Annotated in this window: 45 protein-coding genes; 42 read left to right on the top strand and 3 right to left on the bottom strand. The window is 43.9% G+C overall.

The window, feature by feature from the left end; translation table 11 throughout:
• Window positions 1-228: 228 nt before the first annotated feature.
• The 11 genes from AC58UU_RS37855 (at window position 229) to AC58UU_RS37905 (ending at window position 10002) form a co-directional block, all read left to right on the top strand.
• Entirely contained in the window at window positions 229-441 is a 213-nt protein-coding gene (locus AC58UU_RS37855) for a hypothetical protein (protein WP_497322601.1), read from the top strand.
• Between the two features lie 254 nt (window positions 442-695).
• On the top strand, window positions 696-1436 hold the full coding sequence (locus AC58UU_RS37860; protein WP_497322602.1) for a cell wall hydrolase: 741 nt from the start codon (window positions 696-698) through the stop codon (window positions 1434-1436).
• A 391-nt stretch (window positions 1437-1827) separates the two neighbouring features.
• Entirely contained in the window at window positions 1828-3150 is a 1323-nt protein-coding gene (locus AC58UU_RS37865) for an epoxide hydrolase family protein (protein ID WP_497322604.1), read from the top strand.
• A 420-nt stretch (window positions 3151-3570) separates the two neighbouring features.
• Complete coding sequence (locus AC58UU_RS37870; protein ID WP_497322606.1) at window positions 3571-3804, top strand: hypothetical protein; 234 nt, start codon at window positions 3571-3573, stop codon at window positions 3802-3804.
• Window positions 3788-4900 (top strand): GerAB/ArcD/ProY family transporter, encoded by a 1113-nt coding sequence (locus tag AC58UU_RS37875; RefSeq protein WP_497322607.1) that lies wholly within the window; start codon window positions 3788-3790, stop codon window positions 4898-4900. The genes AC58UU_RS37870 and AC58UU_RS37875 overlap by 17 nt, the downstream gene beginning before the upstream one ends.
• Window positions 4901-4917: 17 nt before the next feature.
• Window positions 4918-6444: a spore germination protein gene (locus AC58UU_RS37880; protein ID WP_497322608.1), complete on the top strand. Its 1527-nt coding sequence runs from the start codon at window positions 4918-4920 to the stop codon at window positions 6442-6444.
• 13 nt (window positions 6445-6457) lie between these two features.
• Window positions 6458-7648, top strand: coding sequence for a Ger(x)C family spore germination protein (locus AC58UU_RS37885; RefSeq protein ID WP_497322610.1), 1191 nt, complete (start codon window positions 6458-6460; stop codon window positions 7646-7648).
• A 269-nt stretch (window positions 7649-7917) separates the two neighbouring features.
• Entirely contained in the window at window positions 7918-8514 is a 597-nt protein-coding gene (locus tag AC58UU_RS37890; protein ID WP_497322611.1) for an FAD-dependent monooxygenase, read from the top strand.
• 39 nt (window positions 8515-8553) lie between these two features.
• Entirely contained in the window at window positions 8554-9135 is a 582-nt protein-coding gene (locus AC58UU_RS37895; RefSeq protein ID WP_497322612.1) for an FAD-dependent monooxygenase, read from the top strand.
• Window positions 9136-9303: 168 nt separating this feature from the next.
• Entirely contained in the window at window positions 9304-9762 is a 459-nt protein-coding gene (locus tag AC58UU_RS37900; protein WP_497322613.1) for a putative iron-sulfur cluster-binding metallochaperone, read from the top strand.
• A 36-nt stretch (window positions 9763-9798) separates the two neighbouring features.
• Window positions 9799-10002: an NUDIX domain-containing protein gene (locus AC58UU_RS37905; RefSeq protein ID WP_497322655.1), complete on the top strand. Its 204-nt coding sequence runs from the start codon at window positions 9799-9801 to the stop codon at window positions 10000-10002.
• Between the two features lie 411 nt (window positions 10003-10413).
• Here AC58UU_RS37905 and AC58UU_RS37910 read toward each other — a convergent pair whose 3' ends face one another.
• On the bottom strand, window positions 10414-10578 hold the full coding sequence (locus AC58UU_RS37910) for a hypothetical protein (protein WP_497322614.1): 165 nt from the start codon (window positions 10576-10578) through the stop codon (window positions 10414-10416).
• 178 nt (window positions 10579-10756) lie between these two features.
• Between AC58UU_RS37910 and AC58UU_RS37915 the strand changes: the two genes are divergently transcribed.
• From AC58UU_RS37915 to AC58UU_RS38015, 21 genes are all read left to right on the top strand, one after another.
• On the top strand, window positions 10757-11356 hold the full coding sequence (locus tag AC58UU_RS37915; RefSeq protein WP_497322615.1) for a TetR/AcrR family transcriptional regulator: 600 nt from the start codon (window positions 10757-10759) through the stop codon (window positions 11354-11356).
• A gap of 186 nt (window positions 11357-11542) precedes the next feature.
• Window positions 11543-13000, top strand: a complete 1458-nt coding sequence (locus tag AC58UU_RS37920) for a 4-hydroxyphenylacetate 3-hydroxylase family protein (RefSeq protein ID WP_497322616.1) — start codon at window positions 11543-11545, stop codon at window positions 12998-13000.
• A gap of 96 nt (window positions 13001-13096) precedes the next feature.
• Window positions 13097-14254 (top strand): FMNH2-dependent alkanesulfonate monooxygenase, encoded by a 1158-nt coding sequence (ssuD, locus tag AC58UU_RS37925; RefSeq protein WP_497322617.1) that lies wholly within the window; start codon window positions 13097-13099, stop codon window positions 14252-14254.
• A 43-nt stretch (window positions 14255-14297) separates the two neighbouring features.
• Window positions 14298-15581: an acyl-CoA dehydrogenase family protein gene (locus AC58UU_RS37930; RefSeq protein WP_497322618.1), complete on the top strand. Its 1284-nt coding sequence runs from the start codon at window positions 14298-14300 to the stop codon at window positions 15579-15581.
• Window positions 15582-15629: 48 nt separating this feature from the next.
• The gene (locus tag AC58UU_RS37935) at window positions 15630-16517 is read left to right on the top strand and encodes a MetQ/NlpA family ABC transporter substrate-binding protein (RefSeq protein WP_497322619.1); all 888 of its coding nucleotides are present in this window, start codon (window positions 15630-15632) and stop codon (window positions 16515-16517) included.
• Between the two features lie 18 nt (window positions 16518-16535).
• Window positions 16536-17306: a methionine ABC transporter ATP-binding protein gene (locus tag AC58UU_RS37940; protein WP_497322620.1), complete on the top strand. Its 771-nt coding sequence runs from the start codon at window positions 16536-16538 to the stop codon at window positions 17304-17306.
• Window positions 17299-17964 (top strand): methionine ABC transporter permease, encoded by a 666-nt coding sequence (locus AC58UU_RS37945; RefSeq protein ID WP_161409806.1) that lies wholly within the window; start codon window positions 17299-17301, stop codon window positions 17962-17964. Before AC58UU_RS37940 ends, AC58UU_RS37945 begins: the two co-directional genes overlap by 8 nt.
• 18 nt (window positions 17965-17982) lie before the next feature.
• Window positions 17983-19362: an LLM class flavin-dependent oxidoreductase gene (locus tag AC58UU_RS37950; protein ID WP_497322621.1), complete on the top strand. Its 1380-nt coding sequence runs from the start codon at window positions 17983-17985 to the stop codon at window positions 19360-19362.
• Between the two features lie 13 nt (window positions 19363-19375).
• Entirely contained in the window at window positions 19376-21604 is a 2229-nt protein-coding gene (locus tag AC58UU_RS37955; protein ID WP_497322622.1) for an SfnB family sulfur acquisition oxidoreductase, read from the top strand.
• A gap of 32 nt (window positions 21605-21636) precedes the next feature.
• Window positions 21637-23022, top strand: coding sequence for an LLM class flavin-dependent oxidoreductase (locus AC58UU_RS37960; protein WP_497322623.1), 1386 nt, complete (start codon window positions 21637-21639; stop codon window positions 23020-23022).
• Window positions 23023-23046: 24 nt separating this feature from the next.
• Window positions 23047-24024 (top strand): aldo/keto reductase, encoded by a 978-nt coding sequence (locus AC58UU_RS37965; protein WP_497322624.1) that lies wholly within the window; start codon window positions 23047-23049, stop codon window positions 24022-24024.
• Between the two features lie 168 nt (window positions 24025-24192).
• Window positions 24193-24486, top strand: a complete 294-nt coding sequence (locus AC58UU_RS37970) for a DUF2325 domain-containing protein (RefSeq protein ID WP_497322626.1) — start codon at window positions 24193-24195, stop codon at window positions 24484-24486.
• A gap of 99 nt (window positions 24487-24585) precedes the next feature.
• On the top strand, window positions 24586-24771 hold the full coding sequence (locus AC58UU_RS37975; RefSeq protein ID WP_497322627.1) for a hypothetical protein: 186 nt from the start codon (window positions 24586-24588) through the stop codon (window positions 24769-24771).
• Between the two features lie 6 nt (window positions 24772-24777).
• Complete coding sequence (locus AC58UU_RS37980) at window positions 24778-24990, top strand: hypothetical protein (protein ID WP_497322628.1); 213 nt, start codon at window positions 24778-24780, stop codon at window positions 24988-24990.
• A 273-nt stretch (window positions 24991-25263) separates the two neighbouring features.
• Window positions 25264-26175 (top strand): ArsR/SmtB family transcription factor, encoded by a 912-nt coding sequence (locus AC58UU_RS37985; protein WP_497322629.1) that lies wholly within the window; start codon window positions 25264-25266, stop codon window positions 26173-26175.
• 206 nt (window positions 26176-26381) lie between these two features.
• Window positions 26382-28115, top strand: a complete 1734-nt coding sequence (locus AC58UU_RS37990) for an ABC transporter substrate-binding protein (protein ID WP_497322630.1) — start codon at window positions 26382-26384, stop codon at window positions 28113-28115.
• Complete coding sequence (locus AC58UU_RS37995) at window positions 28112-29065, top strand: ABC transporter permease (RefSeq protein WP_497322631.1); 954 nt, start codon at window positions 28112-28114, stop codon at window positions 29063-29065. Before AC58UU_RS37990 ends, AC58UU_RS37995 begins: the two co-directional genes overlap by 4 nt.
• A 15-nt stretch (window positions 29066-29080) precedes the next feature.
• Window positions 29081-29953 (top strand): oligopeptide ABC transporter permease, encoded by an 873-nt coding sequence (gene opp4C, locus AC58UU_RS38000; protein ID WP_497322632.1) that lies wholly within the window; start codon window positions 29081-29083, stop codon window positions 29951-29953.
• A 14-nt stretch (window positions 29954-29967) separates the two neighbouring features.
• On the top strand, window positions 29968-30951 hold the full coding sequence (locus AC58UU_RS38005; protein ID WP_497322634.1) for an ABC transporter ATP-binding protein: 984 nt from the start codon (window positions 29968-29970) through the stop codon (window positions 30949-30951).
• Window positions 30944-31894, top strand: a complete 951-nt coding sequence (locus tag AC58UU_RS38010) for an ABC transporter ATP-binding protein (RefSeq protein ID WP_497322636.1) — start codon at window positions 30944-30946, stop codon at window positions 31892-31894. Before AC58UU_RS38005 ends, AC58UU_RS38010 begins: the two co-directional genes overlap by 8 nt.
• A 37-nt stretch (window positions 31895-31931) precedes the next feature.
• Window positions 31932-32387 (top strand): hypothetical protein, encoded by a 456-nt coding sequence (locus AC58UU_RS38015; RefSeq protein WP_497322637.1) that lies wholly within the window; start codon window positions 31932-31934, stop codon window positions 32385-32387.
• A gap of 1221 nt (window positions 32388-33608) precedes the next feature.
• Here the strand turns inward: AC58UU_RS38015 and AC58UU_RS38020 are convergent.
• On the bottom strand, window positions 33609-34520 hold the full coding sequence (locus AC58UU_RS38020) for a glycosyltransferase family A protein (protein WP_497322638.1): 912 nt from the start codon (window positions 34518-34520) through the stop codon (window positions 33609-33611).
• A 290-nt stretch (window positions 34521-34810) separates the two neighbouring features.
• On the bottom strand, window positions 34811-35875 hold the full coding sequence (locus AC58UU_RS38025) for a DUF5667 domain-containing protein (protein ID WP_497322639.1): 1065 nt from the start codon (window positions 35873-35875) through the stop codon (window positions 34811-34813).
• Between the two features lie 205 nt (window positions 35876-36080).
• On the opposite strand from AC58UU_RS38025, the gene AC58UU_RS38030 reads away from it, so the two are divergent.
• The 10 genes from AC58UU_RS38030 (at window position 36081) to AC58UU_RS38075 (ending at window position 43218) form a co-directional block, all read left to right on the top strand.
• Window positions 36081-36920 carry a copper amine oxidase N-terminal domain-containing protein gene (locus tag AC58UU_RS38030; RefSeq protein ID WP_497322640.1) on the top strand — a complete coding sequence of 280 codons (840 nt, stop codon included), beginning with the start codon at window positions 36081-36083 and terminating at the stop codon, window positions 36918-36920.
• 1024 nt (window positions 36921-37944) lie between these two features.
• Window positions 37945-38298, top strand: a complete 354-nt coding sequence (locus tag AC58UU_RS38035; protein WP_497322642.1) for a YmaF family protein — start codon at window positions 37945-37947, stop codon at window positions 38296-38298.
• A 179-nt stretch (window positions 38299-38477) separates the two neighbouring features.
• Complete coding sequence (locus AC58UU_RS38040) at window positions 38478-39191, top strand: DKNYY domain-containing protein (RefSeq protein ID WP_497322644.1); 714 nt, start codon at window positions 38478-38480, stop codon at window positions 39189-39191.
• 124 nt (window positions 39192-39315) lie between these two features.
• On the top strand, window positions 39316-39639 hold the full coding sequence (locus tag AC58UU_RS38045) for a hypothetical protein (protein ID WP_497322646.1): 324 nt from the start codon (window positions 39316-39318) through the stop codon (window positions 39637-39639).
• Between the two features lie 178 nt (window positions 39640-39817).
• Window positions 39818-40240, top strand: a complete 423-nt coding sequence (locus AC58UU_RS38050) for a MarR family winged helix-turn-helix transcriptional regulator (protein ID WP_497322647.1) — start codon at window positions 39818-39820, stop codon at window positions 40238-40240.
• 52 nt (window positions 40241-40292) lie between these two features.
• Window positions 40293-40898, top strand: coding sequence for a pentapeptide repeat-containing protein (locus AC58UU_RS38055; RefSeq protein ID WP_497322648.1), 606 nt, complete (start codon window positions 40293-40295; stop codon window positions 40896-40898).
• Between the two features lie 343 nt (window positions 40899-41241).
• On the top strand, window positions 41242-42258 hold the full coding sequence (locus AC58UU_RS38060; protein WP_497322649.1) for a leucine-rich repeat domain-containing protein: 1017 nt from the start codon (window positions 41242-41244) through the stop codon (window positions 42256-42258).
• 125 nt (window positions 42259-42383) lie between these two features.
• Complete coding sequence (locus AC58UU_RS38065; RefSeq protein ID WP_497322650.1) at window positions 42384-42695, top strand: hypothetical protein; 312 nt, start codon at window positions 42384-42386, stop codon at window positions 42693-42695.
• Window positions 42696-42788: 93 nt separating this feature from the next.
• Complete coding sequence (locus AC58UU_RS38070) at window positions 42789-42941, top strand: hypothetical protein (protein ID WP_497322652.1); 153 nt, start codon at window positions 42789-42791, stop codon at window positions 42939-42941.
• A 4-nt stretch (window positions 42942-42945) separates the two neighbouring features.
• Window positions 42946-43218 carry a hypothetical protein gene (locus tag AC58UU_RS38075; protein ID WP_497322653.1) on the top strand — a complete coding sequence of 91 codons (273 nt, stop codon included), beginning with the start codon at window positions 42946-42948 and terminating at the stop codon, window positions 43216-43218.
• Window positions 43219-43593: the final 375 nt, after the last annotated feature.

Raw genomic sequence — 43593 nt, forward strand, 5'->3', positions numbered from 1 at the left:
CTACGTCTGATGAGCGCTCTCCTGAACAACATCTGCAAACCAAGGTGTCAAAATCCTGCGAATGAGTGAGTATATGTGAGATAAACCCTTAAAACCGAGGGACGGGCAGTAATGTTCAATAACAATCGCCTTCTTGAGCCAATAATGTTTGAATTTATCATTAAGTATTTATAAAAGTATGGGATTCCGAAAAAGAAATCCCTACCGAGAGTTCAGCTCCCGTCATTCATGGAATCGCGGACAATCCAGCGATTTCGATGTCTTACGCAGATGCAGCGGCAACTTCTCTTGAACGGAAAAGCAATAGTAAGCGGCAAATGGAAACTGCAAAATGACAAAACGGGAAACATTTTGCTCGGGGAATTGTCGGACGATGGTGAGTACCAAAAGGTGGTAGTTTTGATCGATCCGGTTATTACCCGCCTATGTTTCATGAATTAAAATGGCGGAAAGTTGAACATTCTGATACTACATAATTTAATCGCTTTGAATTGCCAAGTATCAGTACGCCTACCGATTGAACTACCTGAAAATCTCACATAGTGAGAACAAAAAATGAAACTAGGCGCAGCTCGTGATTCACGATTTCTTGAATGATAATGGTAATATAACCAAAAATATAATAGAGACAATTCGAAAAACTATGTATATGATGATCTCATGTGTGGTTCCACAACGAAAAGGGTGTGAAGAAAGTGAGAAAGCCAGCAATTTATGGATTTTTGCTGACCGCTATCCTTTCCAGCTTCCTCGTAGTTGCTATTGGCGCAGATACTACTAGGTATGGCATGAATAAGCAAGTCGATTCCATCACCAAATCGAAAAGCTTATCTCAGCAGGAAAGCGAAATTAAAGTTGCGAAACCATTTGTAAACCTGTCTCTTGATAAAAAGGTATTTACTTCAGCAATGAACCCATTGCCTGAGCACGTAGAACTTGCAAAGTGGGTACAACCGCCTGTACAGACGGCCGAGTTGACTGCAGAACAAATACCGGAACCAATAGAACAGAAGCATGCAACTGATTCCACAACTCCTAATCAAGCCCAAACTACTGAAAGAGTAAGTGTATCAGATAGTGATAAGGAGTTACTTGCAAGGCTTGTCACAGCCGAAGCAGAAAATCAGCCGTATGAAGGTCAGGTTGCCGTTGCCGCCGTTGTATTAAACAGAGCCTTATCCGGCCTATTTCCCGAATCCATTAAAGACATCATTTATGCAAATAATGGCAGGGTCTATCAGTTTACGCCGGTTAAAAACGGAAGGATTAATAAAGACGCCATTGATTCAGCCAGACAAGCTGTTCATGATGCTTTAAGCGGTAGTGATCCAAGTATAGGCGCGCTGTATTTCACGAATATGAATATAGAACGTCATAAACCGAACTCGAATACTAAAGTCACAGTAATCATTGGTGGACACACATTTTTTAAATAAGATTAGGCAGGGGGGAAGTCATCTTCCCTTTCCTAATGCTTTCTTCGTGGCGATATAGACTATCAGATTTAATATATAAAATTAAGACCGACCCACAGCCCGTTGCTGTGGGTCTCTTTCTGCGATCAGATATGTTTACAAAATCTAATTTTTTATAATATGTCCTGCTTGGCATTGAGGGACGGGCATATTTGGCATAACCAAAATCGTCTCATTGTTCGAAGAAAATAAAGTGTTAGACTGAAAAATAAAGTTGTAGACCGAATAAATAAAGTATTAGACTGCTGGTTGTTTCAGCATTACTCCGAAAAATGGAATAAGAATTGCACTTTGGATGGAATCTAACGGAAGGGTATCCATAAAAAACTTTCCGAATGGAGCGTTACTACTTATGAGCAGCAGATACTGGTTTCGTTTGGCAATGATTTTGGTCCTGTCCCTAGGATTGACGGTCTGCGGCACTAATGCCAATGCTAAAGGCGGGAATCCGCAAGCAAATCCCCAAAAATCCAAAACGGAGATAAAAAAGCTACCTACAGACAAGAACGCCATTCGTCCGTTTCATGTGAATGTTCCGGAAGCGGAACTTACTGAATTGCGCAGGCGCATAAACACGACAAAATGGCCTGATAAAGAAACGGTCTCGGATCAATCGCAAGGCGTGCAGCTCGCGACGATTCAGGAACTCGCGCGCTATTGGGCGACAGATTACGACTGGCGCAAGATCGAGGCGAAGCTGAACGCCTTGCCGCAGTTCATCACCAATATCGATGGTGAGGACATTCACTTCATTCACGTTCGTTCGAAGCATAAAGATGCTTTGCCCCTCATCATCACGCACGGATGGCCCGGCTCGATCATCGAGATGATGAAGATTATCGGGCCGCTTACCGATCCCACGGCATATGGCGGGAAGGCATCGGACGCTTTCGATCTGGTGATTCCGTCGATGCCCGGCTACGGGTTTTCGGGCAAGCCGACCAAGGTCGGCTGGGACCCCGACCGCATCGCACGTGCCTGGGCAGTGCTGATGAAGCGCCTTGGATACACGAAGTATGTGGCGCAAGGCGGCGACTGGGGTGCGCTTATCACGGATTTGATGGCTGTACAGAAGGCTCCGGGACTGGTCGGCATTCACTCCAACATGCCTGGCACGGTTCCGCCCGACATTGATAAGGCGATCCAGTCCGGCAATCCGCTGCCCTCCGGTCTCTCAGCCGAAGAGAAGCGCGCGGTCCAACAGTTGGACTTCTTCTACAAACACAGCGGTTACGCCTTCTTGATGGGGACGCGCCCGCAGACGCTGACCGGACTGGTGGATTCGCCTGTCGGTTTGGCAGCCTATATGATTGACCATGACGCGAAGAGTCTGGAGCTGATCTCACAGGCTTTTGCCGGACACCCTGGAGGCCTTACGCGAGACGATGTGCTCGACAACATCACACTCTACTGGCTGACGAACACAGCGATTTCTGCGGCTCGTCTCTACTGGGAGAACAAGTACTCCTTCTTCGACGTCAAAGGCGTATCTATCCCGGTTGCAGTGAGCGTCTTTCCTGACGAGCTCTATCAAGCACCGAAGAGTTGGGCAGAGCGGGCGTATCCCAAACTCATGTATTACAACAAACTCGACAAGGGCGGACACTTCGCGGCGTGGGAGCAGCCAGAACTTTTCACTGCAGAACTCCGCGCCGCATTCAAGTCGTTACGCTAATCGGAGTTAGGTGGAATACGCTCATGCCATTATAATTGGTGTCTTCTGAAAGCACCATTCATTCAATCGGTTATAGAATTGGCAAAGAAACGTTGAATGCTAACGAAGAACGTTAGTTGAATGACGAAGCGGCCGGCACGATCGGCCGCTTTGTTACGTTAACGGGCAGGATACTGAGGTGGACTTATCACATAGTATAAGAACTGGACTTATTCATATTCTGCCATTGGAGAACAATGCGGGCATTATCGTAATCTTAAAATAATCATCTTCATCCTTCAGCAACTTGGTTCTTAACGCTAATAGGTGGATTTAATGATCATTATGTTTCAATTCTCACAGACCAAGTCTGATTGTCGAATAAAAATTTTCCAAAATGAACATCATAAACTAAAATGTACCAAAAGGAGTCGTTCCCACTTGGTTTCTTTGACGTTAATATTTGTATTTTTAAGCCTCATTACGGTTTTGGCTCTTTTCGACGCAACCATCTACCAGAAATCTTTGCTTCAATCTTATCTGGAATTGGCAAGCATTCACACGAGCTTCGGGAGGCCCATCCTGCTCCTGCAATTAGTTATGGCATTGGTCGTAAGTCTATTTATGGACATCAAAAAATTTCGATCGGTAAACCGCAATGAATCCAAGTCGTGAGCAAATATCTCTATCGCAACTATTTTTGCTGATGGTTACATTTGAAACAGGCAGCGCCATCATTTTCGGCATCGGCAGCGATGCTAAACAGGACGCATGGATTTCGATCTTACTGTCGTCTGCTGTGGGAGTCGCTCTTCTGCTGATCTACTTCGGGTTTATGCTTCGGCTGCCAGAACGGAATTTCTTTCAAATCATGGAATTTGCCATGGGTAAGCCAATTGCGGCCGTATTTATTTACCTTTATGTTATATATTTCTTCTACATTTGCATACGGGTAGATCGTGACTTAATCGAGATCATGAAAACCACACTCTTGACCCAGACGCCAGTTGAGATCTTGCATCTTTTCTTTTATATCCTTTGTATGTACCTTACAAGCTCGGGGATTCAAATCATTGGTCGGATCGGAGAGTTATTTGCTCCGCTCTTGATGGGTTTTTTATTTCTGATCGGCATTCTTTTAATTGCCGACGGGGACGTCTTGTTTAAAAGACTGTTGCCCGTTATGGGCGAAGGTATCGGACCGATTATTAAAGCTGCGTTCCCGAGCGTGATTACTTTTCCGTTTGGTGAGTTGATCGCATTCACAATGTTCATTCCGTTCGCCTCGCAGTTCTCGAAAGCTCGGCGCGTCGGTGTGTTTGCTATCTTGACTAGTTCTTTTGTTATAGTTTTCTCTTGTATTATCCAAATCGGCACGATTGGCATAGATGCAAGATCAAGGGCAACCTTCCCATTGCTTAGCGCCGCACGCATTTTAACCATAGGATATTTTATTGAACGTATTGATGCGCTAGCGACATTCATCGTGATGCTGGGCATCGTGATCAAAGTGTCCGTCTTCTTTTACGGCGGACTAAAGGGATTGGAACATTTGACGAACGTACGATATCAATTGTTTGTCATTCCAATTGGGTTGATCCTTTCGGTCTTGTCTGTTGTAGTTTCCCATAATTTTGCCGAACACGTTTATGAAGGCATTAAACTCGTTCCCTATATCCTTCATATTCCGTTTCAAATCGCTTTTCCATGCGTATTATGCGGAATCGTAATGTGGAGAACTAGAAAACGGGTAGCTGCAGGCAATAAATAGTAAGGTGGGACTTTCCGATGAATAATACAGATCAAGCAACGACGAGAAACTCGCTGCTTCCCGAAGGAATGAACAATGCTCCCTTATCGCCCATATTGGAAACGAATCTGGATAATCTCAAAGCGGCGTTCGGCAATACCCTTGACATTCGCTTCGACCGGATGTTTGTGGACAGGCAAAGCGCCTTAATATGCTTTCTCGATAGTATGACTAACGCGCAAGAAATCGACACCATCAGACAGCCGTTACTGTCTCCTGCCCATGCATCCCAAGATTTCAATGACTTGGAGCATTTCCGAATGCAGCTGTTTCCGGGATTTTCTTATCTTATCGTAACCGAACTTGAGAAAGCTTTATCATGCCTATTGGACGGATATGCTTTATTATTCTTCGATCAAATTGATAAAGCTCTTGCTCTTTCAATTGTTAATCTCAAGTCCCGAAGCATCGAAGAGCCTACAACGCAAACCATCATCCGTGGTCCGAAAGATTCGTTCACGGAAAATTTGCAAACAAATATTTCCCTTGTCCGGCGCCGGATCAAACATACCGCTCTTCGATTCGAATTTCTACAGCTAGGCAAAGATACGAATACCTCGGTTGTCATGGCTTACATGCAAAATATTGCAAACGAGCACATCGTGGCGGAATTGCGCCTCCGTCTACAGCGGCTGCAAATTGGCGCGTTGATGGATTCGTCTGTTCTCGAAGAATCGCTAAGCGACAATATGTATTCGCCTTTCCCTATGTTTCTTAACACAGAAAGACCTGATACTGCAGCCGGTAGCCTAATCCAAGGGAAGATAGTTGTCATCGTGGATGGAAGCCCGTTTGCGATTATAGCTCCAGCCGTGTTCAACGATTTTTTCCGAAGCCAGGAAGATTATTATCAATCATACCTAATGTCAATGTTCATCCGTTTGATTCGTTTCATTTCGCTTTTTCTTGTTACGATATTGCCAGCGTTTTATTTGGCAGTCACGACCTATCATCAAGAGCTGATACCGTCCTTGTTGTTAATCACGATTGTTTCACAACGGGAATTGGTTCCTTTCCCTACCGTCATCGAAGTACTGCTTATGGAAACCACCTTTGAAATTCTCAGGGAAGCTGGAATACGTATGCCGAGAGCTGTCGGCAATGCGGTGTCCATTGTTGGTACTTTGGTAATCGGACAGGCTGCAGTCGAAGCTGGTATCGTGTCGAGTGTTATGGTCATTATCGTTTCACTTACAGGAATTGCCAGTTTTGTCGTGCCGGTATACTCCATGGCACTTACTCTTCGTTTGCTTCGTTTCATGTTAATCCTATTAAGTGCTGCATTGGGTTTATACGGTATCGGGTTCGGTTTAATTCTCATCATGATTCATTTAGTAAAGCTAAATTCGCTGGGAATTCCTTACTTAACACCATTAGCGCCTTCCTCTCGACGGGATATTATCGGGGTATGGATTCGTCTGCCTTATCCGAAAATGTTCCAAAGAAGCTTCTTCTTAAAAACAAAATCGCCGCTTTACAAAATGAACAAAAAAACAAAAGATTGAGGGGCCTCCAGCAATGAATACGAAACGATCTCTATTATCGGGAATAGCACTGCTAATCCTATTGTCAGGATGTGCCACAGTTGAATTGAACAATTTATTTGTAGTATTTGGGATGGCATTGGATAAAGGCGAGAACATGAAATGGAAGCTTTCCGTACAAATTATTAATCCGACGGAAATGGGCAAAAAAACAGGGGGAGGTTCTATTCCAGCTATCGTTTATAGTCAGGAAGGGAATTCGGTAGAGGAAATACGCCGCAAAATGAATGCAGGGCTTCCTCGAAAATTGATTTATTCGCATGTTCGAGTATTTGCACTGAACGAGGAAGTGGCCCGCGAGGGCAATCTGGATTTTTTGGATTTTCTGGAAAGAGATTGGGAACTGCGGGACGATTTCAACATGGTCTTAGTTACTCGCGGCACCGCTTTGGAAGTCATCTCTACTCTTATACCGGGAGGTATTTCACCCTCGACCAAATTGTTTCGGCAAAGCGATAATTTTAATAATGATTGGGGAGGAGCTCCGCAAGTCAAGATGAAAGACATGATCGAAGCGTTCACATCTGAAGGAAGGGACCCTGTCATCGAAACGGTTACCGTCCAAGGGAATGTGAAAACAGGCTCGAAAGATGAGAATTTAAAATCCGTTATCATTCGTAATAATGTGATCTTGTCGGGACTAGGCGTGTTTAACAAACAGAAACTTGTCGGACTCCTCAATTTAGATGATACGCGCAACTACTTATGGACACAGAACATGATTAAAAACACTGTAGTGACGGTACCTTGTAAAGACAAAGGGCATTTTGATGTCAGTGTTTATGATTCAGGAACAAAAATAAAGGCGTTTTACAGTGCCGGCACCCCTATCGTAACCGTTAAAGTATTCATCAACGGCATCGTTGAGGGGATTTCATGCAAAGCCGATTTATCCAAGCCTCAAACATTCAAAAAACTGGAACAATTGGCTGAACTTAAATTAAAAGCATCCATAGAGAGTACCATGAAGAAGGTGCAGGTCGAATACGGATCTGATATTTTTGGATTCGGTGAAGATATGTACAGACAGGATACGGCCGCTTTCAAAAAAGTTCGTCAAAACTGGAACGAAGAGTTCAAGCGCGCAGTGCTTAAGGCCGACATCTCCATCTATATAAGAAGAACCGGACTAAAGATGAAAAGCTATACGGATGAGATTAAGTAAAACCGAGTTCTCACTGAAGTCGAGTGGATTTATCATGTACCGCTATACGTTAAATCAAAAAAATGATTAAACTAACGAAGAACGATAGCTTCATAACAAGATCTAGCAGGCTGCCGGCGATAAATTCGGTGGCTATTACGAACGAGCAGGATAGTTCAATATCATAGTAGGAAACTTATGGATCCGTTTCCATAGGATATTACCGATTAATCACGAATATAAATACCGTGGATGCATTTAATCGCCGATCCTATGAAGGGATTGATAAAATGAGGCAAATCGATACAGACATATGTATTGTTGGCGGAGGTCCAGCTGGAATGATGTTGGCGCTTCTCCTGGCTAAACAACAAATAAAGGTTGTTGTGCTTGAACGCAATGAAAATTTTGATCGAGAATACAGAGGAGAGGTCCTGCTACCTCGTTTCGGTCAAATGCTTGATCAGCTAAATTTGAGAAATTACATTGAAAACCAACCTCATCTTAAATTAAATGATATTGAGCTTATGCATAGTAATAAGAAGTTGGCAGGATTTCGTTTTTCGAACTTAGCTCCTAAATTTTCTTACGGCATGTGGATGCCTCAAACCTTTCTTCTACAAGCGCTTCATGAAAAATGCAAATTGTATCCTCATTTCTCGGTGCTTTTTCATACCGCAGTCAAGCAGGTCGTAAGAGATGGCGAAAGGATTACTGGCGTGATCGCTGCTGGTGGTCGTGAAGAGGAGTATAGGATTTCAGCCAAGATAACGGTTGGGGCGGATGGACGTTTCTCTGCGGTACGAAAAATGGCAAATTTTGAAATGGACTATGAATTCTATAAAAATGACATTGTATGGTTCACGATTCCACTTCCTCCTGGGTAAAAGAACACGTTGCGATTTTGCTTAGCGGATAGGATTCACTTGATTCTTCCAAAATACCCCAACCACATGCAAATTGGACTCGTTTTCCGAAAGAACGAGTGGAAGGAGATTCGCGAACAAGGAATTGAGTCGTTTCGAGCAACCCTTCGAAGCCTTAATCCGTTGTTTAACGAATTTGCAGACGAACTTGAAGATTTTAAAGCTTTTATAGTTCTTCAATCACGTATAATGAACGTGAAGAAGTGGGCACAAGATGGATGCGTTTTGATTGGAGATGCTGCACATTGTGCGTCACCAGTCGGCGCCATTGGTGTTTCGCTATCAACGGCAACCGCCCTTATAGCTGCTGACGTTATTTGGAATGCAATCAAAAAGGGAGAAACATCCAAAGAATTCTTAAGCAGAATACAAACTATCCGACAGCCAGAGGTTCGTATGGTTCACAATTTCCAAAAACGTGCCGAGGGAATTGTTATGGATCATACCCGATTTTTCCGATTCATGGCTTCAAATATTGTCCCAATAGTTAGCAAAACCCCACTAACACGATTTGTCCAACGAAGGGCTTTTTTCCTCCCTGCACCATTACCGATCGACCCCAGTTTTCGATTTGTAGATTAAAAGCCAGAAACGATAAGAATGTTGCCATTTTATTTGATTAGTCCGTTAAGCTAACGGAACGATACTTAAATGGGGTCACGGCTGCCGCGCAGTCGATGATCCCTTTTTCTTTGCTAAAGGAATGGTATAATTTCCTATATAAGGGCAATTGAAACGGAGGGTTAACTCATGAGTGATTGTTACACGACTGCTCAAGGTTCTGGAATGAACGATACAGGAAAATGTCCATCCTGTATGGCAAATGGAAAAAAAGTAAAACTCCTTACTTTAAAGTCCATGTTAAAACCAGCCGCATTATCGTCTTTGGATGCAGACGTAACCCATTATTTTTGTTCAACGAGTAATTGTGATGTAGTGTATTTTGATACAGATAAAAAAATCTATTTCATATCAGAGATCAAGGTTCCAGTACACCAAAAAGACCCTGCTTCGGCGGTTCCTGTTTGTTATTGTTTTGATTGGACAAAAGAAAAAATTACTCAATCTGTTGAATCAGGACATACGCCTACTCCTGTGGATCATATTCGTGAAAACATCAATAAAAATCGATGTGGTTGTGAGGTAAATAACCCTCAAGGTAGTTGTTGTTTAAGCAATATTACGAAGTTTATAAATCAATTATCTTAGGAGGTAATTATGGATTATTGTGAAAAAATGCGAGAGATGATCGGAAATGCTCCACTAATAATCACGCGACCTAGTGTAGCGATCATTAATCATTCAGGTGAAATTTTACTGAATCGATACATAGGTAGAACCTGGGGCATACCTGGTGGCATATTACAGTTAAATGAGTCTGTCGAGGAATGTATTAAACGAAATTTACAAAAAGATATAGGGATTAGAAGGGAATCTTACACCCGATGAAAATCAAGCAATTGAAGCTAAATTTTTTCAATTTGATCGATTACCTGAAGAAATAGATCCTTTTATAAAGAACAAGTTGCTTGAACTAAAGGGCATCTTGAAAAAATGAATTTCCCTTATTGAATTAACGCAGAACGATTTGTCAGTATAGAAAAGTCTTGTCACTAAACTAACGGGAAACGATAGCTCAAAAAAACAGCGGCAGTCTAAGACTTTATTTTTGAGTCCTAGTCCGCCGCTGTTTCTTTTATGGGGTCAGTCTAAAACTTTTTTTACAGAGGCTGCTGATTTTACTATTCAAGAACCGCGTAGTTGATTCGAGAACTGGGTAATCTGGAGATTGAAGAAATCTCATTAAACCTGCTAAAAGACTACTTTGCAAGGGTATCAGAGCGATTGAAACCTAGTAGCTTAGGTCATTGGATCAGATTTGTACGCTCCCTTTTTCGGGAGACTTAATTCAATCAAATGCGGCGGCAGTCGGCAAACGATCGACTGCCATTTTGAATCGTAACCATTAAAAATCAATAAGGAGCAGTTTGCCTCAGGCAGCCGTTCCTTTTTTGTTTTATCCATTGGCGAGAACCCCAATTTGGTTTTTTAAAAATCGATAATTCCAGTTGATTAACTCGGATTTGTATTTTATGATAACATATAACAAATTCAAAACAAGGAACATAATTCCAGACAATGTCCATTTTCGGACATAACCAGTACAAAGTGTCAAGTATTTTTATGTTAAGGGGAGATAAGCATGAATGTTTTACGATCAGATCGACGAGTTCATAAGACGAAACAACATATTACCAGTGCATTCTTGTCGCTTTGTGAAAAGAAGGAATTCGAAACAATTGTCGTGAGGGATATTACAGATGCTGCGGATATTAGTCGATCCACATTTTATACCCATTTCCAAGACAAGTACGACCTGCTTGAACAAATCATGAAAGATAATCTTACCGAGTTAATGAACTTATATGAAAACAATAAGTCGCAAATATTGGGATATGTACCGCATCATGAAGTCCCTGACCCCTACTTCCTATTACTGTTCGTGCATTTATCCGAGCAAGCTCCAATTTATCGTGTTCTGTTGTTTCATTTGCCAGATTCGCGATTTGGAGATCGCATGATCGAAGCTGTACAGATCACAATAGGCCAACGAGTCGACAACAACCGAATGGATCAGAAGCAGCCGATTCCACTCGATATTTTGCTGGTAAGCATGTCGTCATGGATTGGTGGAATTATCGTTAGCTGGTTGAAACAAGGGATGATTTACTCACCCAACTATATGGCCATTCAATTAAGCCGAATAGCTTCAATTGGGTTTTATCAGGCTATGAGCCTTTAGGTGCACAATTGAATGAATTGTGTTTGTTTTGCTGAAAAATACGGGTCAAAAAAAGGGAAGATGTCCGAAAAACTTCATTTCATACCTTTTTGTTTGTTGACCATGTTTCGTTGGATGGATATGATTAACTCAATACCTGAGTTAATTCATCGGAATTATTGAGTTTCGGAAGGTGGGAGTGAGAGCTTGAGAGGCGAAAGGTTTATTAAGAGTTTGAACGATGGGCGAACGGTTTGGCTGGATGGCAATAAAGTCACCCATCTCGACACACATCCAGCTTTTCGTGGAACATTAGGAACCATACGAAACCTATTTGATTCCCTTGACGATCCTCATCTTCGAGATCAGGTAGGCTATCGGATCAAGGGCAGGGAAGCTTATGCTCACAGTTCCTTCCTTGTACCCCATACCTCGGAGCAGCTTGCTAAGAGAAGTCAATCCTTCGCCTTCTGGTCTAAGCAATGCAACGGCATGATGAGCCGGCTCTCCGATTATGCCCGATCTTTCATTACCGGATGGTATGCTGCGCGCCACGAGCTTGATCGATTGGAACCAGGTTTTGCACATAAAATAACGACTTACTATGAAACGGCTAGAGATAACGATCTATTTCTGACGACAGCCATCATTGATCCCCAAATTGACAGGTCGAGCGGATTGGACGATAACAGAATCGCATCCCGTTTTCTGCATGTGGTTATGGAGACAAGTGAAGGCATCGTTGTTAGAGGAGCCAAGATGATCGCAACGGGTGCGCCATATACGCATGACTTTGTTATTTTCTCCTTTCTCAAACTGGAACAAGCCCATCGCGAGCATGCGCATGTCCTCATCGTGCCAGCGAATTCTGCAGGTCTTCATATCGTTTGCCGACAGTCGTATGCGAGCGATAAAGCACACGATTCTCCTCTCAGCGCAAGATATGACGAAATGGATGCCGTGTTGTTTTTCGATGATGTATTGATCCCATGGGAACGCGTACTGATGTATGGCGATGCCCAGAAGGTTATGGCACTAAGAGCGAATACAACGGCAAATGCACTAGCTTTTCATCAAAATGTCGTACGTTATGTGGCCAAGCTTGAATTTATTACTGGTGTCACGTTTGCTGTTGCAGAAGCGATTGGCGTAGGTGGTTTTCTCCACATTCAAGAAAAGCTTGGCGAGCTGTTAACGCAAATTGATACGATCAAAGCGCTTGTCATTGCTTCCGAGACACAAGCCAAATATGACGAGCACGGCGTCCTGGTACCAGAGCTGTCCTATATAAACACAGCAAGAAACATAGGGACTAAGTTTTATCCGCGTGCCGTTGAAATTTTACAACAGATTGGCGGTGGCGGGTTTGTTCAAGTTCCCTCCAGCATTGAAGATTTCTATGGCACCATATCCGAGTTAATGAGCGAGTATTTCGAGGGAGCTGCGGTTAGCGCAGAGAAAAAGGTGCAATTGTTCAAGCTCGCGTGGGATTTAGTGGGGAGCCCGCTTGGTGCCCGGCATGAGCTGTATGAGAGATTTTACGCCGGGGACCCTGTACGTGGTTTTGCCAATCAATATTTGAGTCATGATAAAGAAAGCTTGACCGCTCCGATTTGGAAACTCATCAAAGAGTCAGCAAAGCGGGGAGCTGTGAACGGAAGTTAATTGTTCTTCATACCTGTCAACCGGACAACCGGAGACCTTCTGCCCTGTAGGGTGGCATAGGTCTCCTTTTTATTTACAAGAAAGGATGGAAGCCATATGGAAATTTTCTGGTTTATACCGACACATGGAGATGGAAGATATCTAGGCACGGGAGAAGGAGCAAGGGAGGTCGATCTAGACTATGCTACCCAGATTGCCAAAGCGGCTGACACACTTGGATTCAGTGGCGTATTGCTGCCAACGGGAAGATCGTGCGAGGACGCTTGGGTAACAGCCTCTGCCTTAATTCCGGCTACAAAAAAGTTGAAATTTCTTATAGCACTGCGGCCAGGTCTAATGTCACCGACGTTATCGGCGAGGATGGCAGCTACTTTCGACAGGTTATCCCAAGGAAGACTGCTCATCAATATCGTTACCGGCGGAGATACCTCCGAGGCAAGAGGCGACGGACTTTTACTCGATCATGATACGCGTTATGAGCTGACGGATGAATATTTGACCATCTGGAGACAGCTGATGCAAGGCAAGCAGATTGACTTTGATGGCTCTCATATCACGGTAGATAAGGCGAAAATTATGTATCCGCCGGTTCAAGCACCTTATCCACCGCTTTATTTCGGGGGGTCCTCACCCATCGCTCAACAAATCGCTGCGGATCATATTGATGTTTATTTAACATGGGGAGAAACGCCTAAACAAGTCAAAGAAAAAATTGACACGGTTCGGGAACTCGCTGCCAAACGCGGAAGGAAGGTTCGATTCGGAATAAGGCTGCATGTCATCGTTCGTGAAACGGAAGATGAGGCTTGGGCTGCTGCAAACCGATTAATTTCGAACTTGGATGACGCAACGATTGCCAAGGCGCAGGCTTCCTTTGCCAAAATGGATTCCGTCGGGCAACGCCGGATGTCAGAGCTGCATGGAGGAGATCGCAGCAAACTGGAGATCAGCCCTAATCTCTGGGCAGGCGTCGGCCTCGTTAGAGGTGGGGCGGGGACGGCATTGGTCGGCGATCCGGACACGGTTGCAGAGCGGATGCTGGAGTACCATGAGATGGGCATTGAAACTTTCATCATGTCTGGCTATCCGCACTTGGAAGAAGCCTTCCGAGTCGAAGAACTGCTTTTTCCCAAGCTCCCGCTTAAGCATAGGGAGGCACCTAAAGAGAAATATGCGTTCGTAAGTCCGTTCGGCGAGATGGTAGCAAATGATATTTTGCCTAATGCGGAAAATAGGTCGGTAGCCTCCTCTTGAGAGCTTGAGGGTACTCTATCGAACAGAAACAAGGAGGAGGACAATGGGAATAAACGAAGGTGTTTGGGGCAGCGGCCCATCAGACAACTACACGAAACTGGCCGAGCGTTTCCGGCCAACCTTCCTACGAATTCGCGATGGAGCCGTTACTCGGGAACTGAATCGTAAACTGCTTCATGAGGAGATCCACTGGCTAAGGGCATGCGGCTTCGGGACTATCCGCCTTTCGCAAGAGGATGGCGGGCTCGGTGCTACGCTCCCCGAATTGTTTGGACTGCTGATTGAATTATCGGAAGCAGATTCCAATGTGACGCAAGCGCTGCGAATTCACTTCGGTTTCGTCGAGAGAATATTAAATTTGCCGGATGGAGAACGAAGGGAACGATGGTTAAGGCGCATCGCAGAGGGGGAGATCGTCGGGAATGCCTTGACGGAGATTGGAGAAAACAAGGTGGGCAGTATCGCGACCACCTTGTCACAAGCGGAGGATCAGCTCCGTTTAAATGGCATTAAATTCTACTCCACAGGCACAATTTATGCCGATTGGATCGTAGTTAGCGCGACGGCTGGAGAAGACGACATCATCTCAGCCATCGTTCCAGCTGCGGCGGAAGGCGTCGACATCGTGGATGATTGGGCGGGCTTCGGGCAAACGCTGACAGGCAGCGGCACGACGAAGTTCGTCAATACACCGGTCGAGAGAGAGGACGTATTCGCCCGAGAAACGTACACGAAGTACGGCACCGCGTTCGCCCAAATGGTTCATCTTGCAACGCTGGCAGGAATATCCAGAGCGGCAGCGAGAGACGTTGCGACAGCAGTCGCCGAACGGCGGAGAACGTACTCGCATGCATCAGCCGCCCGGGCAGGCGAAGATCCTCAAGTGCTGCAAGTGGTTGGACGCGTGCACAGTCAGGCATACGCTGCAGGGGCGATTGTACTGAAAGCAGCTGAGGCTGTGCAGCGCGCGTACGAGGCCAAGACATCAGAGGACACCGGATACGTGGAATGGGCGAATGTGGAGGCGGAGGTGGAAGTGGCTCAAGCACAGACAATTGTTGCGAGGCTGACACTTGAGGCTACTGCCGCAATCTTTGATGCGCTTGGCGCTTCAGCGACTGCCAGGTCGAAGGGGCTTGACCGCTATTGGCGGAATGCTCGCACAATCACTTCACATAACCCCTTGATTTATAAAGAGCGAATTGTCGGCGATTACGCTGTTAACGGTACACGCCCGCCATTCGCTTGGCAAACCGGGATAGACGCACGATCACATGCTGACCAGACGACTGGGGACGACGATGTTCGGCTGAAGCCGCCGTCTTAGTCTCTTTTTTAACATACAAATCTCAGATTAAAGGAGTGGTAAAAAAAGATGAAAAAACCAACCATACTCACCACAATGCTCATTATCGCTGCCCTCACATTCCTTCTTGCTGCTTGCTCGAAGACGGAAACGGCAAGCACGAATGCGGCTGCTCAGCCTGATGCCAAAGCTGCTGCGACCGCTAATCCGGAAGATAAGGTGATTCATCATGTGATGAGTGACACCGGGTTCAACGGAGAGATTGTCAAAATTCTGAAAGCTGAATTAGCTAAGGACGGTTATACGCTTGACTATGTTATCGTAAACGACATTATCCAACCCAACAAAATTGTTAACGATGGCCAAGCGGATACGAATTCGTTTCAGCACGAGGCGTATTTTAATCAATTCGTGAAGGATCAAGGTCTGAAGAATATCTCGAGAGCCTTCTACACAACCTTCACCCCATCAGGTTTGTACTCTAAGAAATATAAAGCTTTCAAAGATGTGCCCGACGGTGCCCTCATTGGTATTCCAGTCGATCCCGCCAACAACGGACGCGCGCTGTTCATGCTTCGCGATCTGGGGCTTCTGAAATTGAAGGACGGCGTGGATGTTATCCATGCAACGCTCAAGGATATTACAGATAATCCTCATAAGTACAAATTTAAAGAAGTAGACCAATTGATGCTGCAGAGGACGCTTGATGATGTGGATGTCGGCTTCTTGTTCGCTGGAACTGCTGTTCAGATTGGATATAAACCAAAACAGGATGCTTTGGCCTTGGAGACAGGAAAAGATTTGCCTTACAAAGGCATTGTGGCCGTTAATAACAAGCTGTTAAGCACGCCTAAAGTCAAAGCGCTGCAGAAAGCTTATGAGAGCCAGGCAATTAAAGATTTTTATAAGGAGAACTACGGAGACGCCATTGAAACATTGGAAAGTTTGAATAAATAACGATGGGGAGGGCTTTCCATGATCACTTTGCAAAATATAAGCAAAACGTTCACAACTGCCGGAGGACCGCTGCACGCGGTATCCTCCGCTTCGCTGCAAATAGCGCAAGGCGATATTTATGGCCTGATTGGGTTTAGTGGAGCGGGGAAATCGACTCTGCTGCGTACGATTAACTTGCTAGAACGGCCAGACGAAGGTCAAGTCATCGTCGACGGCGAGGAATTGACGAAGCTCACTTTGCGCGAGCTAAGAAAGAAACGACTTTCCATTGGCATGATTTTTCAGCATTTTAATTTGCTTAATAATTTAAATGTGTATGACAATGTAAGCTTTCCGCTAGAAATTGCCAAGGTGCCCAAGGCTCAGCGGCATAAACGCATCGAGAGCTGCCTCGAAATGGTCGGCTTAACTGACAAGGCCAAGGCGTACCCAGCCAAGCTGAGCGGAGGACAGAAGCAGCGGGTCGCGATTGCCCGTGCGCTTGCGAACAACCCGAAAATTCTGCTATGCGATGAGCCGACTTCTTCCGTCGATCCGCAGACGACAGGCAGTATTTTGGCTGCCCTGAAGGAAATTAACCGCAATCTAGGCATCACTATAGTTATCGTCACACATGAGATGAATGTCGTGAAAGCAATTTGCAATAAAGTCGCAGTCATGGAGCATGGGAAAATTGTTGAGAAATTTGATTTGAGTGAGAAAAATATTGTGCCGCAATCCAATATTGCCCAATATTTGTTCAACAATGAGATCTCTTTGGAGAGAGAACTGGAGGCTAACTATGTTTGATAACATAGCCACTGCTTGGCCTGAGCTTATTCAGGCGCTGCTGGAAACGCTATACATGCTTATTTTGACGCTTCCAATTGCCGTTGCCATTGGTACTCCGCTTGGAACGATTTTGTTCCTGACAAGGCCCGATTCTTTTCTGAAATGGCCCAAGTTTTATCTCATTTTGAATGGATTCGTCAACCTGATTCGTTCGTTTCCTTTTCTCATTCTCATGATCGCTATCATTCCGTTTACCCGGCTTGTGGTTGGGACGGCGCTTGGCACAACAGCAGCCACCGTGCCGATGATCATCAATGCGGTACCCTATTTTGCGAGATTTATTGAGCAGATTCTCCTCGACGTCAATCGCGGTGTGGTCGAAGCAGCTGAGTCCATGGGGGCAAACAAATTCCAGATCGTTTGGAAGGTGTTATACACCGAAGCTCGTTCCGGTATTGCCAATGCGGTCACCATTGTTACGGTGAGTTTCCTCTCCTATTCTACGGTTGCGGGGCTAGTCGGAGGCGGGGGGATCGGCGATTTTGCCATCAGATATGGCTATTACCGTTATCAAACGGATGTGATGTTCGTTACGATTGTTATTATGGTGCTCTTCGTACAAGTTTTTCAATTCACGGGCAACTATATCGTACGCAAGCTGGATAAGCGGTTGTAAATAAGGGGGAAAATCAGCATGCCCAAAAAAATTCACCTCAATGCCTTCGAAATGAACTGCGTTGGACATATTGCGCACGGCTTATGGCGGCATCCGGGCAGCACTCGGCATCGCTACACAGATATCCGATATTGGACGGAGCTGGCACAATTGCTGGAACGCGGGAAGTTTGACGCCTTATTCTTAGCTGATGTTGTCGGGGTATACGATGTCTACAAGCAAGGACCTGAGACAGCCATTCGCGAAGCTGTGCAGATTCCTTGCAATGATCCATTCCTCGTCGTGTCGCCAATGGCGCTTGTCACCAAACATCTGGCCTTCGCTGTTACATTTTCTACGACATACGAGAAGCCGTTCAGCCATGCGAGGCGGATGTCGACACTAGATCACCTAACGAAGGGCAGAATCGCTTGGAACGTCGTGACCTCGTATTTGCCCAGTGCTGCCCGTAATTTCGGTTTGGATCAAATGGTTAAACACGACGACCGCTACGAAATTGCCGAAGAATACCTAGACGTTTCCTATAAGCTCTGGGAAAGCAGCTGGGAAGACGATGCAGTTATTCGTGACGTCGACAATGGCGTATATACGGATCCGAATAAAGTGCATCACATTCATCATGAGGGTAAATTTTTCAAAGTTCCCGGACCGCATTTAAGCGAACCTTCCATCCAACGGACGCCGGTCATTTATCAGGCGGGTAGTTCAGCGCGCGGGCGTGCATTTGCAGCGAAGCATGCGGAAGCTGTCTTTCTGGGTGGCGGGAACGTTCAGACACTGAAGAGATATGCAGCGGATATTCGTGCACAGGCAGCCGCCTTCGGCCGTGATCCGAATCATATCAAACTGATGACCGGTCTGATTGCCATTGTTGGACGAACGCAAGATGAAGCATGGCGTAAGTTTGAGAGCTTCCAAAAGCTCTATAGTTTGGAAGGCGTACTGGCTCATTACGGTGGAGGAAGCGGCTATGATTTGTCCGCCTACGACCCGGAAGATGTTCTAGCCTACACAGAAACGGACCATGGGCAGACGGCAGCGGCCCAATTCACGAAGGACAGCCCGCGTCCGAAGACAGTCCGGGAAGTCATGGAAACATTAGGGACGCTGGGTGGACGGGGACTGTTCGTTGTCGGGACGCCGGAAGAGGTAGCCGACAAAATGCAATTTTGGGTAGAGGAGACGGGGATCGACGGGTTTAACGTAACGCAGATTGTCTCACCGGACACGCTGCGCGATTTCGTGGAGCTCGTCATTCCTGAGCTGCAGCGCAGAGGATTGTTTCGGGAAGAGTATGAGGAGTCAACACTTAGAGAACGTTTGTTCGGTGTCGGCGTAAGCAGACTGCCCGAAGATCATCCCGGCGCCGCATACCGTAAGCAGCCTACTTTGACCTGATAGGAGGATAAGTATGTCAATAAAAATAGATGCTCTACCGCAGCCAGCGACTGACATTCCGAACGCAATCGATCTCGCTTATGAGCTGGGAGAGCTGCCACTCGATTTGCGGCGCAGAGGCATCCCGGTCTTACGGGATGCTGGCTCCGGCAGGCTTCGGCTTATGGCAGGAGCAGCCGATGAATGTGATCTCCGAATTGAGCCGGCCTCGGTCGTTCTTAGGCGGTTAGCCTTGAAGGAGGAGGTCCGCATTATCGGGCTTCAGCATCAGGAGCGGCGAGGTGCCATTCTCGTGCATTCGGATTCACCGTTACGAAGAGCCGTCGATCTAAGTGGTGCCAGGCTTGGGATTGCAGGGAAGATCAGCCCAGATGACAACATGCGGAAGCTCAATGCGGCGAAGATCGTGGCCGCAACGCTCCATAAAGTTGGCGTTGAGGGAGGACAGCCGAAATGGGTGGAACTTCAAGTCGAGCATGCTGCGGACGGATTTCAGGTTGGGAGGAGGGAACTCCAAGCTTTACTAAGCAAGGAAGTTGATGCCGTGTATGCCGACTGGGCACTCTCCGCAGAGTCTGGACGACTTTTGGGGATTCGTGAACTGGAAGGCTTCAGTTTCCAAACTTCCGCGCTGTCTGCACTGACTGTCTCAGCGGGATCGCTTAGAGAGCATTCAGCTGAAATCGAGCGATTGCTCGCCCATCTATCGCTAGCCGCCGATTGGGCCACTCAGAACCGCACAGAAGCACACCGGCTTGCTGCAAAACAGCTTGGAGTCCCCGAGAATGAGATCTCTGTAATGTTCTCCGAGCACCTGCACCAGCAATTTGGAGTTAGCATTACAGATGATAAATGGAGCAGTTTTGTCAATTTCAAGAAAGAGATGCAAGCTCACGGATGCCTGCAAGGCGATTTTTCTTTAGAAGAATCGCTGTCGCTCTCTACCATACAAAGCGCACAATTGCTTGTTGAAAGCGGAGAACTGGAGCGTCCTCAGCGGGAATCACTCTCACAATTCGCTGAGCGCGATCTGCCGCTCTCCTTCTTCAATGAGCGGCCACGGGCTCGCATCCTCCAAGGGGACGAGGACGCGCTGGCAACCGCGCGATTGTTTGCGGAGGAAATTCGATCCGGAGCTTCTGACCGGGATCGCGGACGCAAGCTGCCTCTGCACGAAATACGACGATTGGCCGAATTAGGTTTGCTTGGACTCGTCGTACCCAAGGAGTACGGAGGTCCTGATGTTTCCACCCGAACGCTTGTGGACATCTTTAAAATCATCTCGCATGCGGACGGATCTATCGGTCAAATTCCACAAAATCATCATTTTTTTGTGAAAACGATCGAGTTGATTGGCAGTGCAGAGCAGAAAAGTTTTTTCTTCGAAGAAGTATTAAAGGGTGCTCAGTTTGGCAATGGTTTAGCAGAACGCAGCAGCAGCAAAGGCGCAAGAAAGCTTACGACAACTGTCCGTAAGCTGGAGGGTGAGGAAAGCTTTGAAGTAAATGGAAATAAGTTCTATTCGACGGGAGCACTCTATTCACACTGGATCCCTGTTACGGCGCTGAACGAAGAGGAACAAAGAATGACGGCTTTCGTTCCGAGACACGCGCCTGGGGTAACGGTACTCGACGATTGGTCGGGTATCGGCCAGAGGACGACGGCGAGCGGCAGCGTAGTGCTCAGGAACGTGAAGGTGCCTGAGCACTATTTGCTACCCCACTTCCAAATATTTGAGGGACCCCAATATTTCTCAGCTTTCGGGCAAATTATGCATGCTGCCATTGATATTGGTATTGCGAGGGCGGCATTGGAGGACGCTGCCTCCTATGTTCGCGACCACTCGCGTCCCGCTTACGGCAGCGGTGCAGCGAGAGCGAGCGAAGAGCCCGACCTGATTCGGCGATTCGGCGAGCTCGGTATTCGCCTGCAAGCGGCGGAAGCCTTGCTGGACCGTGCTGCCGATGCGATCGATCAGGCGCGCCAAGACTTGAATGCAGAAACCGCTGGCAAGGCAGCATTGACGGTTGATTCGGCCAAATGGCTCGTGACAGAGACGGCGATCGAAATCACGAATGCTCTCTTCGAGGTTGCCGGGACGTCATCCATGGATCGCAAACATAATTACGACCGTCATTGGCGCAATGTACGCATTCATACGCTGCATGATCCGGCTCGGTTAAAGCTGCATCACGTCGGCAAGTGGTTCTTGAATGGAGTTTATCATGAATATAAAGTGTAAAGGTTATAATGGAAGGGGTGAATCATCGGGCTATGGGAAAGCGAATCATCATGAACGCATTCGATATGAATAGTGCCATGCACAATTCACACGGTTTATGGAAGCATCCGAATAGTGAAAGACATCGCTATACGGACCTGGATTACTGGGCGGAGATGGCCAGATTGCTTGAACGCGGGAAATTTGATGCGCTGTTTCTAGCGGATGTCGTTGGCATTTATGATGTTTATAAAATGAGCGCCGACCCGGCAATTCGAGATGCCGTTCAAGTGCCGTTAAACGATCCTGCACTCATTGTTCCTGCGATGGCAAGTGTCACGGAGAATTTGAGTTTTGCCGTTACGGTGACAACCACCTATGAGCATCCCTACGCACATGCCAGACGATTTACTACACTCGATCATCTGACGAACGGGCGAATTGCTTGGAATATTGTTACGTCCTATTTGCCCAATGCGGCTTTGAATCACGGTCTGGATACAATGATCAAGCACGATGACCGGTATGACGTTGCAGATGAATTCCTGGAAGTTGCCTATAAGCTGTGGGAAGGCAGTTGGGAGGACGGCGCGGTGGTGCGTGACACCGCTCGAGGTGTATATGCAGAGCCGGCGAAGGTTCACCGGATCGATCACGAAGGCCGGTTCTTCCGTGTACCCGGACCACATCTAAGCGAGCCCTCCTTGCAGCGTACGCCAGTTCTGTACCAAGCCGGAAGCTCTGAGAAAGGACGGGCGTTCGCCGCTAAACATGCGGAATGTGTCTTCGTAGGCGGCAACTCGAAGGGATCGCTGAAAGCAAATATTGAAGACATACGGAACAAAGCGGAGCAATTAGGCAGGGATCCGCAGAGTATCAAGATGTTTACGGGTTTGAATGTCATCGTTGGAGCAACCCAGGAGGAAGCGGAAGCGAAGCTGCGGGAATATGCCAGCTTATGGAGCTCGGAGGCGGCGCTTGCGCAATTCGGCGGCTCTAGCGGCTATGATCTATCCGCCTTCGATCCTGATTCCTATCTGGCGTATCGGGCAACCGATCATGGCCAGAGCCGGGCGGCTCAGTATACCAAACATGTCCAGAACCCTCTTACCGTTAAGGAAATCATGGAACGTATCGGGACTCTGGACAAGGGACAGGGCCGCTTGCTCGTGGGTACACCAGACCAAATCGCTGACTACATGCAGGAGCAGGTAGAGGAGACTGGACTGGATGGATTTAATCTTGCGCATCTGATTACACCAGGGAGCTTGCGTGAATTTGTTGATGGAGTCGTACCCGTACTGCAGCGCCGTGGCGTATATCAACTAGACTATGAGCCTGGGACGCTCAGGGAGAAACTGTTCGGATCGGGGAACCCCCTGCTCCCGGTTAGTCATCCTGCGGCGCAGTATCGAAGAAAACATGAGCACATTAGTTAGATATAAGGAGGGCAAGATGACCGTATGAAGTACAAAACAGTTGGAAAAACAGGCATTCAAGTTTCAGAACTCTGCTTCGGAACGATGTCCTTTGGCGGTAACGCGGACAAGGAAACATCCAAGCAATTATTCTACCGCTGTTTGGACAAAGGCATAAATTTCTTCGATACCGCCGATGTATATAGCAGCGGAGCAGCGGAAGAAATACTTGGGGGGCTAATCGAGGGGAAACGTGACGAGTTGGTCCTGACCTCTAAGGCTGGTTTTCCGTTTGGCTCCGATCCCAATGCACGCGGAGCCTCGCGCAGACACTTATTCCTCTCGGTAGAACAAAGCCTGAAACGGCTTTGTACTGACCGTATTGAATTTTATTTTATTCATCGCTTTGACTCACTGGTCGCCATCGAGGAAACCGTGCGCGCTTTGGACGATTTGCGGCGGCAAGGGAAAATCTTGTATCCCGCTGTCAGCAACTGGGCTGCTTGGCAAATTGCGAAGGCGCTTGGCATCTCCGCCAAAGAAGGCTTGGCAAGCTTTGAATTGATTCAGCCTATGTACAATCTCGTCAAACGACAAGCAGAAGTCGAGATCCTGCCGCTGGCTGAATCCGAGAAGCTTGGGGTCATCAGTTATAGTCCACTTGGCGGGGGACTATTGACAGGGAAGTATGGAATAGGCAAGAAACCCGCAACCGGCAGGCTTGTGGATCAGAGCAACTATACGAAGCGTTATGGTGACGAAGGATATTACGATATTGCAGATAGATTCGCAGCGTATGCTCGAGAGAAAGAGGTTCATCCAGCAACATTAGCTGTTGCTTGGGTGCTCAGCAACCCGGCAATTACGTCGCCGATTATCGGTGCGCGCAGCTTGGAACAGTTAGAACCCTCCCTAGCTGCAGTGGACTTGGATTTCACGGCTGAATGGCGGAAAGAAGTTACGGCATTGTCGATTGATCCTCCCATCGCAACAGACCGCAGCGAGGAGACATTTACTAGTTAGCAAATAAGAGGCTGGCCTTCGGTCATTGGATGACTTTTGGGACAGCTTCTTCTCTTATTGAAATTAATCCGACTAAACCTATTGACTTTATCGTATAATCGGTTAGGATATAGATAACAGGTTGTGGAACAGCGGAACGAGCATTCTAACGGAATGGGGGAGTCAACCATGAAAACAGTTGCGATTATTGGCGGTAGTCAAACGAGCACTTTCAAAAAGATGGGTGAGAAGAGAGGCTTAATTGTGGAGCATCACAGCGGTAAAACGGGTGGAGGCTCCATTGAAAATTATTTTAAGCGAATTATTAATCAAGCAGATGTCATTATTATCTTAAAAGGTGCCATAAAACATACGTCCATGTGGGCTGTTAGGGAGCTCGCAGATAAAATGGGGAAGAAGATTGATTACCATGATGGGTTTGGTGCTACTGGTGCGATCGAGAAGGCTTTGCATTTAAGTTGAATGATGATTATTAATCTAATTCTGACCGGAAAACCGGAAGCATGGATATTGAATCCATGCTTTTTTCTATTCATCATCAATGCGAGAGGAGGGATAACAATGGGAATATTACTGGATACCGTTAAGTTTCTCAAAAAGCAAAAATCCAGCACACAGACAACACCAGATCATATCTACCATGTTGAGGAATTATTCATCGAGGATCATGGTCCCCCGATCGAATCTCATATTAATTCTGAATTCTGGCATATTAGCCATCCCAAACTATCCAGTAGGAAGGAATGAATCGCTATGAATCAAATTAACATCTCTTACAATGAAGTTCCTGTACCTGTTAACTTCATCGGTACAACTCACAAGTTGATTCCATCCCTATTATCTGCATTAAAGCTTAACAAAATTACGTTGGCATCCATTCAGAAGCCCCTACGCATTGACTTATATAACTCGGAGGCTATTTTGCATGCAAGTGAAGGAAATAAATACCGAATCCCCATTTTCTAAAAGAAGAAGGACGTGGCAATCCATGTTCATAAGAATTACAAAGAAAAAGGTGCATTTCCTCCTGTTTTCATGGAGAGAATGTACCTTTTTTTCTTGCGTCCAAGTCTTTCGTCCGATTCGGCTATAAACGATTTAAATACCCTCATCTGGCATTCCTCATGCTATATTACCGGATAAGAGAACGAATGCAAGAGAATGATGTTAAGTTTTGTTTTCAACTATTTGGACTTGTAGCTATAATAGAGTATAAAGAGATAAAAGGGGTGTAGGACAGTGGATTACAAAATAGATATAACATTTGAACCATTACATGAGCTTATCAACAGTCTACATACCTATATTTGCCGTAAATCCTATAAGAAGATTGATTTAACTTCAGCATGGGCCAAAGAAAGCCGCAAGCGCTTAACTCTCGAATTTGCCTCGCTGCTTGATGAAACAGAAGTAGATTTCAATTGGAAATTGACCTATCTTCTCGTCCACTTATGCCCAGGGAAAAAGCATGCTGATCAATTTCTTTCCTGGTTGGAAGGATTGAGCCCAGGTGATTTATATGAATTGATGTCAGATTACATTAGCCAGTTTCCAGATCAAATGGGTGCTTTCAGATCAAAGACATTATCACTTTTCTCCCAATGGAACGAGTTATATTTTCAGCATATTGACCCCCTGATCATACAAAGGCTTCAAGATGAAGCCGACAATCGCAAAGCCATACAGCCCACCATGAAGTCAGAAGATTTTGTCGATGAGACGACGAATGGGTTATGTTTTAAGCCAATGAAAGGGTTGGAGCAATTAATACTAATTCCCCAATACCATTTCCAGCCTATTAATGTTATTTCTTCGTTTCGTCAATTAACGATTTGCAATTACGCGGCAAGAATTTATTTCAATGATGAAGAGGAATTACCGCCACATGAATACCGTATCATTCGCAGCTTAGCAGAGATGAGTCGGTTGAAAATATTAAGATATTTGCATCAAGGGCCGCGAAGTTTTATTGAAATCGTCCGTCATCTTAAATTATCGAAAGGGATTACGCATGATCACATCTCCAAGCTTCGGAGTGCAGGGCTCATTTACGCGCATTTTGAAGGAGAGACATTAACGGAGTACAGTTTAAGAGAGGATGCACTGCTGCACTTACAGAATAAACTAACCTCTTATATCAAACACGAGTAACATAAATAAACAGGTAAAGAAATCATTTTCGCTCCGGCTTTCGGAGTGGAAATGATTTTTTTTATTCCAAATAACTCGAGTGAGTTTCTTTTGTGTGAGAAATATTTTACGGTTCTCTCTTTACAGAACCGCAATTCGTTTTTATAATATGATTATTAACTTATTCATATCGTTTTACTCGGAATTAACTCATGGGAGGGTTTATTATGAAAAAGAGCTTTATCGTTGTATCTGCCTTATTAACTGTAGGATCCCTGCTTTTATCTGCTTGCTCGGATGATCAAGGGACTACGCCGACGCAAGGCGGGAGCACACCGGCAGCGACCAATGCGAACCAAACAGCTGCACCGGCTAATGCGCTGGCTGAGGTTAAAGCAGCGGATTTGTCCAAATTGCCGAACAGCGCAAAACAACGTACGGATACGATCATCGTCGGTCTTACAGATCCAAGCGGCGCATTCACTCCTTATTTCCATCAAAGTGGATATGACGGGAATGTTTCATCTTTGCTATACACGCCACTAGTGACGGTAGACAACAAAGGTGTTCCTACGCCTGGACTAGCAGAGAAATGGGATGTTTCTCCCGACAACTTAACGTACACCTACCATCTTCGCAAAGACTTGAAATTTAGCGACGGAACTCCGCTTACCGCTGAAGATGTTGCCTTTACTTGGACGATTCTGCATGACAAAGCGTATGACGGTGATATGCAAGTCGATGTCTTGCACGTGAAGGGCGGCAAAGCATACAAAGAGGGGAAAGCCACTAGCATAGAGGGCATTAAAGTCATCGATCCCCAGACGATCTCCGTTACTTTAGAACAACCGAATGCGACAGCGCTTTTGACACTCGGCTCCGATGTGCTCTCCAAGTCCTATTACGGCAAGGATTATAAATTCGGCCAGCTGGATTACATTAAGAAGCTTCACGAAAAGCCAGTAGGTACGGGTCCGTACAAGCTTGAGAAATTCATGCCAGGGCAAGAAGTGCGCTTCGTGGCGAACGAGAACTATTTTGCCGGCAAACCGAAAACAGAGCATTTTATTTATAAAACATCGCAAGGCGACGCTTGGCAGTTTCTTGAAACCGGCGAAGTGGACTATGCTTCGTTCAGCGCAACAAAAGAAAACGTGGATAAGCTGAAAAAAATGGGCTTTGTCAACATTATTCCTTATACACCGAGCACATATGGCTACATACAAGTGAATTTGGAGCATGACCAGCTCAAAGACAAAAAGGTTAGACAAGCGTTTGCCTATGGCATTGATCGTCAGAGTATTTATGTCGACGCCAATCAGGGCGCAGGAGAAATTGCTAATATCCCTTCATCACCGATTTCATGGTCCTATACACAGGAGGGCATTAACCCTTACAAGTTCGATGTTGAAAAAGCCAAGCAATTGCTCGACGAAGCGGGCTGGAAGCCTGGTGCAGACGGTATTCGCGAGAAAGATGGCAAACCATTGTCGATTCATTTCCTAGGCTCCAAGAGTGCACAGACGGATAACTTTATTGCGATAACGACGGAATCATTCAAAGCGATAGGCGCCAAGTTCCAACCGGAGGTATTTGCCGATTTCAACGCACTTGTTTCCAAAGTGGAGAGCGGGGATTACGATATGGTTAGCTTCTCTACTTCCTTGATTACCGATCCATCTGACGGTTTACAGCCATTCGTAGACGGTGAGATTAAAGGCTATAACAACCCGAAATTCAAAGAATTATATGATAAAGGTTTGGCAACTATCGATATTGAAGAGCGCAAAAAAGTGTACAAAGAAATTTACCAGCTGATGAATGACGAGTTGCCGGTAATCTTCACGAACTACAAGAAGACGGTCTATGGCTATAACGGTAGAATTGAGAATCTATCTGTAAGTCCATTTAATGGACTTTCCACGAGCTTGCCGAATTGGTCGTTGAGCAAACAACCATGAGTACTTATTTAACGAAAAGATTTGTCTACATGATTGTCATTTTGATTGCTGCATCCTTTTTGATTTTTAGCTTGTATGCCCTGACTCCGGGGGATTTCATTAGCGGTAATATCAAACTATCACCAGAACGGAAAGCGGAGCTGCGGGAGATCTACGGATTGAACAAACCGCTATTGGAGCGTTATGGCCTATGGATGAAAAATGCATTCCATGGCGACTTTGGATTCTCGCTGGCACAGCAGAAGCCAGTGCTTAAGCTTTTTAATGAGTATATATGGAATTCGTTCTTGCTAGCTATCGTCTCTACATTCCTGACATGGTTTATTGCTGTCATTGTTGGTGTTATTGCAGCCTATAAGCAGTATTCATGGTTTGATACGCTGGTGATGATTGGCATCTTCGCTGCGATGTCGATTCCGTCGTTTTTTATCGGGCTTTATTTGATTAAAATATTGGCGGTGGACCTGAAATGGGTGCCGCCGGGAGGCATGTTGACGACGGGCAACAATGCAACGGGCTTTGCCTACTACTCAGAGGTCCTCCATCATATGCTGCTGCCAGTTATTGTCTTGACGTTACTTGGTCTAGGGTCACTAACTCGTTATTTCCGCAGCAATATGATCGAAGTCATTAAGCAAGACTACATCCGTACAGCTCGGGCAAAAGGGTTGAAAGAAGGCAAGGTGCTATTTACTCATGCCCTTCGTAATGCGCTGCTTCCGGCTATCACGCTGGTTGGCTTTGAACTGCCTGCTTTGTTCGGGGGTTCGTTAATCACGGAAAAAATATTCAATTGGCCAGGTATTGGACAGCTCTATATTCAATCTTTCTCGTTGCGAGACTATCCGCTTCTGGTAGGCTTCACGATGTTCATCGCTGTACTCACCGTCATCGGTACGCTGATATCGGATATTTTGTATCATATCGCCGATCCGCGAGTCCGATTATAGAGGAGGAACATCGTTATGCCATCATCATTATGGAGACAATCGTTCAGGCGTTTACTCAGAAATAAATTAGCTGTATTTGGCTTAATTGTCGTCGTGATTATGTTTCTAGCCTGCTTCTTGGGGCCATTATTCTCTCCCTATACGAATGGCAAAATTAATATGGTGATGATGAATAAGGCCCCAAGCTTGAAGCATTGGCTTGGAACCGATGGTCTAGGTCGTGATGTATTGACGCGAGTGCTGCAAGCCGGACGCATTTCGTTAACAGTTGGACTAGCGTCAATGGTACTGTCTGTGGCGATTGGAACGCTTCTTGGAGCTATAGCGGGTTACTACAGAGGAATAGCAGATCAAATCATTATGCGGATCTCTGACTTGCTGTTAACCATACCGCACTTGCCCTTATTGTTCATTTTTGGAGCCTTGCTTTCTGAATGGAAAGTACCCACAGGCAGCCGCATGTATATTGTTATGCTGATGCTCAGTATCGTGGGTTGGCCGAGCCTTGCCCGCATGATTCGTGGCCAAATGCTCAGTCTTCGGGAAAGAGGATTCATGCAGGCGACCGTTGTTCTTGGTTTGCGTGATCGCCGCAAATTGTTTAATCACTTGTTGCCTAATTTAATTCCGCTGCTCATAGTGATAGCTACGCTGAACATTGGGGGAGCCATCTTAAGCGAGTCGGTGCTTAGCTTCTTCGGACTCGGGGTTATGCCGCCAACCCCTACATGGGGCAATATGATCGATGCAGCGAATAATTTGATCGATTTTCAGGAGCGGCCATGGTTGTGGATTCCGCCAGGCTTCTCGATTTTTATTACAGTTATAGCCATTAACATATTCGGTGATGGTCTGCGCGATGTGCTGGATCCGAAACAGAAAAGGTAGGTGACCTGCATCCGATGAGTGATCTGCTTGAGATTGAACACCTACGAACTTATTTTCAAACGGAGGGTGGCGTCGTCAAAGCGGTTGACGATGTGAGCCTGCATGTAAGGCAAGGAGAAACCGTTTGTATTGTCGGAGAATCCGGAAGTGGCAAAAGCATTACCGCTTTGTCAGTCATGGGGTTAATTGAAGGACCGTCGGGCAAAGTCGCTGGCGGTAGGATTTCTTTCCAAGGCGAGGATATGCTGGGCTTTAACAAAAGTCAGCTTCGAGCAATCCGTGGTAAGGAAATCGCCATGATTTTCCAAGAGCCAATGACCTCGCTGAATCCAGTGTTGACCATAGGTCAACAACTGATGGAGCCGCTTATTGAGCATCAGAAGTTAAGCAGGAAGCAAGCCAAAGAGCGAACAATCGCGTTGATCGACAAGGTCGGGATCTCACGGGCTGAGCAAATATTCGGGAGTTATCCACACGAGTTAAGCGGCGGAATGCTGCAGCGCATCATGATTGCGATCGCGATTTCCTGTGGTCCGAAACTGCTTATCGCCGATGAGCCAACGACTGCACTTGATGTAACCATCCAAGCGCAGATTCTGGATCTGCTCAGGCTTTTCAAAGATGAGAATCAAATGTCCATTCTCTTAATTACGCATGATCTGGGTGTTGTTGCGGAGATGGCGGACTATGTGGTTGTTATGTACGCTGGCAAAGTCGTCGAAGAAGGAGAAGTTGTCGAGCTCTTTCAGAATCCGCAGCATCCTTACACGCGAGGGCTTCTAAAATCGAAGCCGGTAATCAATCAGCGGCAGGAGGAGTTATACTCCATTCCTGGACAAGTGCCAAATCCGCTGGAACTGAGCGAGTCGTGTTATTTCCATGATCGTTGTGAACACTGCATGGACATCTGCCGGATAAAGTCTCCTCCTTTAAAGGAAGTGGCAAAAGGGCAAAAAGCCGCCTGCTGGCTGTATGAGGAGGCGATGAATAGTGTCTGAGCCACTATTAAGTGTGCATGATTTGAAAAAATACTTTCCAATTAAGTCCGGATTACTGAACAGAACTGTTGGCCACGTGAAAGCTGTTGATGGGATCAGTTTAGAGATTCAACCTGGAGAAACATTTGGTCTAGTCGGCGAGTCAGGCAGTGGAAAAAGCACGGTTGGACGTACGATTCTTCGTCTGACAGAGAAGACGGCCGGGGAAGTGAAATTCAAGGGGATTGATCTGCACAAGCTGCCAAGCGATGAACTGCGAAAGCTGCGTCCCCAGATGCAGCTCATTTTCCAAGACCCGTACAGCTCATTGAACCCTCGAGTCAGAGTTGGTGATGCAATTGGTGAAGCGCTGCTTGATCATGGTCTCGTGCCTAAGGAAGAAATCAGGGATCGCGTGCTCGAAGTGTTGGAATCCTGTGGTCTATCGAGCTATCATATTGATCGTTTCCCGCATGAGTTCTCCGGAGGGCAGCGTCAGCGGATCGGCATCGCTCGTGCACTTGTGTTGAAACCGGAGTTGATAATCGCCGATGAGCCTGTCTCCGCATTGGATGTATCCATTCAAGCGCAGATCATCAACTTGTTTCGCAAGCTGCAGGAGACGCGGGATTTATCCTACCTTTTCATTTCTCATGATCTCAGTGTGGTCGAGCATCTCTGCAACCGAATCGGTGTTATGTATCTTGGATCCATGGTGGAGACAGCTTCGAGGGACGAATTGTTCCGTAATCCGCTGCATCCTTATACCAAAGCGCTGCTGTCCGCTATTCCCGTCCCCATTCCTAAATTAAAGCGCGAGAGGATTCTGTTAAAAGGCGATATTCCAAACCCGGCGAACCCGCCTTCAGGATGCAAGTTCCATACAAGGTGCCCATATGCAACCGCCGTATGTAAGGAACAAGTGCCTGGGGGGAACCATTTCGTTGCTTGTCATTTAGTGTAAAGGATTTAAGTTATGTATGAGAAATGAGGGAGAGCACATGTCGGTAGTTAAACTGCCGCAGCCTTACGCGATAAGACTGGAGATGTTACGCGCAAAAGGCTATTCTAAAGCTGAAATGGCAGAGATCGTAGAACGGAACAATGAAGCGGAGTTGAAGGAGTTAGTCGATAGAGAGGTTAATTGGGAAGGTTTTATCGCGTACAGCCAAGACCAGCTGGAAACCTTATTGTCGGCAATAAACGATGGATATCAGTTCAGCTTTATTACTTTCGGCGGTATCCAAAATTTGCTTGCAATCAAATTTAATAAACTAAAAGGTGCAGACTACGACATCGTAGAGTCTACCTTTCAAAATTTGACGCTTAGTCCGGCACAATTCCAGTTATTTAGATTTCTTGTTCCAAACCATTGGAAAATGAGTGTTTATCCATTCAACAGTAAAACTGGTGAAGAATTAGTTAGAGTTCTTGTTGAGCTTCAGAATACCAAGTAAACTCGAGGAACGCGCGTCCCTTCATGGAGAAAGGGACGCGCTTTTGGTATTGGAGATTGAGTGGTTTGCTATTAGCATATGAGAAATTGTTTATTCATAGAAAATACGTTGTGGAACAATCCGGATAGCTTTGATATGATAGCGGTTCGGTTATACGCAAAACTCGGATTTGAGTATTTTGGCATGTCGGGAACTTCTTGGATTATGAAGGTAACCTTCTAAGACAAATTGTTAAACTAACGCGGAACGATAGTTCAATTAAGACATGAAGGCAGCCGGCACACGATCGGCTGCCTTCATGTCTATTGAAGTAACGGGCAGGGTAGTTTGGTGGCTGTCTTGAATATATGGAATAGCAATTTACAACTGCTTTTTAGTCAGGGGGCAAGCATATGGGAGTTAATTCAAAGGGGAAACGTAAGTTGAATCATAACGGAAGGTCGTATTATTGGTATGTCCAACAAGATGCCGAAGATTTTGGACGGATTAACCTGAAAATTGTTTCAGAGGATAAGAAGTTTATAATTTCGTATTGTCGGGTGACAAGAACATTCCCGAATTTGACAAGAACATTATGACATTCCCGACGGATCGCGCTAAGATATGGATGGATACGTAATCTTGATCACGTCAGTTGCTGGTTGATCAAACTGGCAGGGGAGCTAAATAACAACGCCAGCGTGGAACAGTAGCTGCGTTACGCTAACGGGTGGATAATTCCAATATGTGGAAGGTCGGAAGGGCGGAATGAAATGAAATTTTACATAGCGTCCATTCTCAAAAACATAGAAAAGGTGCGGCAAGTCGCTGAGAATTAGAAAGCGCGTGGTTTTCAACATACATACGATTGGACAACTCATTCGAATATAGACTCAATCACCAAACTCCTTACTATTGGCCAAGAAGCGAAAAATACATCAAAGTGAAAGGTCAAGTTTAAATAGACTAGTTGATTCTATGCGGAAAACTATTGATTTTATGTAATCTAAAAATCGAGATATGCCGACAGCAAATCGGTTCTTTACGAACCGCTTTGGCCTCGCCACATAATCAATTACCAGTGTAATTATTTTGGATAAAAAACCTAGCATATCAGGCCACAAGAATTAATGAATGAAAAAGCCCTGCCAAAAGAACACATCGAGGCCATGTAAATGTTTAGTACAGGGCAGGCCGACTTTCGATTCCGTGTATAACGAACGAACTAAAAGATAAAGCTTTTTATATGGATTCTTTCTTTGCAAATAACAGGAATTTTATTCCTTTTAAGTAACCTATTGACGCATCATTATTTTTTTTAACCATTTCTTTAACTATTGAATAGACAATAGTCCATAATAGTGCCCCGTAATTCAAAATCCCGGCTTGTTTCATTTTAAGGAAATAGTAATGATTTACGACTTTGGCCTTAGAAACATTTTCAGCTTTATCCCTGGATTGAGGCGATTCGTGATGTATTATTTTTAAATCCGGATCTATAACCAATCTACCATATTTGCTTGCATAGTAGCACATATATAAATCATCGCCGACAGCATAATTTTCCATCCAGCTTAGAGGCTTCATGTCTTTAAGTGAACTCTTTTTAAATGACATATTGCACCCATGAAAAAATTCTGTTTCAAAATTTGACTTGGCTTTATTCCAATTTGCTATAGATCCTGCTAAACCACTTTTGGACAATTTCCCCAATGAACTGGACATTTGAAACGTAGCTACTCCGAGCGCATTTGCTATTTTACTAGAATATAAACCCTTGGCTATTCCTCCTACTCCTGCCAAACTTGCATCATCTTCATAATTTTTTAGTAATTTGCTTATATAGTAAGGATCATCTAATTCAACATCATCATCTAGATAAAGGATAATTTCATGTACGGCGATTTTTACACATTCAACCCTTGAAAGCCAAATTCCAGCTTTTAATTTCTTAAAGTATGAAAGCTTCATGCATTTTATTTTGGATAAGATAGCCTCAAATAAATGTAATTGTTCCTTTTTGATATCTCCATCATCCACAATTAAAATCTCAACCTCACAATAAAGTTCAACCTGCCTACTGATGGAATCGATGCATTTGGTGATATCTGCAATTCGATTTCTAGTACAGATTGCAATTGTAATATTTTTCAATTTTAACGCCTCCGATTGGTTCATCTGTTCTGTTTTTGTTATCCGGGTGTCTTCGATCAACTTGTTTTGCTCGGTTTGACTCTAGGAACCAAAAGGCTGGCTTGCTGTATGGACATATAATCGTGGTACCTAGGTTTACTTGGTTAGATGTACTTTTAAATTATTTGTAATTAGTCTATTTGTTCAAAGCAACCATAAATAAAATTTGCATAAAAGTAAAATAGAGTATAACTTTGGATGAGTTATACACTATTTTTTGCTTTTGATTCGAGAAGAGTAGGTAGCAGTTATTATTCTTGTTTATTTCCCTTATTTTTATCGTTGCCTTTACCGTTCTCTTTCTCGCTGCCGCCATGTTGATTATTGTTCTTTCTATCTTTTTCTTGTTCGGATCTATTTTTTTCTTTGTTGTCTTTACTTTTTTTCGTATGATCTGCTTTTTCCTTTACGGAGTCGTCTTGTTGTTCTTGGATAGAGACAGACTCGTTTCTAACTTGTGATATTACTTGTGATATTACTTGTGATGGAATTGGTGATGGAATTGGTGATGGAACCGATGACGGAACTGCTGATGGAACAATCGAAGTTACAGGTTGCTGCTCTGCTTTATCTGTTACATCCTCATTTGTCTGCCCCTGTCGGGTTTTCTTTTCGATTTTAGACAGCTTTTTATCTAAGTGGTCAAACGATTTTTCTATATTTTTCATTAGAGCTGACTGGGCTTTTGGATTACCCACTTTTTCCAATGCTGAAGCCAAAGCCAGAATGTTGTGCTGCAATTCGGTTTTTACCTTCAGTACCTGCTCAGGGTGTTTTACTTCCTTTTCAGTATCGTTCACATCTTTGGTTTCAGTTTGCTCTGTTGTTGTAGTATTTGCTTCCGTATCTACCGATGGTGTCGCAGATGCAGCGAGAGCAGTCTTTTCGGTTGTCGACAAACCGGAAGCCTGTTCTGTTTTTTGGATAGCATTTTGTTGAGTTTCTAGTGACTTCTGAAGAGATAGACTTGCCTCATTCGTTTTTCCCTTAGCCAATAAGGTGTTCGCTTCCCCAAGTCGTTCTTGGGCAAAGGAGGTAAGCAGTCTTGCCTCCTTTATGTCATTGACAGTTAGGGCTAATCGAATATTTTCGTACATAGTTTTTACAAAGTAGAAGAAGTCTCCAGGCAATAGACCTGTTGTCTCAACTTTATTCTGAGTGACGTTCACGGATGCAGGAGTAGAAGATGGTGTTGGTGTTGGAATCTCTGAAGCCAATACACTGCTTGTGCCTACGCTAAAAACGAGTATGCTGAGCAAAGCGCTTTTGGTTAAAAGGTTGTATCTTTTGGGTTCCTTCGTGAACTTTACTTTCATGCGTATTACCACCTTTTGTATGTAATCTGTCGGCCGATACTAAGGTATACGAGAGCTATGGTTATTTTCAGGGGGCATGTGGATATAAGAACGCGGGATCGCTTAGTTTATGGATTTCTTTAATAAATTCAAGTGTATACCCTCACAAAATCCGAAAGAAATACCGAATATACTTAGTGTTACTTATAAGAGGAGGAATAAAAAGATGAAAAAAAGATGGATGGTTATCGCGTCATGTGTACTAGCAACAAGTCTTATGGCAGGATCGGCATTGGCAAAATCTGAAACAAGCCAATCGAATGAGGGTAAGTCTGATGCTGTAAAGGTTAACGTTGATCTCAAGGTGAAAGCTGATTGGGATGCGACTGTTACATCCGATACGTATGGCAATCAAGGCCATAATGGATATAAAGGGCTGCTCAACGCGATCGACAATGTGAAGGACAAGCCTGCAGGAGCTGTTATTGCAGATCTTCTTTTAAGCAAATATGGGACCCAACTTACGGCTGAAAAGAAAGCGGAGCTTGAGGTAATCAAAGAGAAGGACGCAGCTTTGTCGGTAGTTGCAGATCTGTTGGATAAGAACGGCAGCGTAACTGACGCCGTGTACGTTCAAAAGGAAGCTATTTTAGCAAACGTGACGAATCTTGATTCTTACAAAAAACTTGGCAAATTGTATGAGAAGCTAGGGAAAAAAGGCGTGAAATTGTACGTTAACGGTGAAGAGCCTACTTTCGAAGTAGCTCCGTTTATTCGCGAAGGCAACACACTAGTTCCATTCCGTGCAATTTCTGAAGCTTTAAAAGCCACGGTTACTTGGAACGCAGAAGAGCGCTCGGTTACTGTTACACGCGATGGTATTACTGTGAAACTCTTTATTGATAGCAAGACTGCTACGGTCAACGGGAAAGAAGTGACACTTGAGGTACCCGCAGCAATTGAACAGGGCAGCACGGTTGTGCCGGTTCGTTTTGTGAGCGAAGCCCTGAAAGCAGCAGTTAAATGGGAAGCAGATACTCAATCTGTTGTCATTTATGAAGAATAATCCGAAATAATTATAGAGCCATCCGTTAACGGATGGTTCTTTTCTTTGTGGGACGTCCCCTGTGTTTCTAAACGGCTTTGGCAGCTAGCAGTTTGTTCTGAAGGGATTAGTCTCTGCTTTATATTTGTAGTAGATTTTACATTCAGAGCAAATACTCAAAGAACTCGGATGATTTATTGAAAGAGTTCGATAGGTTAAACGGTAAATTATTGGGGATATTTGTACCAAGGATATGTGATTTTCTTTTAATCTAATTACGGTGAACCGTAGCATAAACAGAAGTCAGGACGTTAAACTAACGGATAACTATAGTTGAATGACGGAGCTGCCGACACGATCGGCGGCTTTGTTACGTTAAAGGGCAGGTTAGCTCAATAAGAACCCGATGCAACTTCAGGATTCCTTAGGCTGCATAGGACCGCTAGGGAACTATGCAGTGACGGAGTTCAACAATATTTTGCCACCCTTTAGCCTTTTTTTACTTTGTATATGCCTGTTTCAACGTATATTCGTTAATCCAGGACTCTATTACTTCGCCCTTTTTTAAATATGTAAAGTTCAGGATTAGATTTGGTATAAATTACTAAATGAGAAATGGACACAACCTAGATAAATCAGCGTCTATAAGAAGTGAGAAATATAAATGTGAGGTACAAAAATATGACTTTTATCAAACACTTGCTTCTTATATCATTAGTAGTGAATTTAACAGCATGCAATCCATTCGGGGAAGATTTTCTATTGGAGCAGCTAGAATTCTATTGGAGATTTTCCAATGGGCGTTTAGCACAAGAGAACAGCTAAAGTTCTTAATGGTAGCTACTTTATCAAGATTCCCTTTTTGCAGAGCATCTCTTTCTTTGAAGATTCTTAGAAAATACCCAGTGGTATCACTTCTCTCTACAGAGTTAATATATTATCAATAAAATGATATAAATAACCTCAGTAATCTGTACCTTTCAAATTGACTGAAAAAGCATTTGATATATTAGAAAGTCAAAAAATTTGAAAGGTAGTGTTCAAGATGTCTTTTAGCCGAATTCAACATCGTATGCAAGGTGTTACATCTGTTACACGTCAGCACCAACATTTGTTCAGTAATGTAACAGATCTTTTAATTCGAATCCCTGGTTCTCACAGACATACATTTCAAGGGATAACGAATACGACAAATGGACATCGACACATGTACTCAGGGACAACCGGGCTAGCTATTAATGGACAAGGCGCTAATCATTTTCACCGGTTCAGTATCGTAACACAGGTAGCTAATGGGCATACCCATATCATCATGGGTAGAACTACAGTGCCGATGTTAATTAGTGGAGTCATGTCCCACGGATTAATCATTGAAAAAGTCATTCAGGTAAAAAAATAACCTCTCTAGAGTGGGGCAATGGGATGGATTTGCATGAATAGGAGGAGGCAGCCGGCTAAGATTGGATCGGCTGCCTCATCCGCTAACGGGCAGGAGAGTACGATAACCTAAACGAATATGTATTAAATCAATGTCTATGGCTTTTGTTTCCTAACAATTAATTAGAATGAGTGGTGTTAATGAAAAAGAAGTTAGCGATAACCGGAATTGTTGTTTGTACCCTTATTGTTTGCATCCTTACTATAAGTTTATATGTATGGTTCTCATTCAAACCGGGATTTGTATATGAAAATGGAACATGGAATCATGTTTCCTATGATGCGGGAGCTGGCAGAAGAGTTAGTCCGATCAATGTAAAAAAGGATGAATTCAAGGTTTTAAAGTACAGTGATTTTGCAAGAGATAATAACAGTGTATTTTTTAAAAACCATAAAGTAGAAGGGTCTGATCCGGGAACCTTCAAAATTATTAGCACCAAAGGCAGATATCATTACGCAAAAGATAAGAATAATGTATATATTTACGTTAGTAATGACTGGTCAATATTTAAAGTAATCAATGCAAACCCAGATAGTTTTAAAGTACTGGAGTATCCTTATTCAAAAGATAAAAACGACGCATACTGTGGTAGCGTACCACTTTTTGTAGATGATGTTTCTAAATTTGAAGTCATTGAGGGAGCACGTTTTTCAACTTCGTCTTCGTTTGACAGCTTCTTGGGTAAAGAAAATGACCCGAGAGAAAAATCATCAGAGTATGAACGGAATAAGCACGAATATAATCGTAAAAAGTATGGGTTTATTACTGAGAGTGTTATTTATTCTGAAGATGGAAAAGCAAAAACGGATAAACTTACTTATACAGGATATAAATTAGTGGAAGATAAAAGATAAAGAATAAGTAAGATTAATAATTATTGAAGACAGATACTGCTGAGAACCACATCATTCATTCAACTACCGGGAGACGATAGCCTAATCATTTCTAGAATATAGCGCGAAGTTTGGAGGCTAATTAATGTCTGTTAGTGTGTTTAGAATGAATCAAGAGGATAATTCATTTGAACTAGGTTTTGAAATACCAATTTCTAACGAAGAATTCTTTACAAAGTTTTGGCAACCAACTATTGAGGAGTTAAAAATTTATGGTATTCAGAATGGAGTAGAAATAAGAAAAGAACAGTTGGAATCTACACTTCTGGAACTAAAAAATTTAAGAATATGGGCACATGCTAATCTAGAGAATAATGATTTGGAATATATGGTGACAAGGATTGATTTGCTTATTAAAAAGTTACCTTTAGCTTTTAAAACAGAAAATACCATTTTGTGGATTGGGTAACTTAATTCTTATAAAGATTCGTTGCACTAACGCAGAACGATAGCTTCATAACAAGATCTAGCAGGCTGCCGGTGATAAATCCGGTGGTCTATTCCGCTAACGGGCAGTTATGCTAACTATAGTTTTAGTTGACTTGTCAACTATTTTGGTATAGTCTTTTATGGGATGTGATTACAAAATGGATTTACTCGATAATATTGCTGTCTTAATTCATGATGCCAAATTAGAGATATCTATGCACATGACTAAAAGTTTAGCTCCGTATGATATTACGCCTGAACAAGCCTTTATCATTGTTTTGCTCAATGAACGAGATGGGTTGTCTCAGGGTGAGATTGCTTTCGCTTTAAGAAAAGATAAATCAAGCATCACTCGGATGATTGTGAGCCTTGAAACTAAAGGTCTAATGCACAGAATTACTAATAGTTATGACCGTCGTTACTTTAATGTATCATTAACAGATAAAGGTAAGAGCTTAGCTACAAATGTAATACCTTGTATTTCAGGAACTATTGATGTACTTGAAACAGGTTTTTCACTTGAAGAAATGAATGAATTACGAAGGCTTCTAATTAAAATGCGAGATAATATGAAAAAATGAATTGGGTACACCTAATAGTTGATGAATCAACTATTAGAAAAGGAGGAGTATCATGTTTGAGCATATCAATCAAAATTATGAAGGAATAGACTTTTGTAATCAAGATTTGAGGTATGGCGAGCTAATAAGTTGCACTTTTCATCGTTGCACATTTGCAAACGGATCTTTAGAGGAGATTACAACGAGGAACTGCCGTTTCGTTGAATGTAATTTTCGGGGTGCCTCGTTAAATAGCTCCGTTCATAAAGAATCTGCGTTTGAGAATTGTAACTTTGCCGAAGCCAATCTATTTGTCTCGAAGTTTGAAAACTGCAAAATGACGGGTTCAGATTTTTCCAGTGCCAATATGGATGGAATCACCATATTCCAAGGGGATTGGTCTTATACGAATTTGAGAAATGCCAGACTGGTTAAGCAAGATTTACGTGGAATTAAATTTTATGAATCAGATTTAACCGAAGCAAATTTAGAAAAAGCTGACTTAAGAAATTGTGATCTAACGAGAACAATGCTAGCTAGAGCGAAATTACAGGGAGCCGATGTCAGGGGAGCTAAAATGGATGGAGTGGAATTCAAATCCCTCATACTCAAGGGGTTACGAATGGATACAGAGCAAGCAGTGTTGTTTTCACTCTCTCATGGAGCAAAAATGAATTAAATGACTACTCATCCTTCGTTAATCTAACGGGGAACGATAGTTGAATAAGAATACCACAACAGGCTACCGTTGATATAATCTCGGTAGCCTGTTGTGCTAACGGGCAGTTATCCGTGGTAAAATCGAGGTGTTTTGATTTAAAGGTGGGGGAGATTTTGATATGCCCTGTTTGCGGATATGATGAGTTAAAACAAGCACCATATGATGCAGATCGAATTGAATGAGGTTAACCAGAAAGATCTGGTGACCTCATATAAATATTAGTTCCAAAATGTAGTATTATTAATTGCAGTGAGTGTTTAAAAGGGGATGGCTTATGTATAGACATATATCACCAAGTAGAGTGGAAATAAAAGACCGACTATCAGAAGAAGAAGTGAAGGAACTTGTCTCCAATAAAATATTGGAAGGTATCCAGTTCTCGGCACCAATTGAGTCCAATACGTTTGAGCTATTAAACAACCATTTATTTGCTGAGCGAGATGATATAGAACTTCGGGCTTACGGCTTTTACGACCAACCATGCGACTTAAATTTTCTTTCTGCGCTTCCTAATGTGACCCGGTTTGCTGTTGATTGTATTACAGAGGCTGTCAATCTGGATGCCATTACCCAACTTAATAAATTAAAATCGGTAAATATAGGTGTTTACTACCTGGATAGTTTCGAAATACTGAGCTATTTACCTAACACGCTGGAGACAATTATCTTAGGGCAGACGAAATCTAAGAAGCCCGATCTTGCCGTTCTTGAACGTTTTCGGGGATTGAAAAAAATTTATATCGAAGGCCATACCAAAAATATTGATGTAATTGGCTTACTGCACCAATTGGAAGATGTGACCTTGAGGTCCGTAACAACTAAACATGTAGAATATCTGACTCCTTTGAAAAAAATGTGGTCACTTGATATCAAATTGGGTGGAATTAATAATTTTTCGGCGATAGAAGGGATGGAAAATATTAAGTATCTGGAACTTTGGCAAGTTCGTGGATTAAACGATCTGTCATTCATTTCCACCCTAACCGGTCTGCAATACTTTTTCCTTCAATCGCTTACTAATGTAGAGGTACTACCCGTATTGAGCGGCTTACCTAAGTTGAGAAAAATTTTTCTGGAAAGCATGAAAGGTCTGAAAAATATCAGTAGTTTGGGGCAGGCACCAGCACTAACTGAATTCACACATTGGTTCCCAATGAATATGAAAATGGAGGACTACATTCCTCTATTAAGCAATCCTTCTGTTAAAAGAGTTAGTGCATACTTTGGCAGCGCCAAAATGAATGATGAGTTTGATAAAATTGTTGCACGTTACGGCAAGGCACGTGAAATGTTGTGGCAAGAGTTCCCTTTTGAGTAACAGAAACAATATGAGGTTGCGGTGTATGCCTGAACTAACGGATAACGATAGCTCAATGGTTAAGTGGCAAGTAACGGAGAAGATCAAAAAGTATATAATATTTTATAAAAATCTGAGGTGAACATTTGAAAAAATACGTGGTTAGCATAATTATCATTTTTTCTTTACTTATTATGTTTGCACCTTTTTCGCCTTGGATAACTGAGGGGTTCGCAAAATCCAGAGCTTTGAGCGCTTTTGATGAACAATGGAAAAACACACAGGATGGTTGTGGCTTCAATTGCAAAGACTGTGGTTTTAGAAAGTCACAGAAAGTTCTATTTGGTCGTAAAGTTGAAATAGAGTATGCGTGTGGCTTGTTACCCTCTGATTCTCCTGAATACCATAAGAAAAAAGAGCTGTTTGTATCATTTTTAGGAACAGTACATTTAAAGTAGAGCAGACCACGATGTTGGTCTGTTTTTCATTCAAGTAACGGGCAGTAGAGTGAAATGAAAAAGACTGAAATTCTGTAAAATGATGGAACTTTCGTGAGTGTTGAACGTCTAAATGATATTAGTAACTTACAGGAGGGTGGTTCAATGGAAAATAATCACGAAACGAAACCTAGCCTGAAAGTAAGTAAACAAAACGGCATCCAACGATATTGGCAAACGGTTTCGCAAGTATCTGAAAAATGTTAGGGGGGTGATGATTAAAATGGGGAATATTGAGCAACTCATTATGAATATCATCATGTTTCTTTTTTCCAAGCATAGGCGTTTAGTGTTTACTGCATTCAATCAATCGAAATATTATGATGCGGTAAATAAATTAAAAAGTCATGGCATTTCCTATCGCAGCCGAATAACAAGTCATGACACGGGTACAGTGGGTTCAGGCAGAAATGAAAACAGCCAATACGACATCTACGTCAAAAAGGATGAGGTATATCTCGCGGAGAAGGCTATAAATAGCTAGCGGTTTAATAATAAAAAGTGCTGTTGTACGGCAGCATCTCAATGAGCTAACGGAAAACTATAGTTCAATCACGACATGACGGCAGCCGGCACACGATTGGCTGCCGTTGTCCGTTGAAGTAACGGGCAGCATAGTTGAATAAAGCTGTTATAATTATCTTAGGTGATGGTGCAACAATCGTTTCCTTCGACCCGCCGCTATTATACTTCTTAACTATATTTTCCCTATAATTAGAAACTTTTTCCATTTTATTGCGTTATACTATTGAATACATACTAACATTGGGGGAACTTATTATGAAAGCAAAATTGAAGGAAAATTTAATTGGTGGTGTAATCGCCGTTGTTATTGTAACTTCGTTATTGGTATGGGGCT

The organism is Paenibacillus sp. JT22N1 (assembly GCF_059692155.1).

Bases quoted from the DNA above. Each gene is read 5' to 3' on its own strand.
- AC58UU_RS37855 (WP_497322601.1), top strand. From the start codon at position 229: ATGGAATCGCGGACAATCCAGCGATTTCGATGTCTTACGCAGATGCAG.
- AC58UU_RS37865 (WP_497322604.1), top strand. From the start codon at position 1,828: ATGAGCAGCAGATACTGGTTTCGTTTGGCAATGATTTTGGTCCTGTCC.
- AC58UU_RS37875 (WP_497322607.1), top strand. From the start codon at position 3,788: ATGAATCCAAGTCGTGAGCAAATATCTCTATCGCAACTATTTTTGCTG.
- AC58UU_RS37880 (WP_497322608.1), top strand. From the start codon at position 4,918: ATGAATAATACAGATCAAGCAACGACGAGAAACTCGCTGCTTCCCGAA.
- AC58UU_RS37885 (WP_497322610.1), top strand. From the start codon at position 6,458: ATGAATACGAAACGATCTCTATTATCGGGAATAGCACTGCTAATCCTA.
- AC58UU_RS37890 (WP_497322611.1), top strand. From the start codon at position 7,918: ATGAGGCAAATCGATACAGACATATGTATTGTTGGCGGAGGTCCAGCT.
- AC58UU_RS37900 (WP_497322613.1), top strand. From the start codon at position 9,304: ATGAGTGATTGTTACACGACTGCTCAAGGTTCTGGAATGAACGATACA.
- AC58UU_RS37905 (WP_497322655.1), top strand. From the start codon at position 9,799: ATGATCGGAAATGCTCCACTAATAATCACGCGACCTAGTGTAGCGATC.
- AC58UU_RS37910 (WP_497322614.1), bottom strand. From the start codon at position 10,578: ATGGATAAAACAAAAAAGGAACGGCTGCCTGAGGCAAACTGCTCCTTA.
- AC58UU_RS37915 (WP_497322615.1), top strand. From the start codon at position 10,757: ATGAATGTTTTACGATCAGATCGACGAGTTCATAAGACGAAACAACAT.
- ssuD (WP_497322617.1), top strand. From the start codon at position 13,097: ATGGAAATTTTCTGGTTTATACCGACACATGGAGATGGAAGATATCTA.
- AC58UU_RS37930 (WP_497322618.1), top strand. From the start codon at position 14,298: ATGGGAATAAACGAAGGTGTTTGGGGCAGCGGCCCATCAGACAACTAC.
- AC58UU_RS37935 (WP_497322619.1), top strand. From the start codon at position 15,630: ATGAAAAAACCAACCATACTCACCACAATGCTCATTATCGCTGCCCTC.
- AC58UU_RS37940 (WP_497322620.1), top strand. From the start codon at position 16,536: ATGATCACTTTGCAAAATATAAGCAAAACGTTCACAACTGCCGGAGGA.
- AC58UU_RS37945 (WP_161409806.1), top strand. From the start codon at position 17,299: ATGTTTGATAACATAGCCACTGCTTGGCCTGAGCTTATTCAGGCGCTG.
- AC58UU_RS37950 (WP_497322621.1), top strand. From the start codon at position 17,983: ATGCCCAAAAAAATTCACCTCAATGCCTTCGAAATGAACTGCGTTGGA.
- AC58UU_RS37955 (WP_497322622.1), top strand. From the start codon at position 19,376: ATGTCAATAAAAATAGATGCTCTACCGCAGCCAGCGACTGACATTCCG.
- AC58UU_RS37960 (WP_497322623.1), top strand. From the start codon at position 21,637: ATGGGAAAGCGAATCATCATGAACGCATTCGATATGAATAGTGCCATG.
- AC58UU_RS37965 (WP_497322624.1), top strand. From the start codon at position 23,047: ATGAAGTACAAAACAGTTGGAAAAACAGGCATTCAAGTTTCAGAACTC.
- AC58UU_RS37970 (WP_497322626.1), top strand. From the start codon at position 24,193: ATGAAAACAGTTGCGATTATTGGCGGTAGTCAAACGAGCACTTTCAAA.
- AC58UU_RS37975 (WP_497322627.1), top strand. From the start codon at position 24,586: ATGGGAATATTACTGGATACCGTTAAGTTTCTCAAAAAGCAAAAATCC.
- AC58UU_RS37980 (WP_497322628.1), top strand. From the start codon at position 24,778: ATGAATCAAATTAACATCTCTTACAATGAAGTTCCTGTACCTGTTAAC.
- AC58UU_RS37990 (WP_497322630.1), top strand. From the start codon at position 26,382: ATGAAAAAGAGCTTTATCGTTGTATCTGCCTTATTAACTGTAGGATCC.
- AC58UU_RS37995 (WP_497322631.1), top strand. From the start codon at position 28,112: ATGAGTACTTATTTAACGAAAAGATTTGTCTACATGATTGTCATTTTG.
- opp4C (WP_497322632.1), top strand. From the start codon at position 29,081: ATGCCATCATCATTATGGAGACAATCGTTCAGGCGTTTACTCAGAAAT.
- AC58UU_RS38005 (WP_497322634.1), top strand. From the start codon at position 29,968: ATGAGTGATCTGCTTGAGATTGAACACCTACGAACTTATTTTCAAACG.
- AC58UU_RS38015 (WP_497322637.1), top strand. From the start codon at position 31,932: ATGTCGGTAGTTAAACTGCCGCAGCCTTACGCGATAAGACTGGAGATG.
- AC58UU_RS38025 (WP_497322639.1), bottom strand. From the start codon at position 35,875: ATGAAAGTAAAGTTCACGAAGGAACCCAAAAGATACAACCTTTTAACC.
- AC58UU_RS38030 (WP_497322640.1), top strand. From the start codon at position 36,081: ATGAAAAAAAGATGGATGGTTATCGCGTCATGTGTACTAGCAACAAGT.
- AC58UU_RS38035 (WP_497322642.1), top strand. From the start codon at position 37,945: ATGTCTTTTAGCCGAATTCAACATCGTATGCAAGGTGTTACATCTGTT.
- AC58UU_RS38040 (WP_497322644.1), top strand. From the start codon at position 38,478: ATGAAAAAGAAGTTAGCGATAACCGGAATTGTTGTTTGTACCCTTATT.
- AC58UU_RS38045 (WP_497322646.1), top strand. From the start codon at position 39,316: ATGTCTGTTAGTGTGTTTAGAATGAATCAAGAGGATAATTCATTTGAA.
- AC58UU_RS38050 (WP_497322647.1), top strand. From the start codon at position 39,818: ATGGATTTACTCGATAATATTGCTGTCTTAATTCATGATGCCAAATTA.
- AC58UU_RS38055 (WP_497322648.1), top strand. From the start codon at position 40,293: ATGTTTGAGCATATCAATCAAAATTATGAAGGAATAGACTTTTGTAAT.